Raw genomic sequence first — 57,671 nt, 5'->3', positions numbered from 1 at the left:
GCTTTGAATCCGCTTGTCTGCTACGCGGTTAAAGCGAATGGCAACCTGAGCATCATCAAACACTTTGCTTCTTTGGGGAGCGGTTTTGATATTGTGTCCGGCGGCGAGTTGGCGCGTGTTTTGGCGGCCGGCGGCGATGCGGCGAAAACGATTTTTTCCGGTGTGGGCAAGAGTGAGGCAGAAATTGAATTTGCGCTGAATGCAGGCGTGAAATGCTTCAATATGGAAAGCATTCCTGAAATCGACCGTATTCAGAAAGTTGCTGCGCGTTTGGGTAAAGTCGCTCCGGTTTCCCTGCGCGTCAATCCTGATGTCGATGCCAAAACCCATCCTTATATCTCCACCGGTTTGAAAGCCAATAAATTCGGTATTGCCTATGCCGATGCGCTTGAGGCCTATCGTCATGCTTCCCGACAAAGCCATTTGAAAATCATCGGTATCGACTGCCACATCGGCTCGCAACTGACCGACCTCAGCCCGCTCATCGAAGCCTGCGAACGTATCTTGGCCTTGGTTGACCACCTGGCAGACGAAGGCATTGTGTTGGAACACTTGGACTTGGGCGGCGGTGTCGGCATTGTTTACCAAGACGAAAATGTACCTGATTTGGGTGCGTATGCCAAAGAAGTTCAAAAACTGATCGGTACACGCCGTCTGAAACTGGTTCTCGAGCCTGGCCGCAGCTTGGTTGGTAATGCCGGTGCGTTGTTGACGCGCGTCGAGTTCGTCAAACATGGCGAAGAGAAAAACTTTGTGATGGTCGATGCGGCGATGAACGATTTGATGCGTCCGGCGCTTTATGACGCCTATCATCACATTGAAGCGGTCGAAACCAAAGACATTGAGTCTCTGACGGCCAATATCGTCGGCCCGATTTGCGAAACTGGCGACTTCCTCGGCAAAGACCGCACCATCGCCTGCGAAGAAGGGGATTTACTGCTTATCCGCAGTGCCGGTGCGTATGGTTCAAGCATGGCGAGCAACTACAACACGCGCAACCGTGCGGCGGAAGTATTGGTTGACGGCAGCGGATACAAACTTATCCGCCAACGTGAAACCGTTGAGCAGCAAATGGCCAACGAATTGGCTTGTTTGTAAGGTTTGATTGTTTAAAAGGCCGTCTGAAAGCTTGACTGACTTTCAGACGGCCTTTGTTATAAAAGAAAAGGGCATGTATCCAACACGCCCTTTTTTAGGTTATCAATAATGCGGCGGAATCTCGTCGCGCAGGCTGTACGGTTCGCGTTCGCCGTTTGCTCCTTTGTCCTGTATCCGTTGATACAGAAGCCGCAACTGGCCTTGTTGCAAATCCAAAGCCTGCTGCATCTTGGCGATGGTATCGTTCAGGCTGCCGATTAAATCTTCCTGCAAGGCCGTCTGAATTTCTAGCTCGGTGATGCGGTGTTCCAATTCCTGAATATCGCTCATATTACAGTACCATCGCGGCAATCCAGCCAGCAACCATCAGCGGGATATTGTAGTGGATAAAGGTCGGGATAACCGAATCGCGGATGTGGTCGTGCTGACCGTCGGCATTCAAACCCATGGTCGGGCCGAGCGTTGAGTCGGAAGCAGGGGAGCCTGCATCGCCCAGCGCGCCTGCCGTGCCGACAATGGCCACGGTAGCCATTGGGGAGAACCCCAAGCTGATGCACAAAGGCACATAAATCGCGGTAATAATCGGCAAGGTGGAGAAAGACGAGCCGATGCCCATGGTTACCAGCAGGCCGACAAACAGCATGGTAAAGGCGGCCATGCCTTTATTGCTTCCGAACAAAGCCATGCTGCGTTCGACCAAAGGCTGGATGTCGCCGGTCGCGTTCATAACGGCGGCGAAACCTTGTGCCGCAATCATAATAAAGCCGACCATCGCCATCATTTTGATGCCTTCGCCGAACACATCGCTGGCGGCGGAACGGTTCATCACGCCCAACATCATAAACACGGCAAAGCCCAACATCGCGCCCAATACCAATGAGTTTTCATACAAAAGCTGAATGGCAAAGCACACGGCAATCGCTACGGCCGCCACCAAGCTGCGATAGGTTGACGGCTCTTGCTGCTGCACCGCTTCACGATTGTCTTCCGTATCGGCGGCGTTGTTTTGATAAATGCGCGGCTTGCGGTAGTGCAAAAAGGCCAGCAGCAAACCGGAGAGCATGCCCAAAGCCGGAATCGCCATTGCGTGCATCACATTGATGTTGCCGGTGTCCATGCCTGCCGAGCGGATATTGCCCAACATGATGTCGTTCAAGAAGATGGCGCCGAAACCGTAAGGCAGGAACATATAAGTCGTTACCAAGCCAAACGTAATCACGCAGGCCACCAGGCGGCGGTCGAGTTTCAAACGGTTGAACACCAACAGCAGCGGCGGAATAATCATTGGGATAAACGCGATATGAATCGGCACAACGTTTTGGCTCATCACGCCCATGCACAAAATAATCGCCAGCAGCATCCATTTGACCGCGCCTTCGCCTTTCGCATTGCCTTCGCCGCCGTTGAGCTTGCGGATAATCACGCCGGCGAGCTGTTGCGGCAGGCCGGAATGCGTGATGGCCATGGCAAACGCGCCGAGCATGGCATAAGACAGCGCGATTTGCGCCCCGCCTTTCAGGCCTTCGTTAAAAACAGGAATAATCCCTTGCTGCACCACATCGCCGGCCGCGTTGGTTACATTCTCCAAAGGCATACCGGCCACCAAGCCGCCGACAAACGCGCCGACAGCCAAGCTGAGCACCACATGCACGCGCGATAAAGACAGCGCCAGCATGATGATGACCGCAATTACAACCGCATTCATATCGTTCTCCGTTGTTTCAGACGGCCCGTTATGTAAAAACAGGCAATCGTCTGTTTACATATTACAAATAAACATCATAACCCAAGCATGAAGCCTTTGCAAAAAACGGCAGGCCGTCTGAAAAACGGACCATCGGTTTCAGACGGCCTGCCGTGAACCCTTATTCAGCGTTTTAATATGGCGTGCGGTTCTGGCGATAAAAATAGCCAAAAAACACGCGCTTCCTATTCTTTGCATAGGGTACCAATGTTAAAATCGACACAATGTTTCGGTTTTAGGTTTGTCACTGAAATTAAAGCATTTATTGATAAAACCCAATTCAATCATACACAAACAAAGGAAAGAAGTGATGGATATTCTGACGCGGCTGCACAATCTGCCGCCCTCCCGCTTTCATTACAAACTTCTGGTTTTGGTCGGCATCGGCTGGCTGTTTGATGCCATGGATACAGGCTTGGTGTCGTTTGTATTGCCGGCTTTGGGCAAAGATTGGGCGCTGGCTCCGGCGCAGTTGGGTTGGATTGTCAGCATTGCCTTTGTCGGCATGGCTCTGGGCGCGGTATTCAGCGGCTGGCTGGCGGACAGGTTCGGACGGAAAACCGTTTTTGCCGGTACGATGGTGGTGTACAGCATTGCTACAGGTTTGTGTGCGCTTGCGCCTGATTTGACGGTTTTGCTGGTGTGCCGCTTTTTTGTCGGCGTCGGCTTGGGCGGCCAACTGCCTGTCGCCGTGTCGCTGGTCAGCGAATATGCGCCGCCGAAAGTACGTGGTCGTTTTATTGTGTTGCTGGAAAGCTTTTGGGGCTTGGGCTGGCTCTCGGCCGCGCTGGTGTCTTATTTCTTTATTCCGCAAACCGGCTGGCACAGCGCGTTTTTATTCGGTGCCTTGCCCCTGTTTTATGTGCCGTTGGTGTTGAAATTCGTTCCCGAATCCGTGCCTTACCTGCTTTCCCGCGGCAAAACCGATGAAGCGCACCATTTAGTATCCGTGCTGGAAATACAATCGGGCATCACGCCGCCGACAGAAGCTGTTGCCGCACCGGCCGCCCCGCGCGAACGCATCCGCTTCTTCCAACTTTGGCAACATCCGTTTGCACGGCGCACGCTGATGCTGTGGCTGGTTTGGTTCGGCATCGTGTTTTCGTATTACGGCATTTTCACTTGGTTGCCCAAATTGCTGGTCGAGCAGGGCAATACCGTGGTCAAAACCTTTGAATATGTGCTGGTGATGATTGTTGCGCAACTGCCCGGCTATATAGCCGCCGCGGCTTTGGTGGAAAAAATCGGCCGCAAAGCAACGCTGGCAGGCTTCCTGGCCGCTTGCGCCGCGTGCGCATGGTTTTTCGGGCAAAGCACCACTGCGGCCGAAGTCATGGTCTGGGGCAGCCTGATGTCCTTCTTTAACTTGGGCGCATGGGGCGTTTTGTACACCTACACCCCCGAACTCTACCCTTTGCGCTTCCGTGCCTTCGCATCCGGCTGGGCAGGCGCCATCGGCCGCATCGGCGGCATACTCGCGCCCATGGTGGTGGCGGCGATGGTGGGCAACAGCGGCGGCTTCGGCAATATCTTTATGATGTTTGCCCTGGTTATGCTGCTGATTGTGGCGGTAATCTTGGTATTGGGTGAAGAAACCAAAGGCCGTACGCTGGAAGACATCAGCCAATAAAAGGCATACATAAATCAAAGGCCGTCTGAAAAAGATTTTCAGACGGCCTTTTTCATTTACGTTTGTAATTTTAATACATCTATTTTCTGTTTTTATCTTAATTATCGAGGAAAGCGACGAAGAATGACCGTCTTTGTTTTCGTGTAGATAAAAATATTATACTTCAAAGAATTAAAATGAATAAACGATAAAATGGCCGTCTGAAAAGTTCAATCATGGTTTGTGATGTAGGTCAAAGCAAAATGTAACTAAATTACCTATAGTTATCGTAGTGAAAATTTATTGACTTTATTGCCACCTTTTATTAAGGAGATACACCATGAACGCATCAGCCGACAACGTCGTCAGCCCAGCCGTAGCCGAGGTAAACAGCCTGGTTGACAAGGGTTTACGAGCATTGGACGAGTTTCTTAAGCTCGATCAGGAGCAGATTGACTTTATTGTTGCCAAAGCCTCCATTGCCGCGCTGGACAAACATGGTGTGCTCGCCATGCACGCGGTAGAAGAAACGGGACGCGGCGTGTTTGAGGATAAGGCGACGAAAAACCTGTTTGCCTGCGAAAACGTCGTGCGCCGCCTGCGCGATTTGAAAACCGTGGGCGTCATCAGCGAAAACGATGTAACCGGTATTACTGAAATCGCCGATCCGGTCGGTGTGGTTTGCGGTATCGTGCCGACGACCAATCCGACTTCCACCACCATTTTCAAATCCCTGATTGCACTGAAAACCCGCAATCCGATTATTTTCTCGTTCCACCCGTCCGCCCAGCAGTGTTCCGCCCATGCCGCGCGTATTGTGCGCGATGCGGCGATTGCGGCCGGTGCGCCGGAAAACTGTATCCAGTGGATTGAAAAGCCGTCTATGGAAGGCACTTCCGCGCTGATGAAGCATCCGGGCGTGGCAACGATTTTGGCGACCGGCGGCAATGCGATGGTGGAAGCCGCGTATTCTTGCGGCAAACCTGCGCTCGGCGTCGGGGCGGGCAACGTACCTGCTTATGTTGAAAAAACGGCGGACATCAAACAGGTGGCGCACGATATTGTGATGTCGAAATCTTTCGACAACGGCATGGTGTGTGCCAGCGAGCAGGCGGTGATTGCTGATAAAGAGATTTACAAAGAGTTGGCCGAAGAGTTCAAATCCTACGGCGTGTACTTTGCCAACAAAAAAGAAAAAGCCATGCTCGAAGAGTTTATCTTCGGCGTAACGGCGAATTGCGCCAGCTGCGGCGGGGCGAAACTCAATTCCGCCGTTGTGGGCAAACCGGCAGCATGGATTGCCGAGCAGGCCGGGTTTAAAGTACCTGAAAAAACCAATATCATCATCGCCGAATGCCGCGAAGTCGGCCCGAACGAGCCGTTGACCCGCGAAAAACTTTCGCCCGTTTTGGCCATGATTAAGGCGGATTCGACCGAACAAGGTTTGAAGTTCGCCGAACAAATGGTTGCCTTTGACGGCTTGGGACACTCTGCCGCCATCCATACTGCCGACGAAGAATTGGTCAAAACGTTCGGCTCCCGCGTCAAAGCCCTGCGCGTGATTTGGAATTCGCCTTCCACCTTCGGCGGCATCGGCGACGTGTACAACGCCTTCCTGCCTTCTCTGACCCTCGGTTGCGGCTCTTACGGTAAAAACGCCGTCGGCGGCAACGTCAGTGCAGTCAATCTGTTAAACATCAAAAAAGTAGGCCGTCGGAGAAACAACATGCAATGGTTCAAAGTGCCCGCCAAAATCTATTTTGAACGCGATTCCATCCAATATCTGCAAGACATGAAAGACTGCGAAAAAGTCATGATTGTGACCGACCGTTCGATGGTTGATCTGGGCTTTGTCGATAAAATCACCCACCAACTGCATCAACGCAAAAACAAAGTGACCATCCAGCTGTTTACCGATGTCGAAGCCGATCCGAGCGTCCAAACCGTCTATAAAGGCACGGATTTGATGCGCAGCTTCCAGCCCGACACCATCATCGCTCTGGGCGGCGGTTCGCCAATGGACGCAGCCAAAGCCATGTGGCTCTTCTACGAGCAGCCTCAAGTCGATTTTGAAGACTTGGTACAAAAATTCATGGACATCCGCAAACGTGCCTTCCGCTTCCCTGAATTGGGCCGCAAAGCCAAATTCATCGGCATCCCTACCACATCGGGCACAGGCTCCGAAGTCACGCCGTTTACCGTCATCAGCGACGGCGACAAAAAATACCCCATCGCCGACTACTCGCTGACCCCAACCATTTCGATTGTCGATCCTGCGTTTACCATGACCGTACCGGCAAGCGTAACCGCCGATACCGGTTTGGACGTATTGACCCACGCGGTAGAAGCGTACGTTTCCGTACTGGCGAACGACTTTACAGACGGCCTCGCCCTGCAAGCCATCAAGCTCGTGTTCCAATACCTCGAACGCTCCTACAAACACGGTGCGGCCGATCCAGAAGCGCGCGAGCATATGCACAACGCCTCCACCATCGCAGGCATGGCGTTTGCCAATGCGTTCTTAGGCATCAACCACTCGATGGCACACAAAATCGGCGGCAAATATCACGTTCCGCACGGCCGTGCCAACGCCATCCTGCTGCCGCACGTCATCCGCTACAACGGCACGCGTCCGCAGAAAACCGCCACTTGGCCGAAGTACAACTACTACAAAGCCGATCTGAAATATCAGGAAATCGCCCGTACCTTAGGCCTGCCATGCAGCACACCGGCAGAAGGTGTCGAATCCTTCGCCCGCGCCTGCCATGAACTGGCGGTCAACGTCGGCATCAAAATGTCGTTGAAAGAGCAGGGTATCGATGAGAAAACCTTCCTCGACGGCAGAAAAGAGCTGGCCATGATGTCTTTTGAAGACCAATGCACCCCGGCCAACCCACGCCTCGCGATGGTGGCCGATATGGAAGAAATCCTGACCAAAGCTTATTACGGTGAATAAAATCGGGTAGATAAAAAGGCCGTCTGAAACCTGAATATAGGGTTTCAGACGGCCTTTCTTTATTCGGCTAAACCTTTGTTTTTATCAAAGCGAAGGTTTTCATTTGAATACGATGGTTTAAAAATATCTTTATCACTTTGATTTAATGGTAAACCTTACGTTTAAATAAAATAACGGTTTTAAAAATAAAAGGTCGTCTGAAAACCCTGTTTCCAAGTTTTCAGACGACCTTTCCTAATTATAGCAATCAATGCCGAATCAGCTTTACACCACGATGTTCACCAGTCTGCCCGGTACGACGATGATTTTCTTCGCAGGCTTGCCTTCCATGAATTTCACTGCGCCTTCGTTGGCGAGTGCGGCGGCTTCGAGGTCGGCTTTGGAGGCGTCGGCGGCAACGGTGATTTTGCCGCGCAGTTTGCCGTTGACTTGAACCATGACTTCGATTTCGGATTTGACCAAAGCGGCCTCATCGACTGTCGGCCAGCCTGCTTCCCACAGTTTTGCGCCGTTCAATTCGCTCCATAGGGTTTCGCAGATGTGCGGCACAATCGGCCACAGCAGGCGTACGACGACTTCCAATACTTCTTGGGCGACGGCTCGGCCTTGTTCGCCGTTGGTGTCGGTTTTGTCGTATTGGTTGAGCAGTTCCATCACGGCGGCGATGGCGGTGTTGAACTGCTGACGGCGGCCGTAGTCGTCGCTGACTTTGGCGATGGTGGAATGCAGTTTGTGGCGCAGGTCTTTGAGTTCTTTAGACAAACCGTCTTGGCTGTCTGCGAACGCTTTGACTGCTTCACCTTGTTTCAGGTATTCGTAAACGGTACGCCACAGACGACGCAGGAAGCGGTGCGCGCCTTCGACGCCGCTGTCGCTCCATTCGAGGGACTGTTCGGGCGGTGCGGCAAACATCATGAACAGGCGGGCGGTGTCTGCGCCGTAGGCGTTAATCAGTTCTTGCGGATCGACGCCGTTGTTTTTGGACTTGGACATTTTTTCCGTGCCGCTGATGACGACGGGCAGGCCGTCGGCTTTGAGGACGGCGGAAACGGGGCGGCCTTTGTCGTCGAAAGTCAGCTCGACATCGGCGGGGTTGATCCAGTCTTTGCTGCCTTTGTCGTTTTCACGGTAGTAGGTTTCGCAGACGACCATGCCTTGCGTGAGCAGGCGTTCAAACGGTTCGTCAACATTGACCAAGCCTTCGTCGCGCATCAGTTTGGTGAAGAAGCGCGCGTATAAGAGGTGCAAAATCGCATGTTCGATACCGCCGATGTATTGGTCGACCGAGCCCCAGTATTTCGTGGCTTCAGCCGATACCATGCCTTCTGCGAACTTGGGCGACATGTAGCGGAAGAAATACCAGCTCGATTCCATGAAGGTGTCCATGGTGTCGGTTTCGCGTTTTGCCGCGCCGCCGCAGCATGGGCAGGTGGTTTCGTAAAATTCGGGCATTTTTGCCAGCGGCGAACCCATGCCGTCGGGGACGACGTTTTCGGGCAAAACGACGGGCAGTTGGTCGGCTGGGACGGGTACGTCGCCGCATTTTTCGCAATGGACGATGGGAATCGGGCAGCCCCAGTAGCGTTGGCGCGAAATACCCCAGTCGCGCAGGCGGTATTGGGTTTTCGGTTCGCCTGCGTCTTGGCTTTGCAGCTTGGCGGCGATGGCGTCGAAGGCCGTCTGAAAATTCATGCCGTCCAAGTCGCCGCTGTTGACCAATACGCCGTTTTCTTTGTCGCCGTACCATTCTTGCCATTGGTTTGCGTCGAATGCGTTGTCGCCGACGGCAATCACTTGTTTTTTCGGCAGATTGTATTTGGTGGCGAACTCAAAATCGCGTTCGTCGTGTGCCGGAACCGCCATCACTGCGCCGTCGCCGTAGCCCCACAATACATAGTTGGCAATCCACACTTCCAGCTTGTCGCCGTTGAGCGGGTTGACGACGTAGCGGCCGGTCGGCACGCCTTTTTTCTCCATTGTCGCCATGTCGGCTTCGGCAACGGAGCCGGCTTTGCATTCGGCGATAAACTCTTGCAATCCAGGTTTGTCGGCGGCTGCGGCGGTTGCCAGCGGATGCTCGGCGGCAACGGCAACATAAGTCGCGCCCATCAGCGTGTCGGGGCGGGTGGTATAAACTTGCAGGAATTTCGCGTAATCGCCTTCCAGGCCTTGTTTGCTGTCGTCTGAAACGGCGAAGCGCACGGTCATACCGCGTGATTTGCCGATCCAGTTGCGCTGCATGGTTTTAACTTGTTCCGGCCAGTGTTCCAGCTTGTCCAAATCGTTGAGCAGCTCTTCGGCGTAATCCGTGATTTTGAAGTAATACATCGGGATTTCGCGTTTTTCGATCAACGCGCCCGAACGCCAGCCGCGCCCGTCGATAACTTGCTCGTTGGCAAGGACGGTTTGGTCGACTGGATCCCAGTTCACCGTGCCGTTTTTGCGATAGACGATGCCTTTTTCAAACAGCTTGGTAAACAGCCATTGTTCCCAGCGGTAGTATTCGGGTTTGCAGGTGGCAACTTCGCGCTCCCAGTCAATCGCAAAACCCAGGCTTTTGAGCTGGGTTTTCATGTATTCGATGTTGTCATAAGTCCAAGCGGCAGGGGCGACGTTGTTTTTCATCGCCGCGTTTTCCGCCGGCATGCCGAACGCGTCCCAACCCATAGGCTGCATGACGTTGAAGCCGTTTAAGCGTTTGAAGCGGCTCAATACGTCGCCGATGGTGTAGTTGCGCACATGCCCCATGTGCAGCTTGCCGCTGGGGTAGGGGAACATGGAGAGGCAGTAGTATTTGGGTTTGGAAGCGTCTTCGGAGACGTTGAAAATACGGGCATCGTCCCATTTTTTCTGCGCCGCAGGCTCGATGGCGGCGGGTTGGTAATGTTCTTGCATGGTCATTCTGTTTTTCGCTTGAAAACGTTGGAAAAATAAAGATGGGATTATAGCAGGTTGTCGGGCCTGTCGGTTTGACAAAGGCCGTCTGAATGTTTGGATGTCGGAAAAGCACAATTTCAGACAGCCTTGAAAATACTGACTTGAGTTTTTGATACTCGCCCACATATCCCACCCAGTTTGAATTCATTCTTAACACTATCAAAATTATGAGCAATAAAGATTTTTACGAAACACTTGGTGTTGCCCGCAGCGCTAGCGACGATGAAATCAAAAAAGCCTACCGCAAGCTGGCAATGAAATACCATCCCGACCGCAACCCTGACAACAAAGAAGCGGAAGAAAAATTTAAAGAAGTCCAAAAAGCTTACGATACCTTGTCAGACAAGGAAAAACGCGCCATGTACGACCAATACGGCCATGCCGCGTTTGAGCAGGGCATGGGCGGCGGCGCGGGCGGATTCGGCGGTTTTGGCGGGTTCGGCGGCGCGCAAGGCTTCGATTTTTCCGATATTTTCAGCCAAATGTTCGGCGGCGGTGCCGGCGGCCGCCAGCCGGATTACAGCGGTGCGGACTTGCAGGTCGGTATAGAGATTTCGCTTGAAGAAGCCGCCAAAGGCGTGAAAAAACGCATCAATATTCCGACTTACGAAGAATGTGATGTCTGCCACGGCTCAGGTGCCAAACCGGGTACATCCGCATCGACTTGTTCGACCTGTCACGGCTCAGGCACGGTACATGTCCGCCAAGCCATTTTCCAAATGCAGCAGACTTGTCCGACTTGTCACGGTACAGGCAAAGAAATCAAAGATCCTTGCGTCAAATGCCGTGGCGAAGGCCGCACCAAAACCAGCAAAACGGTTGAAGTCAACATTCCGGCAGGCATCGACGACGGTCAACGCATCCGCTTGAGCGGCGAGGGCGAGCCGGGTCAACACGGCGCGCCGGCAGGCGATTTGTACGTCAATGTCCGCGTGAGACAGCACAAAATTTTCGAGCGCAACGGCTTGGACCTGCATTGCGAGTTGCCGATCAGCTTTGCCATTGCCGCATTGGGTGGTGAAGTCGAAGTGCCGACTTTGGACGGCAAAGTCAAACTGCACATTCCGAAAGAAACGCAAACCGGCCGCCGTATGCGCGTGAAAGGTAAAGGCATTAAGTCTCTGCGTTCCAGCTCGACCGGCGATTTGTACTGCCACATTTTGGTTGAAACTCCGGTTAACCTGACCGACCGTCAGAAAGAGTTGCTGGAAGAATTTGAAAAAATCTCCTCCGGTCTCAATCTCAGCCAAACCCCGCGCAAAAAATCGTTTTGGGAAAAAGTAGGCGAAAAAGTAGGCGATTTGTTCTCCGATAATTAATCGCTGTGAAAAAGGCCGTCTGAAACCTGATTGAATGAGGTTTCAGACGGCCTTTTGTTTTTCTTTTTGTTGCTTCAAGCCATGGTTTGTCTTACAATGCGCGCTTCACTCTTACGGGAGTAGCCATTCGGCGCAATGCCGAAACCGTTGTCAACATAATCGGCTTGTGCGGCCGTGGCAGCGGTATCTTCTCTGCTTTATCGGAAGACAGGCAAGACGTAAGCGTTGTCCATACCCTTGCGGGCGGTATGCACAGCGCTTTTTGTTTGCCCGCTTTTCGGTTGAGTATCTTAAATCATGGAAGCTTTTTTCTCTTCGACGCTGGGCGTTGCCATTGCCGAAATCGGCGATAAAACGCAATTGCTCGCGCTCTTTTTGGCAGCACGTTTTGCCCACAAAAACGCGATTGTTGCCGGTATCTTTATTGCAACCCTGTTGAACCATCTTGTTTCAGCCGCAATCGGTGTCTGGCTGGCATCCACTATTTCGCCCGAAGTCATGAAATGGGTGGTCGGTGGCAGCTTTATTGCGGTCGGTTTATGGCTGCTGCTGCCGGACAAAGACGAAGACCCTGACAGCAAGTGGCTGAAATACGGCGCATTTACGGCGACGGTCGTCCTGTTTTTCTTGGCGGAAATCGGCGATAAAACGCAGATTGCGACGGTTCTTTTGGCGGCAAAATACCAATCTATCCTGCTGGTCGTGGTCGGCAGTATTGCCGGTTTGATGATTGCTTCTGTGCCTGCCGTGTATTTGGGCGAAATGCTGATGCGCAAAATTCCGGCCAAAGCAGTACGCATTGCCGCATGTATCTTGTTCTGTCTGCTGGGTATTTTGACCCTGCTTGGCGACGGTATCGTGTTGAAGGCCGTCTGAAATGTGGGACATTGTTTTTGAACACAAAGACTTTGTGGTCATCAATAAGCCTTGCGGCGTATCGGTGCACAGCGAATCGGAAGGGGATGTTTGCCTGACCGCATCGCTGGTGCAGCAGCTCGGCGTTGAACGCGTGTGGCTGGTTCACCGTTTGGACAAAGCCACCAGCGGCCTGTTGCTGCTTGCGCTTAACCGCAACAGCGCGGCCGCTTTGTCGGTGCAGTTTGCCGAGAAAACCATGCGTAAAACTTATTTGGCACTCGGTACGCACAAGCCTGCGAAAAAGCAGGGCTGGGTAAAAGGCGGTATGGCGCGTTCGCGGCGCGGTACATGGAAGCTGACGCGTGATGAGGATAATTTTGCCGTTACCCGTTTCAGCAGCCAAAGCCTGAAGCCCGGTTTGCGCCTGTTTGTGTTGCAACCGTTTACCGGCAAAACCCATCAGCTGCGCGTGGCCATGAAAAGCATAGGCAGTCCGATTTTGGGTGATACGCTGTATGGCGGCGATGAGGCGGAACATCTGTTTCTGCACGCTTGGCGTTTGGTTTTCGACTATCGTGGCGAGCATTTCGATATTCGGGTTGCTCCCGATAAAACATGGCCGTCTGAAATCGATTTGTCGGCGTGTTTGGGTTCGGATGAATCTGAAGAGAAGCAGTGAAATTTTTGTGTATTGAAAAGGCCGTCTGAAAATTGTTCAGACGGCCTTTTGATTGTTTCAAGTTTACATTTCCAATTCGCTCAAACCCGGCAAGTCGGCAAAACAGCGGTCATGCGTGATTTGGCAGAAGTTGTCCAAATAGCCTTTGTTGGCGTCTTCCGTACGAATGGCGGCATAAAGTTTGCTTTGCAGGCCGTTTGAAGTGATTTTTCGATGAACGACGTAGCCTTTTTCCAAATACGGCATGACCGTCCAGTAGGGCAGGGCGGCGATGCCGCGTTTGCTGGCAACCAATTGAATAATGGCAATGGTCAGCTCGCTGTGGCGGCGCGGCGGATTAATGCCTTTGGGCAACAGCACTTTTTTGGGCAAGTCCAGCATTTCGTCGGGGACGGGATAAGTAATCAGGGTTTCGTCGATAAAATCTTCGGCTTCCCAAACGTCTTTGTCGGCAAGCGGGTGGTCTTCTGCGCAGATGCCGACCATTTCATAGGCAAACAGAGGGCGGTAGCTGATGCCGTTGAGCGGCTCGGCTTCGGAAACGATGGCAAGGTCGGCGCGGTGTTGCAGCAGCAGCCCGACTGGATCGGCTTGGAAACCGGAAACGATGTCCAATTCAACTTGCGGCCATAAGGGGCGGAACTCGCCCATGGCAGGCATCAGCCAGTCAAAGCAGGTGTGGCATTCGACGGCAAGCCTGAGTTCGCCGGCTTCGCCTTCGATAATCCGCACCAAATCACGTTCGGCGGCGGCAACCTGAGGCAACAGTTCGCGCGCCAGTTGCAACAGGCGCATACCGGCAGGTGTGAAGCGCAAAGGTGTGGATTTGCGTTCAAACAACGGCGTTTCGTAATAATTTTCCAAGGCGCGGATTTGGTGCGACAGGGCGGATTGGGTCAGGAAAACCCGTTTGGCGGCAAGGGAAACGCTGCCGGTTTCTTCTAAAGCCAGCAAGGTTTTGAGATGACGCAATTCGATAATAGAGTCCATGTGTTTTCAGACGGCCTGTGGGTAAGGTGGCGTATATTAAAATAATTCATGATGATGTGCAAATGATTAATGTTGGGAATGATTGCTGAAATCGGAATGTAAGAATTTGAGGCATAAACAGATTTTGCGGTTAGAATGCGAAGCTGTTTTTGAAGATAGATATAAGGAGCGGAATATGGCTTTACGCCGCGAAATTCTGGCTTGGTGCGATGAGACATTGCAGGTCGGGTTGTTTAAGGACTATGCGCCCAACGGTTTACAGGTCGAAGGCAAAGAAGAAATTGCCAAAATCGCCACTTCGGTTACCGCCAGCAAAGCGGCAATCGATTTTGCCGTAGGGCAGGGGGCGGATCTGCTTTTGGTTCACCACGGTATGTTTTGGAAAAGCGAGCCTGTCACGATTACCGGTTGGAAAAAAGCACGCATTGAAACCTTGCTGCAACACCAAATCAATATGGCGGGCTACCACCTGCCACTGGATGCACACCCGCAATTGGGTAATAACGCGCAGTTGGCCGAGAAACTCGATTGGGTACTCGAAAAACAATTCGGCGAGCAAAACCTGTTGAATACAGGCCGTCTGAAAACCACGCAAACATTGGCGCAGTTGTCTGAACGCATTGAGGCGGTATTCGGCCGCAAACCGACCGTTATCGGCGATCTTGAACGCGAAATCAAACGCATTGCCTGGTGCAGCGGCGGTGCGCAGGGATTTTTTCAGACGGCCGCAGACGAAGGTGTTGATGCGTATCTGACCGGTGAAATTTCCGAAGCGCAATATCATCTTGCCAACGAAACGGGTGTGGCATTTATCAGTGCCGGCCACCACGCGACAGAACGTTACGGCGTCCGCGCCTTAGGCGATGCCGTGGCAGAAAAATTCGGTATCGAAGTGGTTCACTTTGATGAAAACAATCCTGCCTGAGTATTGAGCAATATCATAAAAACTTTACCTTATTTTAAATAATGCTTTGAGTATTACAACAAACTAGGTAGAATTACGCTGTTTAATGGCTCGGTATTCCCAAAAATTTAGGACGACTGAATAATGGATAATCAAGAAATCAACAACGGCCGCCGCCGTTTCCTGACACTGGCTACTTGCGGTGCAGGCGGTGTGGCGGCTCTGGGCGTAGCTACGCCCTTCGTGGCCAGCTTCTTCCCATCGGAGAAAGCTAAGGCTGCCGGTGCTGCTGTCGAAGTAGATGTCAGCAAAATCGAAGCAGGCCAAATGCTGACTGCCGAATGGCAGGGTAAACCGATTTGGCTAGTCAACCGCACAGATCAACAGCTCAAAGACTTGAAAAGTTTGGATGGCGCAGTTACGGATCCTAATTCCGAAGTGGATCAGCAACCGGAATATGCTAAAAACGAGCATCGTTCGATCAAGCCGAACCTCCTCGTCGCTATCGGTATCTGTACCCACCTGGGTTGCTCTCCGACTTACCGTCCCGACGTTGCCCCTGCGGATTTGGGCGCAGACTGGAAAGGCGGCTTCTTCTGCCCGTGCCACGGTTCGAAATTCGACATGGCAGGCCGCGTATATAAAGGTGTTCCTGCACCGACCAACTTGGTTGTACCGCCTTACAAATATCTGAGCGATACAACTGTTTTGGTGGGCGAAGACTAAAAATAAGGAACGATAATTATGGCAAACCAAACCAATAGCAAAGCAAAAGCATTGTTAGGCTGGATGGACGCTCGCTTCCCTCTGTCTAAAATGTGGAATGAGCATTTGGCTCAATACTATGCGCCGAAGAACTTCAACTTCTGGTATTACTTCGGCTCTTTGGCCCTGCTTGTCCTTGTGATTCAAATCGTCAGCGGTATTTTCCTGACCATGAACTACAAACCGGACGGCAACCTGAACGCCTACCATCTGCCTGCTGCCTTTACCGCAGTAGAGTACATTATGCGCGACGTGTCCGGCGGTTGGATTATCCGCTACATGCACTCCACCGGTGCATCTTTCTTCTTCATCGTCGTTTATCTGCACATGTTCCGCGGTCTGATTTATGGTTCGTACAAAAAACCTCGTGAATTGGTGTGGATTTTCGGTTCCCTGATTTTCTTGGCATTGATGGCAGAAGCCTTTATGGGTTACCTGTTGCCTTGGGGTCAAATGTCCTTCTGGGGTGCGCAGGTAATTATTAACCTGTTCTCCGCCATCCCTGTTATCGGTCCTGATTTGTCCACTTGGATTCGTGGTGACTTCAACGTTTCCGACGTTACTCTGAACCGCTTCTTCGCCCTGCACGTTATCGCCGTACCGCTGGTGTTGCTCGGCTTGGTTGTGGCTCACATCATCGCCCTGCACGAAGTGGGTTCTAACAACCCTGACGGTGTTGAAATCAAGAAAAACAAAGACGAAAACGGTATTCCACGCGATGGTATCCCATTCCATCCTTACTACACCGTTAAAGACATCTTGGGTGTCGTTGTATTCCTGATTGTCTTCTGTTCTGTATTGTTCTTTGCACCTGAAGGCGGCGGCTACTTCCTCGAAGCGCCGAACTTTGATGCAGCGAATGCGCTGAAAACACCTCCGCACATTGCGCCGGTATGGTACTTCACTCCGTTCTATGCAATTCTGCGTGCGATTCCTTCCTTTGCCGGTACTCAGGTATGGGGCGTAATCGGTATGGGTGCAGCAGTTGTCCTGATTGCCTTGTTGCCTTGGTTGGATAAAGGCGAAGTTAAATCTGTCCGCTATCGCGGCCCAATCTTCAAAACTGCGTTGGTTCTGTTCATCATTGCCTTCATCGGTTTGGGTATTTTGGGTGCAATGGTAGCAACTGATACTCGTACTTTGGTTGCACGTATCCTGTCTTTCGTCTACTTTGCATTCTTCCTGGGTATGCCGTTCTATACCAAACTGGATACCAACAAACCAGTTCCTGAACGCGTAACCATGAGCACTACTAAACAAAAAATTATGTTCTTTGTTTATGTCGGTATTACCGTTGTTGGTGCTTACTTGTTTGCAACCAATATCTGATGAGGGCAGCGAAAATGAAACAAACTCTGAAAAACTGGTTTGCTGCCTTATTGCTGGCAGTGCCTATGAGTGCAGCCGTCGCCAGCGGCGGCCATGCAAACTATGAAAAAGTCGACATCGACCTGCGTGACCAAGTCAGCCTGCAGCACGGTGCGCAAATCTTTACAAACTACTGTTTGTCTTGCCACTCTGCAAGCGGTATGCGCTTCAACCGTCTGAAAGACATCGGTTTGACTGAAGATGAAATCAAGAAAAACCTGATGTTCACAACAGACAACGTTGGTGACGTGATGGTAGCGGCCATGGATCCGAAAGATGCTTCCAAATGGTTGGGTGCGCCTCCACCGGATTTGACCCTAATCGCCCGTTCTAAAGGTGCGGACTACCTGTACGCTTATATGCGTGGCTTCTATAAAGACCCAACTCGTCCGACCGGTTGGAACAATACCGTTTTGGCCGGCGCGAGTATGCCTCACCCATTGTGGGAGCAACAAGGTGTTCAAGCCGTTGAGTTGGATGCCAAAGGTCAGCCCGTTATGATTAAAGACGAGCATGGCAATCTGACTCCTAAACTGTATTGGGAATCTACCGGTCTGCACAGCCGTCGTCTGCCTAACGGTAAAGTAATCCAAAAAGAGTACGATGCTTATGTGCGCGATTTGGTAAACTACCTGGTATACATGGGCGAGCCTGCTCAATTGCAACGCCACCGTATCGGTTACATGGTTTTGACATTCCTGTTTGCCGTAATGTTGCCGTTGGCGTACTTCCTGAAAAAAGAATTCTGGAAAGACGTTCATTAATTCTTTTGAATCAAAAAGGCAAACCTGTTTCAGGTTTGCCTTTTTTGTTTGCTTGATTAATTTATGTCGAATCAATGCAAATCTAAAAATTACTTAATATAAACAGCGCATTATTTTAAATTTATGGATTAAGTATTTGAAATTATGTATAATTCTTTCTGAATTTTTATAAGGCTTAAGGCCGTCTGAAAAGATTGATCAGGAGTAGAAGATTATGATGACTTTGTATTCGGGTATTACTTGTCCATTCAGCCAACGTTGCCGTTTTGTGCTGTACGAAAAAGGCATGGATTTTGAAATCAAAGATGTGGACGTGTTCAATAAACCGGAAGACTTGGCTTTGATGAATCCGTATAACCAAGTACCGGTCTTGGTTGAGCGTGATCTGATTTTGCACGAATCAAACATCATCAACGAATACATTGACGAGCGTTTCCCTCATCCTCAATTGATGCCGGGTGATCCTGTTATGCGCGGTCGCGGCCGTTTGGTGCTGTACCGTATGGAAAAAGAACTGTTCAGCTTGGTGCAAGTGTTGGAAAACCCTGAGTCCACCAATAAAGAACAGGCTAAAGCGCGTGAAGCCATTGGCAATGGCTTGACCTTGCTGGCACCGTCTTTTGCTAAAAACAAATATATTTTGGGCGATGACTTCTCCATGATCGATGTTGCCTTGTCCCCGCTGTTGTGGCGTTTGGATTATTACGACATCAAACTGGGCAAATCTGCCGCGCCTTTGCTGAAGTACGCGGAACGTATTTTCCAACGCGAAGCCTTCATTGAGGCATTGACTCCGGCTGAAAAAGCCATGCGCCGCTAAAGGATGGGTTTATGGCGATTTCAACCAAACCGTATTTGTTGCGCGCTTTGTATGAATGGTGCTTGGATAATAACCAAACACCACACATCGTCGCTTGGGTAAACGAACATACCCGCGTTCCGATGCAGTATGTACGTGACAATGAGATTGTTTTAAATATTGGCCCTACAGCCAGCCATAATTTAAATATCGACAATGAATGGGTCAATTTCTCTGCCCGTTTTTCCGGCGTAGCGCATGAGATTTGGATTCCGGTCGGTCATATTGTCAGTATATTTGGCCGTGAAAGTGGAGAGGGTATGGGTTTCGAGGTAGAACCATATCAGCCTGCTTCTACCAGTTCTGCTGCAACGGAAGATAAAAAAGCTGAATCTGCGGAAGAAAAACCGAAAAAAGTATTGAAGCTTGTGAAGTAATCAAAGATAAAAGGCCGTCTGAAATGTTTCAGACGGCCTTTATTGATTAGGTATTGAAGGGAAGCTCTGATGTCTTATCTGGTTATTAATTAAGCCAAACAAAAAAGCTCTTGTGTTTAACAAGAGCTTTTTTATTTAGTGGTGGAGGTAAGCGGGATCGAACCGCTGACCTCTTGCATGCCATGCAAGCGCTCTACCAACTGAGCTATACCCCCGAAATTTGGTGGCGAATCAGGGATTCGAACCCCGGACACAAGGATTATGATTCCTCTGCTCTAACCGACTGAGCTAATTCGCCGTTTCGTGAAGTCGCTATTATAGTTTTTTTTGAATATTTGGCAAGCGCTAATTTTGATTTTTTTTATTTCTTGTTGTTTTTAAAAAATAAAAAGTAGATGGTCGAGTTATAGTTTATGGCAAATATCGCCGTGAACGAAGCCTGTCCAATCGATATCGATGTCTTTGCCAAAAGCGATCACTTTAAAAAGCTCGCCCATTTCGTGCTGATGGATCAGTTTTTGTACTGCGGCGGCGGCTTGGATGTATTCAATTGAATCCGGACTGCCGATTTGCGCCAGCAGATCAGTGATGCCGAGATTGAGCAGGAAATAAGATTGGGGCAGGTAGCCGATTAAATCCAAACCTGATTCCGTGCCGGCGCGTGCAATATCGGTGAAATTGACATGTGCGGTCAGATCGGTCAGGCCGATGTTGAAAAATGGGTCGTGGATGGTGTGGTGGCGATAGTGGCCGATAAATGTGCCTTCTTTGCGTTGCGGATGGTAATACTGGGCGGCATCGAAGCCGTAATCGATAAATATCATGCCACCGCGTTGCAATTTGGCAGCCAGGGTTTGGATAAAGGCATATTGTGCTGGATGCAGCTCGCTTGTGTATGAAGGGAGGGGAGGGAAATACAAGGCGGCTGTTTGTATCAGTTCGGCTTGGGCCAATGGTCTGATGGCTTCGATTAGCTTGTCATTCTCTAAGCTGACGCCGATTTGTTGAAACCCTTTATCTTTATAAATCAAGCGTTCCACCGGCATGGCATCCAATACTTCGTTGCCGATGATGATGCCGTCAAAGTGTTCGGGTAATGCGGTGAGGTGGATGATTTTGGCGGCTGCTTCGGGAGATGTGTGCTCAAGAATATGTTGACGTTGTCTTTCTGCAAGCTCTGCCGACAGCTCAATAATGTAGTAATGATTTAGGCCGTCTGAAAGATTTTGTAACAAAGTAGCGGCAAGATGGCCTGTGCCTGCACCAAATTCGTAGATATTGCCTGCTGTTTGCGGCAGTAATTCGGCAAGTTGTCTGGCAAGGGTTTGCCCGAATAAGGGAGATAGGGTGGGGGCGGTAATGAAGTCGCCGTCCGTGCCGATTTTATGGCTGCCTCCGCTATAATAGCCGTATTGGGGTGTGTAAAGGGCAAGCTCCATAAATCGGGAGAAAGGTATCCAGTTTTGATGTTGTTCAATTTCGTTTTTAATGAGCTTAGTCAGGTGTGCTGAAGAGGCTTGTGCGTCAGGGGAGGGGAGGGGGAGTTGTGGCTTCATGACTGTTAGATAATGTAAAAAATTTGAATTTGTTTGTATATTATAGCTGCTTACGGAATGGGTGGTAATTGAGTATAAAAATACTATATGTAGTATTTTTATAATATAAATAATACTATATCTAGTATATTATGCTAAACGAAATGCTTAATAAATCCATATGTCATTCATTATTGCGTATATAAACTATTGAATTTTAAGCATTTAGTGTTTCATTTCAGATAAGAAACGGATTTGACCTGATTGCCAAAATTTCTTATAGTGTCGGTTAGTGGGGCATAGTGGGTGAAAGTGGTTACTTTTTCCTGAAATGTGTCCTGTTGAAGCGAAAACGAAATATTTTAGGAAGGTGGGATTTTTAATCTCACTCTGTTTTATTTTAATCGAATTTGGGGTGTGATGTGTTTGGCGGTGCTCATGAATTGAGTATGGACAGTAAGGGGCGGTTGGCGATTCCTGCCAAATTCCGCGATATTTTGCTGCGCCGTTATACGCCTGCAATTGTGGTTACCCTGGATTCCCGAAAAAAATTATTGATGTACCCGGAGCCCGTTTGGGAGGAAAAAGCTGAGCAGATTCTGAAGTTGAAAGTAGCCGGCAATGAATCTTTGCAACGGTATCAGAATCTGCTGCTGCACAATGCGGAGATTTTGGAGTGGGACAGCGCCGGACGTGTTTTGATCCCGGCTAATCTGCGCAAACGTGTAGATTTTGAAAAAGAAGTTACTTTGGTTGGCCGTGCAAACCGTATGGAGTTGTGGGGCCGCGAACATTGGGAAGAGGAAATGAATCAGGCTTTGGATATCGATCCTGACGAATTGGCTTTCCAATTGAGTCAAACGGATTTGCAATTGTGAGTAAAGTTGAAAATTATCAGCATGTTACTGTCTTGTTGCATGAGGCGGTGGATGCGTTGGCAATCCGTGAAGACGGGATTTATGTGGACGGTACGTTCGGTAGGGGAGGGCATTCCCGGCTGATTTTGTCGCGTTTGGGTGAGCAGGGTCGTTTGGTTGTTTTTGATAAAGACCCCGAGGCGATTGCGGTAGCCAATGAGTTGGCGGCGCAAGATAAGCGTGTCCGTGTCGTACACAATGGTTTTGAAACATTTCAGACGGCCTTGGATGAATTGGGCATCGATAAGATTGACGGTGCGCTTTTTGATTTGGGGATTTCGTCGCCGCAAATTGACGATGGCAGCCGCGGATTCAGTTTCCGCTTTGATGCGCCGTTGGATATGCGGATGGATCCGACCCGCGGGATGTCTGCGGCGGAATGGATTGCAACCGCATCCGAACAGGATTTACACGAGGTTATTAAGAATTATGGTGAAGAGCGGTTTAGTCGCCAGATTGCGCGCGCCATTGTTGCGCAACGGGAGGAAAGTCCCATCGATACAACCCGCAAGCTGGCGCAGCTTGTGGCGCAAAACGTCCGTACTCGCGAGCGCGGACAAGACCCTGCAACGCGCACCTTCCAAGCAGTTCGCATCTTTATTAACCGCGAGCTCGAAGAGGTAGAGGCAGTTTTGCCGCAGGTTGCAGGCCGTCTGAAAGAGGGTGGACGCTTGGCTGTCATTGCGTTCCATTCTTTGGAAGACAGAATTGTGAAGCAGTTTATTAAAAAATATTCGCAACATGCGCCTTTGCCCCGTTGGGCAGTGGTCAAGGAAGCGGATTTGCCTCAGCCGCCTTTGAAGGCTGTGGGCAAAGCAATCAAACCGGGTTCAGCAGAGACTGAAGCCAATCCGCGTGCGCGCAGTGCGGTTTTGCGTGTAGCGGAGCGCAGTAGCGGCGAATTTTCGGTTGTTGACTAGGGAAGCGTTTCGGCATTGTCGCAAGGGATGTTTCTGTTGACAGGCCGTCTGAAAGTTTGAAATGGGTAAGTTGAATATTTTATTACTGGTTTTGGTGACGGTTTCGGCCTTTGCCGTAGTGTTTAAGCAAAACCAGTCGCGCTTGCACTTTATCGAGTTGGATAAGGCGCAAAAGCGGGAAATTCAGTTGGAACAGGATTACGCGCGCTTGAAGCTGGAGCAGGCAAGATTGGCCAACCACAAACTGATTAAAGTGGCGGCCGAAAAGCAACATCTGCTTCCGCCGGGTGCGCATAATACGGCTATGCTGGAACGCAAAAAATAAGAATATAGCCTTGTTTTCAAGGTGTTTACGGGAATTAATAGCTCACTGAGCAGCTAAGTCATGAGAAGTCCAACATGTTAATTAAGAACGAATATAAACCTCAAATGCTGTCTGGAACCACAAAAACAAAAAAACCGCTGACAAGTAACGGACGTATCGGTTTGGTGCTGGGCGCCGTTGCACTGGCATTTACCGGTCTGTTGGTGCGCGGGGTTTATCTGCAAACCAGTCAGCATGAGTTTTTGAAAAATCAGGGCGACCAACGTTTTGTGCGCACGCTTCCGCTGCCTGCATCACGCGGTATGATTACCGATCGTAATGGTGCTACATTGGCGTTGAGTGCGCCTACCGAATCATTGTATGCCATGCCTTCCGGTATGGAGGAAATGCCGACTGACGAGCAGTTGGAGAAACTGTCGGCCATTGCCGATGTGCCTGTTGAAGTGTTAAAAAATAAATTGTCTAAAAAAGACAAAGGCTTCATCTATCTGAAGCGTCAACTCAGCTACGAAAAAGCGGAAGAAATCAAAGCATTGGGCATTAAAGGCATCGCCTTCCAAAAAGAATTGAAACGCCATTATCCGATGGGCAATCTGTTTGCGCACGTTATCGGTTTTACCAATATCGACGGCAAAGGTCAGGAGGGCTTGGAGCTTTCCCGTGAAGACAGCCTGCGCGGCGAAGATGGTGCGAAAGTCGTATTGCGCGACAACAAAGGCAACATCGTAGACAGCCTCGACTCTCCTCGCAACAGCGTGCCTAAAAACGGCCAAGACATGATTTTGTCTTTGGATCAGCGCATTCAGACGCTGGCTTACGAGGAGTTGAACAAAGCTGTGGCTTATCACAAGGCCAAAGCGGGTACGGTTGTGGTATTGGATGCGCAAACCGGCGAAATTTTGGCGTTGGTCAACAGCCCGGCTTACGATCCGAATCAGCCCGGCCAAGCCAATAGCGAACAGCGCCGCAACCGCGCCGTAACCGACATGATCGAACCAGGTTCTGCCATGAAGCCGTTTACCATTGCCAAAGCGCTGGATTCCGGCAAAGTGGATACGACCGATACATTCAACACCTTGCCTTACAAAATCGGCCCGGCCACCGTACAAGACACCCACGTTTATCCTACTTTGGATGTACGCGGCATCATGCAAAAATCTTCCAACGTCGGCACCAGTAAGCTTTCTGCCATGTTTACGCCTAAAGAAATGTACGATTTCTATCATGATTTGGGTGTGGGCGTGCGCATGCATTCAGGCTTCCCGGGTGAAACGGCAGGTTTGTTGAGAAGCTGGCGCAGATGGCAAAAAATCGAACAGGCAACCATGTCTTTCGGTTATGGCCTGCAATTGAGCCTGTTGCAATTGGCGCGTGCCTATACTGTCTTGACCCATGACGGCGAATTGTTGCCGGTCAGCTTTGAAAAACAAGCGGTTGCCCCTAAAGGCAAGCGCGTCATCAAAGCCTCTACCGCAAAAAAAGTGCGCGAGTTGATGGTTTCCGTTACTGAGGCCGGCGGTACCGGTACTGCAGGTGCGGTGGATGGTTTCGACGTAGGTGCGAAAACCGGTACGGCGCGTAAACTGGTCAATGGCCGCTATGTGGACAACAAACACGTCGGTACGTTCATCGGTTTTGCTCCGGCTAAGAATCCACGCGTGATTGTGGCCGTTACCATCGACGAACCGACTGCCAACGGCTATTACGGCGGCGTGGTTGCCGGTCCCGTATTCAAAGAAGTCATGAGCGGAAGCTTGAACATCTTGGGCGTTTCCCCGACTAAGCCTTTAAGTAATACCGCTACCGTCAAAGTACCGTCATAATCCAAACAATCAAAGAGATATTGTTTATGTTCAGCAAGTTAACCCCCTTGGCTGAAACCAACTTTCCGCCTCTGCTGTGTGAAAACGCAGCAGGGCGTTTGTTGCATTCAGACAGCCGACAAATTAAGCAGGGTGACATTTTCGTTGCCTGTCAGGGCGAATATTCAGACGGCCGCAGCTATATTCCTGCCGCCATTGCCAACGGTGCAACCTTTGTTTTTTGGGACGACGACGGCAAATTTGCGTGGAATCCCGAATGGAAAGTCCCCAATCAAGGCATCAAAGATTTGAAACACCGTGCCGGCATGTTGGCGGCACAAGTTTACGGCAACGTTTCAGACGGCCTCAAAGTCTGGGGCGTAACCGGTACCAACGGCAAAACCTCCATCACACAATGGCTGGCGCAAGCCGCCGATTTATTGGGCGAAAAAACCGCCATTATCGGCACGGTCGGCAACGGTTTTTGGGGTGCATTGGAAGAAACCACGCACACCACCCCCGCCCCCGTCGATGTCCAAACCCTGCTCTACCGCTTCCGTCAACAAGGCGCAATAGCCGCCGCGATGGAAGTCTCCAGCCACGGCCTTGACCAATCGCGTGTCAACGGCGTGCCATTCCGCAGTGCAATCTTCACCAACCTCACCCGCGACCACCTCGACTACCACGGCACGATGGAAGCATACGGCGCCATCAAGTCGCGTCTGTTTTACTGGCATGACCTGCAACACGCCATCATCAATGTCGATGATGAATACGGCGCAGAACTCGCAGGCCGTCTGAAAAAAGACTGTCCCGATTTAGCCGTTTACGGCTATGGTTTCAGCGAGCAAGCCGATATCCGCATTACCGATTTCACCGCTTCTTCAGACGGCATGGAAGCCGTATTCCAAACACCATGGGGCGAAGGAAAATGCCGTACCCGTCTGCTTGGACGATTCAACGCGCAAAACCTCGCCGCCTGCATCGCCTTGCTTTGTGCCAACGGTTATCCTCTTGATAACGTTTTGGAAGTATTGGCAAAAATCCGTCCTGCTTCAGGCCGCATGGACTGCATTATGAACAGCGGCAAGCCCTTGGTCGTTGTCGATTACGCCCACACACCTGACGCATTGGAAAAAGCACTCTCCACCTTGCAGGAAATCAAACCGCAGGGCGCGGCTTTATGGTGCGTATTTGGCTGCGGCGGCAACCGAGACCGTGGCAAACGCCCATTGATGGGCGCAGCAGCCGTACAGGGCGCGGATAAAGTTGTTGTAACCAGCGACAATCCACGCTTGGAAAATCCGCAAGACATCATCAACGATATTTTGCCTGCCGTCCCTAATCCTGAACGCGTCGAAGTTGATCGTGCCGTTGCCATCCGTTATGCGGTTGAGCAGGCTGCTGCGAACGACATCATTCTGATTGCCGGTAAAGGGCATGAAAACTATCAGGATATACAAGGCGTGAAGCACCATTTCTCCGATTTTGAAATCGCAGAAAAAGCATTGGCAGAGCGCGGATAGACTATATCGCAAATGTTCAGACGGCCCGAAACCTTAAGGCCGTCTGAAAAAGATTTAACCATATAAAACAAAAGCAAAACGACACACGCATTACGGCACGTCAGCCATTAAACCCATCACAGTTGTTTGTTTCGGAAGACTTTTTAACAAGGCCGTCTGAACAACAAGGAGACCGATTTGATGCTGAAAATGCCGACAAAAACCTTATTAATCAGTGCAGCCGTAGTTTTATTCGCAGGCTGTGCCACCAAACAACTTCCGCGTCCTACTGCCGAAATCGAGCAGTTGAGGGCGCAACAGCCTCCAGCCGAGCAAAGCCTGCCTAATCCTGTTAAAGGCAAACGTTTTGACGACACTTGGGGCGCAGCGCGCAGTCAGGGGCGCAGGCATGAAGGTGTGGATATTTTTGCTAAGAAAAACACGCCGATACGCAGTACTACGCCCGGTATCGTAACCAAAATTGGGCGCAACCTATTGGGCGGTAAAGTTATCGGTATTCAAGGGCCGGGTGCGTGGCATTACTATGCCCACCTGAATAAATTTGCCCGTATCCGCTTATATGAGCGAGTCAAAGAAGGGCAGGTCATCGGCTATGTCGGTAAAACCGGCAACGCCAGGACTACACCGGCCCACCTGCATTACGGCGTGTATCTGCCCAGCGGCGCGGTGAATCCGTATCCGCTGATTAATCAGAGCAGATAGAGGCCGTCTGAATTAAATATGGTTTTTTAGATTGTCTTGTATTTTCTTATTAATTTATTTTTAATAAGATTTAGTGGGTAAGTTTTAAATTAAGGATTTTAGGATTGAAAAATGAATAGAAAATTATTGTTAGGTTTGCTTTGTATCGTATTTTCTATAGATATTTCTGCAAAAACCAGAAATGTTCCAGTTTCTCAGAGTAATATGCAGCTTAAAGAATTATTGTTGATTTTCTCAGACACGAAGCAGCCTGAAGTAGGGACTGAGGCAGACCGGTACCATATTAAGGGTATGAAATGGCAGTATGGCAACCTAAAAAAAGAGAAGAATATGTATAACTCCAGTCGAATAAAGGTCAAAACTTTGAAAGATAGTGAAGTTATTATACATGGTCGAGATGGTTATATTAATTCAATTGATTTATCAAGCTCATATCCGAATAAACAATTTAAAAAAATTTTGGAAGCTAATTTGGGTAAGGGAGTAGTGAAGGAGTTGGTGGGTTGTAGAAGTGAATTTATACCAACGGAAAAAGCCTATCAAATCAGTTTTAAAAATAGGGCGGTTATTTATGTGAATGCGGATGCAAATTTTGATTCTGAGCCATTTATGTCTCCGTTATACACGCTTTTTCAATTTAGCTTGACGCGACCAAGCCATTGGAAGTGTTAATCTAAATATTTAAAATCTAGATTTGTTATTTAAGGAAAATTAATTAAGATGGCAACATATGAGCAAGAGCTTCAAAAAGCGCAACAGGAATTAGATAAATGGTTTTTAGGTAAAACTTCAAAGGGATATGAGTCAGGAAGTGGAGGACCTGCAACAATTTCTTCAGGAGTCGGTGACCCAGGAGGTGTTTCTTATGGTTCTTATCAATTATCTACTACTAAGGGGACACTTACAGAATACTTGAAATATAGCAATAACTATAATCATGCTTTTGATGGGCTAGAACCTAAAACAAAAGGGTTTGATCAAAAATGGAAAGATTTAGCAATCACTGATCCTAAATTTCATCAATCGCAACATGAGTTTATTGCTTCAAAACATTATCAACCCCAATTACAGGCATTGAAACAGGCAGGGTTTGATTTTTCTGAACGAGGAAAAGCCGTGCAAGATATGGTATGGAGTTTGGCTGTTCAGCACCGAAGCGGTACGATGAGTAAGATTGATCGTGGAGAGAAAGAGAGCGGCCTTGATTTTAAAACTGCAACTGATGCTGAAATAATTGAGGCTGTGTATGATAGTAAATTACGTCATTACAAACAAGATTTTAGGAGTTCTAGTCCAAAAGTCCAAGAGGGTGTTCGTAGGCGGATTTTATCGGAAAAAGCCGATTTGCTCCGATTAGATAGATATGAAAAATTGCTTGAAGGTCAGCAGCAGGAAAAAGAAAAAAATGCTGATAATGGTATCGAACAACATAAGCCTTTATCAAAATATGAGGAAACCCGCTCGATGCTTCAAGGTTTGCTAAACGATACTGACGGTTCATATGCCAAAAAGCTTCTAGCAAATAATCAGGAAGAAGTTGCTAGTTTTGGCGAGAAAATCCAAGGACGTATAGAACAAACAAAATTGCAAGAATTGACTGAACGTGAAGGCAGAAATACGCTGCAACAAGAGGAACAACAGCGGAATTTTTCCCGTTCTGTATAGTTTTTGTATGAATATTGGTAATTTAGTCTCCCTATGGAAGTTCAGCCATAGGGAGTTTAGATTGATATGTGAGATTAATAATGAATGAGCTTGATAGAGCTTCAGAGCAAATACAGAACCTTATGATCGATATGGTCATGGTTATGGAAAAATATAAAGAGAATAGTGGGAAAATTGTAGATAATATTCAAAAAGAACTAGATAGTTCTTTAAATCAGCAGCGAAAAATGATAGTTGATATGGTCAGGGATGATATCCTTCATCACGCTTCTACCCAAGTAAAGGCATACACTCAAAATATGGATGATGCACGGAAGCAGATGGTTGAGCAGGTGCGTGAATTTAATACTTATTTATGCGCAGTTAAAAGTGAAAACCAAAAAATATTTAGAATGACTGTATTGGGTATGGCACTTACTTTAACTATGTTAGTTCTCGGTGGTATTGCATTGGTTTTCTTCTATTCGAACATTATTTCTCAAAAGAAATTGGAGGCAGATATGCTGAATCGGATTAATAGTTCGGATATTGTTCGTTGCGGAGATAGTCTGTGTGCAAAAACAGGAAAGGCTGGAAATAATGGTTATCGGGTTATTCAACATCGATTTTCAGATAAATAAACAGTCATTTGATTATTAATTAAAAAAGCTATGAAACCATTAGACCTTAATTTTATTTGTCAAACCCTCGGCCTTCCGATGCCGTCTGAAAATCAACCCGTTTCACGCATCGTAACCGACAGCCGCGATATTCAGGATGGCGATGTTTTTTTCGCGCTTGCCGGTGAGCGCTTTGACGCGCATGACTTTGTTGAAGATGTATTGGCAGCGGGGGCAACGGCAGTTGTGGTTTCGCGCGAAGATTGTGCGGCTTTGAAAGGCGCGCTGAAGGTTGACGATACGCTTGTGGCTTTGCAAAAACTGGCGAAGGCGTGGCGTGAAAATGTGAATCCGTTTGTCTTTGGCATTACCGGCTCTTCCGGCAAAACAACGGTTAAAGAGATGTTGGCAGGCGTATTGCGTCATCGATTCGGTGATGAAGCTGTGTTGGCGACTGCCGGCAATTTCAACAATCATATCGGCCTGCCGCTGACTTTGTTGAAACTGAACGAAAAACACCGCTATGCCGTCATTGAAATGGGTATGAACCATTTTGGCGAATTGTCTTTGCTGACCCGAATCGCCGGTCCGAATGTTGCTCTGGTCAATAATGCTTTGCGCGCGCATGTCGGTTGCGGTTTTGATGGCGTCGGCGATATTGCCAAAGCCAAAAGTGAAATCTACGAAGGTTTGCTTTCAGACGGCGTTGCGCTGATTCCGTGCGAAGATGCCAATATCGCTACATTTGAAGCGGCTACTGCGCAATTGAACGCTCAGACTTTCGGCATTGCCAGTGGCGATGTCCATGCAGAAAATATTGAATTGAAACCGTTGTCTTGTGCGTTTGATTTGGTGCGAGGTAATGAACGTGTTGCCGTGGTCTTGCCGGCTCCCGGCCGTCACAATGTGCATAATGCCGTAGCGGCGGCGGCTCTGGCTTTGGCGGCAGGTTTGAGCCCCGCCGAAGTTTCAGACGGCCTGAAAAATTTCAGCAATATCAAAGGCCGTTTGAATATCAAGCAAGGCATTAAAGGCGCGACTTTGATTGACGATACTTATAATGCCAACCCTGACAGCATGAAAGCCGCCATTGATGTGCTCGCCGCTATGCCTGCGCCGCGTATTTTTGTGATGGGCGATATGGGCGAACTGGGCGAGGACGAAGCCGCCGCCATGCACGCCGAAGTTGGCGCGTATGCGCGGGATAAAGGCATCGAGGCCGCATATTTTGTCGGCGACAACAGCGTTGAAGCGGCAGAGACGTTTGGTGCGGAAGGTTTGTGGTTTGCAGACAAAGATCCGCTGATCCAAGTGTTGAACCACGATTTGCCTGAACGCGCTACTGTGCTGGTCAAAGGCTCACGCTTTATGAAGATGGAAGAAGTGGTTGAGGCATTGGCAGCAACAACCGCGTAAAAGGCCGTCTGAAATATGAAAAAGATTTTTCTATTGGCTGGTTTGCTGTTTGCCGCGTTTTATGCCGGAATGAAAGTACAGGCATTTATCTATGAAGATACCTGCTTGGACTTGGGAGGCGGAAAGAATCCCGGAAACTATCCGATTTGCGTGGTAGAGAAATAATCTTACTCAATAAGGCCGTCTGCAATTTCAGACGGCATACTGATTGATTTTTAATTGGGCATAAGCCCGCTGTAACAACAAAAACAAAAAAGGAAGTTCCATGTTTTTATGGCTCGCACATTTCAGTAACTGGTTAACCGGTCTGAATATTTTTCAATACACCACATTCCGCGCCGTCATGGCGGCTTTGACTGCTTTGGCGTTTTCCCTATTGCTTGGTCCGTGGACCATCCGCAAACTGACTGCGCTTAAAGTCGGCCAGGCAGTGCGCACCGACGGCCCGCAAACCCACCTCGTCAAAAACGGTACGCCAACCATGGGCGGCTCGCTGATTTTAACCGCCATTACCGTATCTACAATCTTATGGGGCAACTGGGCAAATCCTTATATTTGGATTCTCTTGGGCGTATTGCTTGCCACGGGCGCACTCGGTTTTTACGACGACTGGCGCAAAGTGGTTTATAAAGACCCTAACGGTGTTTCCGCCAAATTCAAAATGGTGTGGCAGTCCAGCGTCGCCATCATTGCCGGTTTGGCGTTGTTCTACCTTGCGACAAATTCCGCCAACAATATCCTGATTGTTCCCTTCTTCAAACAAGTTGCCTTGCCGCTTGGCGTAGTCGGCTTCTTGGTATTGTCCTACCTGACCATCGTCGGCACATCCAATGCCGTTAACCTGACCGACGGTTTGGACGGCTTGGCCGCCTTCCCCGTCGTCCTCGTTGCCGCCGGCCTTGCCATTTTTGCTTATGCCAGCGGCCACTCACAATTTGCACAATACCTGCAACTGCCTTACGTTGCCGGCGCGAACGAAGTCGTGATTTTCTGTACCGCCATGTGCGGCGCGTGTCTCGGTTTTTTGTGGTTTAACGCTTATCCGGCACAAGTCTTTATGGGCGACGTCGGCGCGCTCGCGCTTGGTGCGGCACTCGGTACTGTTGCCATCATCATCCGCCAAGAATTTGTCCTCGTCATCATGGGCGGCCTGTTTGTTGTTGAGGCCATTTCCGTTATGCTGCAGGTCGGTTGGTACAAACGCACCAAAAAACGCATTTTCCTGATGGCGCCGATTCATCATCATTACGAACAAAAAGGCTGGAAAGAAACCCAAGTCGTCGTCCGTTTCTGGATTATCACCATCGTCTTAGTGCTGATTGGTTTGAGTACCCTCAAAATCCGCTAAATTTCCAAAGGCCGTCTGAAAGTTTCAGACGGCCATTATGTAGGATAAGCATGCTTGTCTGAATCCTCTATTTCAAAAATAAATCCAGCAATAATCCACACAGAAAGTCCCCCAATATGTACCAATCTTTCGGCGGCGCAACCGGCATCCGCACCCTGACCGACCGTTTCTACGACTTGATGGAACTTGAGCCGAAATACCAAACCTTGCGCCAAATGCACGGCGAAGACATGACCCTGATACGCGAAAAGCTCTACGAATTTTTCAGCGGCTGGCTCGGCGGTCCACAACTCTTTGTCGAAAAATACGGCCATCCCCAACTGCGCGCCCGCCACATGCCTTTTGCCGTCAACGTACAAGTCCGCAACGAATGGATAGCCTGCTTTGCCCAAGCCATGAGTGAACTGGACATCGACAAAGCACTTGCCGAACCTGTTTTAATCCAAGTTTTTGCCATGGCAGATTGGTGTCGTAACCAAAACGAAGACGGTATCGAACCGCCCATGCCGCCGATGGCAGTTGATCCTTGGGTACGCGCACCGGAATTGCAGCAGATTTTGAGTAGCTATGGTGTAAACGGATTTTTTGAGGGATTTGCAGATTAAGTCTGTTTGAAATTGCTGCTATGACATTAAAGAATATAAGAGAGAATGTAAAATGAAAAATTGGTTAAGAAAGATAGCAGTTGCTTTGTTTGGATTCGGACAGATAGCTAATGCAAGTGATATCCCAAATTTTGCAGAAACAGAGCAAGAAGCCAAACAAGGGAATGCTGCATCCCAATTTAATTTAGGTTTGATGTATTACTTGGGGAAAGGGGCACCAAAAGATTATAAACAGGCAGAACATTGGTTCCGTAGAGCAGCAGAACAGGGGGATGTTGAAGCGCAGAGCAATCTAGGGGGATTGTATTATAAGGGGCAAGGTGTTGTCCAAGATTATGAGCAAGCCAAATATTGGTTTCAAAAAGCTGCTGTACAAGGCTTTGCTAAAGCCCAGTATGATTTAGGAACAATCTATTTTTTTGGTAAAGGCATTGAACAAGATTATGATCAAGCAGCTCGATGGTATGAAAAGGCGGCAGAACAAGGGTATCTTGATGCCCAATACAATTTAGCCATTATGTATGATAACGGATTAGGTGTCAGTAAAGCTCCTGAGAAGGCGTTCCAATGGTATCGAAAGGCGGCGGAGCAGGGAGATAATCAAGCACAATATACTGTGGCTACAAGGTATATGCATGGTTTAGGCGTGCAAAAAGATTTTAAACAGGCGGTACAATGGTTACGTCGTGCAGCAGATCAAGAAAATATCAAAGCTCAACTTGATCTTGGCGTGGCTTATCATAATGGATTTGGTGTTCGTCAAGATGAAAAGCAGGCCTTATATTGGTATCGTAAAGCAGCCGAGCAAGGAAGTTCTGAGGCCCAATATAATTTAGGTGTTATGTATCATTACGGACAAGGTGTTCCTCAAAATCAATCTGTTGCTAAAGAATGGTTTAGCAAGGCATGCCATAATGGATCGCAACAGGGCTGTGATGCTTATCAAAAATTGGATCAGACAGGATATTGAATCTTTTTAAAAGCCGTCTGAAAACTAGGATAAAACAGAAACAATAATTGGAATGTGATGGATTTTAGAATGAAGGTTTCGATGAGAAAAATAATAATGGGCGTGATGGCTTGCTTTGGGTTAGGGCAGGCAGCTTTAGCTGAGAGTATTTCAGATTTTAAGAATATGCTGAGAGCTGCGGAGCAAGGAGATCCAGAAGCTCAATTAAGTATTGGAGCAATGTATGCCAATGGACAAGGTATTAGTCAAGACCACAGACTAGCAGTGCAGTGGTTTCATAAGGCAGCAGAGCAAGAGAATGCTCAAGCTCAATTTAACTTGGGTGTAATGTATCAGCTAGGGCAGGGTGTTGGTCAAGATTATGTACAGGCGGCAGAATGGTATCGTAAGGCTGCCGAACAGGGTGATACTGGAGCCCAAAATAATTTGGGTATGCTGTATCAAAATGGACAGGGTGTTAGTCAAGACTATGCTCAAGCTGCAAAATGGTTTCATAGGGCTGCAGATCAGGAAAACACAGCTGCTCAGTTAAATTTGGGTATGCTGTATGCTAATGGGCAAGGTGTCGAGCAAGACTATGCACAGGCGTTAAAATGGTTTCGTAGAGCTGCAGAACATGGGGATGCGGCAGGTCAATATAATTTGGGTTTAGCATATGCAAATGGGCGAGGAGTCCGTCAAAACGATGCGCAGGCAGTGCAGTGGTTTCGCAAGGCTGCAGAACAAGGGTATGCCGATGCCCAATATAATTTGGGCCTTATGTATTACAAAGGCGAAGGAGTTCGTCAGGATTATATACAGGCGGTGCAGTGGGTTCGTAGGGCTGCAGAACAAGGGTATGCCAAAGCCCAATATAATTTGGGTGTGGCGTATGAACAAGGGCCAGGAGTCCATCAAGACTATGCACAGGCGGTGCAGTGGTATCGAAAGGCTGCAGAACAAGGGCATGCTCAAGCCCAAGTTAATTTGGGTTTGGCGTATGCCGATGGGCGAGGAGTCCGTCAAGACTATACACAGGCAGTGCAGTGGTATCGCAAGGCGGCAGCACAAAGGGATGCCAAAGCCCAATATAATTTGGGTGTGATGTATGCCGATGGGCGAGGAGTCCGTCAAGACTATACACAGGCAGTGCAGTGGTTTCGCAAGGCTGCGGAACAAGGGGATGCCAAAGCCCAATACAATTTAGGTATAGCCTATGAGTCTGGACGCGGCGTGCGCCAAGACAGCGCCCTTGCCCAAGAATGGTACGGTAAGGCTTGCGACAACGGAGACCAAAAAGGCTGCGACAATTACCGCCGTTTGAAGCTGGGTTATTGATCGGCTGTAAAATGCCGTCTGAAAGCGGCTTGAGCAGGAGCGGACATCCCCCCTGCACAATATGATTTGTTTTAGGACAAAACCAAAATGACTTTTCAAAACAAAAAAATCCTCGTCGCCGGGCTTGGCGGCACGGGTATTTCCATGATTGCCTATCTGCGCAAAAACGGTGCGGAGGTGGCTGCGTATGATGCGGAGCTGAAAGCCGAGCGCGTGTTGCAAATCGGTAAGATGTTTGACGGGCTGGTGTTTTATACGGGCCGTCTGAAAGATGCACTGGATAACGGTTTCGATATTCTGGCGCTCAGTCCCGGCATCAGCGAGCGGCAGCCGGATATTGAGGCCTTCAAGCAAAACGGCGGGCGCGTGTTGGGCGACATCGAATTGCTGGCGGACATTGTGAACCGTCGCGGCGACAAGGTGATTGCGATTACCGGCAGCAACGGCAAAACGACGGTAACGAGCCTGGTCGGCTATCTCTGCATCAAGTGCGGGCTGGATACCGTTATCGCGGGCAATATCGGTACGCCGGTTTTGGAGGCGGAATTGCAGCGCGAAGGCAAAAAGGCGGACGTGTGGGTGTTGGAGCTTTCCAGTTTCCAACTGGAAAACACCGAAAGCCTGCGCCCGACTGCGGCGACGGTACTGAACATCTCCGAAGACCATCTTGACCGCTACGACGACTTGCTCGACTACGCGCATACCAAGGCCAAGATTTTCCGTGGCGGTGGCGTGCAGGTTTTAAATTCAGACGACGTGTTCTGCCGCGCCATGAAGCGCGCCGGGCGCGAGGTGAAATGGTTTTCGTTGGAACACGAAGCCGATTTTTGGTTGGAGCGCGAAACGGGTCGTCTGAAACAAGGCGATGAAGATTTGATTGCCACGCAGGACATCCCGCTGCAAGGCTTGCACAACGCCGCCAACGTCATGGCTGCCGTGGCTTTATGTGAGGCTATCGGTTTGCCGCGAAATGAATTGCTCGAACACGTTAAAACCTTCCAAGGCCTGCCGCACCGCGTGGAAAAAGTCGGCGAGAAAAACGGCGTAGTGTTCATCGACGACAGCAAAGGCACGAATGTCGGCGCGACCGCCGCCGCGATTGCCGGTTTGCAAAATCCGCTCTTCGTCATTTTGGGCGGCATGGGCAAAGGGCAGGACTTCACGCCCCTGCGCGACGCGCTTGCCGGTAAGGCAAAAGGCGTGTTTCTGATTGGTGTCGATGCGCCGCAAATCCGCCGCGATTTGGACGGCTGCGGTCTGAATATGATCGACTGCACCACTTTGGAAGAAGCCGTTCAGAGGGCATACGCCCAAGCCGAAGCAGGCGATATCGTGTTGCTCAGCCCAGCTTGTGCGAGCTTTGATATGTTCAAAGGCTATGCGCACCGTTCGGAAGTGTTTGTCGAGGCGTTCAAAGCTTTGTAAGGCCGTCTGAAAGATGAAAGTCGGGTTGAAAATCGGCTTGGTGGCAGTCGTGCTTTTGGCTGTCGCCGCTTTGGTGTTTTGGTTTGCCGCGCCGATTCGTTCCACGACAACCGTTGCCACGCCAAGTGAAGCGCCGTTGCCTGAAGATGCGGTTATCGACAGGTTGGTCGTGCATAAAAGCAAGCGCACCATGTCGGCGTACTCGCAAGGCAAGTTGCTGAAAACCTATCCCATTTCGTTGGGCAAGCAACCGGTCGGGCATAAACAGTTTGAAGGCGACGGCAAAACGCCCGAAGGGAAATACCGCATTAATGAGCGTAATCCCAATAGCGGCTACCATAAAAATCTCGGCGTTTCTTACCCCAACGAAGCCGACAAAGCCTACGCTGCGGCACAAGGCAAAAGCCCGGGTGGGCTGATTAAAATCCACGGCATGAAAAACGGCTGGGGTTTTATCGGCAAAAAACACCTGCAAAAAGACTGGACCAACGGCTGCATCGCGGTAACGGACGAAGAAGTCGACGAACTCTACCGCAGCGTAAAGCACAATGCGGAAATTGAGATTCTGCCGTAGGTTCTATGCCTGTTGAAGTGATGGGGCAGGTTGGAAACTTGTATTCGATTGCTTGTCAGGCCGTCTGAAAACTCGGCAGGGTAGGGGATTTGATGCCGGGGTTTTATCTCAAACAAACCGCTCGTCATCCCTCAAGATAGGTCAACACGTTTTCTCTTTTCTAACCGTAGATTCTGAATTGTTGGTTTGGAAATAAACCTTTAAAATAACGTTAATTCATTTTTTCAGACGGCCTCTTGCCCATTTGCAGGCCGTCTGAATATTTTATTCAAGCCGTTACGGATGTTTTCATGATTAGTCTTTCCAAAATGCTTGACCGGCCGATTGCGCGCGATGGTCGGAAGTTTGATGTTTCTCTCTTGTGGATGGTCGTTTTGATGACGACCTTCAGCTTGGTAATGATTTATTCGGCCTCTATTGCATATGCGGCATCGGATGGGGGCAGCCAGTTTTCTTTTGTGTCCAAACAGGCAATGTTTATCCTGTTTACGGTGGCCATGTGCTTGCCGCTTTTCCTGTTGAAGATGAGCTTTTGGCGGCGGATTATTCCGTTTTATTTTGTCGTTTCCGGTTTGCTGTTGTTGCTGGTATTGTTTGTCGGCCGTGAGATTAACGGCGCGACGCGCTGGATTCATATCGGACCGCTCAACTTGCAACCGACTGAATTTTTCAAATTGGCGACGGTCTTGTATTTGTCCAGCCTGTTTACGCGCCGTGAAGAAATGTTGCGCGATTTGGATTCTTTGGGTTGGTCGTCTTTGTTTACCGGTATTGGCGATTTGGTGTGCAGCCCTTTTAAAAGTGAAGCTTGGGTAAGGGTGAAGGAACGCTTCCGTAAGTTTAAAACCCTAATTCTGCCGATTATGTCGGTGGCGGTCGGTTTGGTTTTGATTATGGGTCAGCCGGATTTCGGCTCGTTTGTCGTGATTGTCGTGATTACCATGGGTATGCTGTTTTTGGCAGGCTTTCCGTGGAAGTATTTTGCCGTATTGGTGGCGACCGTTGTGGGCGGAATGGGTTTGCTGATTTTGGCCGCGCCTTACCGTATGGCGCGTGTGGCGGCGTTTTTGGACCCGTGGAGCGATCCTCTGGGTAAAGGCTATCAGTTGACACATTCTTTGATGGCGATTGCGCGCGGCGGCTGGTTTGGCGAGGGTTTGGGCGCAAGTTTGGAAAAACGTTTCTATCTGCCGGAAGCGCACACGGACTTTATTTTTGCCGTCATCGGCGAAGAATTCGGCTTTTTAGGGATGCTGGTTTTGGTGTTCTGCTACGGCTGGCTGGTATGGCGTGCGTTTTCCATCGGCAAACAGGCGCGTGATTCGGGCTTGATGTTTAGCGCGTACATTGCCAACGGCATCGGTATTTGGATTGGTATTCAAAGTTTCTTCAATATCGGTGTAAACATCGGTATCCTGCCCACTAAAGGTCTGACTTTGCCGTTTATGTCTTACGGCGGTTCGGCTGTCTTTATCATGCTGGTGTGCGTTACTTTGTTATTGCGCATTGATTATGAAAACCGCCAAAAAATGCGCGGTTATTCGGTGGAGTAAAACCATGAGCGGTAAAACTTTTATGCTGATGGCCGGCGGTACGGGCGGCCATATTTTCCCTGCATTGGCGGTTGCCGAGTCGCTGCAAAAGCGCGGCCATCATGTGATTTGGCTGGGCAGTCAGGATTCGATGGAAGAGCGCATCGTGCCGCAATACGGCATACGCTTGGAAACGCTGGCCATTAAAGGCATCCGCGGCAACGGCATCAAGCGTAAGCTGATGTTGCCGTTTACGCTGTATAAAACCGTCCGCGCGGCGCAGCAGATTATTAAGAAACACCGTGTTGAGTGTGTTATCGGTTTTGGCGGTTTCGTTACTTTCCCCGGCGGCGTAGCGGCAAAAATTTCCGGGGTGCCGATTGTGATTCACGAGCAAAACGCCGTAGCCGGTTTGTCCAACCGCCAACTGTCGCGCTGGGCAAAACGTGTTCTGTATGCTTTCCCCAAAGCCTTTCAACATGAAGGCGGATTGGTGGGTAACCCTGTCCGTGCCGATATTGCGGCATTGCCTGTTCCTGAAGAACGCTTTGAAAACCGTCAAGGCCGTCTGAAAGTTTTGGTGGTGGGCGGCAGTTTGGGTGCGGATGTGTTGAACAAAACCGTTCCGCAAGCTTTGGCATTGTTGCCTGAGGAAGTACGTCCGCAAATGTATCATCAGTCCGGCCGCAATAAATTGGGCAACCTGCAGGCGGATTACGATGCGTTGGGTGTGCAAGCCGAGTGCGTCGAATTTATTACCGATATGGTATCCGCCTACCGCGATGCCGATTTGGTAATTTGCCGTGCCGGCGCGCTGACGATTGCCGAGCTGACGGCTGCCGGTTTGGGTGCGTTGCTGGTGCCGTATCCGCACGCGGTGGACGACCACCAAACAGCCAATGCGCGTTTTATGGTGCAGGCTGAAGCCGGTTTGTTGCTGCCTCAAACCCAGTTGACGGCAGAAAAGCTGGCCAAAATCCTCGGTGGATTAAGCCGTGAAAAATGCCTGAAATGGGCGAAAAATGCCCGTACCTTGGCGTTGCCGCACAGTGCGGACGATGTGGCGGAAATTGCCATATCCTGTACCGAATAAGCAGGCAGACTTTGTTCAAGGCCGTCTGAAAAGTTGATTAACGGCGTTTCAGACGGCCTTTATTGCTTTTGTTAAAATTCCTTTACAATAAAAGCATAGCGCAGAAGCGGATAGCCCTTTAAAATAACGTCTTTACGCACTAAAAACCAACCGGAACGCAACATTATGATGAAAAATCGAGTGACCAACATCCATTTTGTCGGAATCGGCGGCGTCGGCATGAGCGGTATTGCCGAAGTCTTACACAATTTGGGCTTTAAAGTTTCCGGTTCGGATCAGGCGCGTAATGCCGTTACCGAGCATTTGAGCGCTCTCGGCATCCAAGTTTATCCCGGCCATACTGCCGAACACGTCAATGGCGCCGACGTGGTTGTTACCTCTACCGCCGTCAAAAAAGACAATCCCGAAGTCGTCGCTGCGCTGGAGCGGCAGATTCCCGTGATTCCGCGCGCGCTGATGTTGGCAGAATTGATGCGCTTCCGTGATGGTATCGCCATTGCCGGTACGCACGGCAAAACCACAACCACCAGCCTGACTGCTTCTATTCTCGGTGCGGCAGGACTCGACCCGACTTTTGTTATCGGCGGCAAGCTCAATGCCGCTGGTACCAACGCCCGTTTGGGTAAAGGCGAATACATTGTTGCCGAAGCCGACGAATCCGATGCTTCTTTTCTGTATCTGACGCCGATTATGTCCGTCGTAACCAATATCGACGAAGACCATATGGACACTTACGGACACAGCGTTGAGAAACTGCATCAGGCGTTTGTGGACTTCATCCACCGTATGCCGTTCTATGGCAAAGCCTTTTTGTGTATCGACAGCGAACACGTCCGCGCGATTTTGCCGAAAATCAGCAAACCTTACGCCACTTACGGCTTGGACGATACTGCCGATATCTACGCGACCGATATTGAAAACGTCGGCGCGCAAATGAAATTTACCGTTCATGTTCAAATGAAAGGACATGAGCAAGAGCCGTTTGAAGTTGTTTTAAATATGCCCGGCCGCCACAACGTCCTCAATGCGTTGGCGGCTATCGGCGTTGCGCTGGAAGTTGGTGCATCGGTTGAAGCCATTCAAAAAGGTTTGCTCGGCTTTGAAGGTGTCGGCCGCCGTTTCCAAAAATATGGCGACATCAAATTGCCAAACGGCGGAACCGCGCTGCTGGTGGACGATTATGGGCACCATCCCGTCGAAATGGCGGCAACTCTGGCCGCCGCACGTGGCGCATACCCTGAAAAACGCTTGGTCTTGGCTTTCCAACCGCACCGCTATACCCGCACGCGCGATTTGTTTGAAGACTTTACCAAAGTCCTTAATACTGTCGATGCGCTGGTGTTGACCGAAGTTTATGCCGCAGGCGAAGAGCCGATTGCCGCAGCCGATTCCCGCGCCTTGGCACGCGCCATCCGCGTATTGGGCAAACTTGAGCCGATTTACTGCGAAAACGTTGCCGACCTGCCGCAAATGCTGCTGAATGTTTTGCAGGATGGCGATGTCGTACTGAATATGGGTGCCGGCAGCATCAACCGCGTTCCGTCTGCATTGGTGGAATTGTCGAAACAATCATAATAAACAGGCATATTTGCCTTTGAGGACACATAGGTCGTCTGAACAATATTTCAGACGGCCTGTATCAGTATTTAAGAAAGTAGAAATTATGCAGAATTTTGGCAAAGTGGCCGTGTTGATGGGCGGCTTCTCCAGCGAGCGCGAAGTTTCTCTGGACAGCGGCGCCGCTATTTTGGCTGCCTTGAAAAGCAAAGGCGTCGATGCCCATGCGTTCGACCCCAAAGAAACCCCGTTGTCTGAATTGAAAACCCAAGGGTTTCAGACGGCCTTCAATATTTTGCACGGCACTTTCGGCGAAGATGGCGCGATTCAAGGCGCGTTGGAACTGATGGGTATTCCTTATACCGGCAGCGGTGTGGCCGCTTCCGCGCTGGGTATGGACAAATACCGCTGCAAACTGATTTGGCAGGCCGTGGGTTTGCCTGTTCCTGAGTTTGCCATATTGCATGACGACAGCGACTTTGATGCCGTTGAAGAAAAATTGGGCCTGCCGATGTTTGTGAAACCCGCCGCGGAAGGCAGCAGCGTCGGTGTGGTAAAAGTCAAAGAAAAAGGCCGTCTGAAAAGCGTTTACGAAGAATTGAAACATTTGCAGGGCGAAATTATTGCCGAATGCTTTATCGGCGGCGGCGAGTATTCTTGCCCGGTATTGAACGGCAAAGGCCTGCCGAGCATTCATATTATTCCGGCTACCGAGTTTTACGATTACGAAGCCAAATACAACCGCGACGATACGGTTTATCAATGCCCGTCGGAAGATTTGAGCGAGGATGAGGAAAATCTGATGCGCGAACTGGCCGTACGTGGCGCGCAGGCGATTGGTGCGGACGGCTGTTCGCGCGTGGACTTCCTGAAAGATACGGACGGTAAGCTGTATCTTTTGGAAATCAATACCTTGCCCGGTATGACCAGCCACAGTTTGGTGCCAAAATCTGCAGCCCATACCGGCGTAGATTTTGCTGATTTATGTATTGAGATTTTGAAGACCGCTCATGTGGGATGATGCAGGCGCACTGGGTCGGCTGACCCGCCGGCTATTGTTGTTGATGGCCTTTCTGCTGATAGGTTCGGGCATAGCTTGGCTTTACAATTCCAAATATTTTCCTGTGAAACAGATTGCTATTCAGGGTAAGCTGAAATATGCTTCCGGCAAAGAATTGCAAACTGTTGCAAGAGAGCATATCAGGGGTAATATGTTCCGCGCCGATATTGATTCGGCACAGGCCGCTTTTCAGGAGTTGCCTTGGATTGACTCGGCAATGGTGCGCCGCCGTTTTCCGGAAACCGTGGAAATTATCCTGACCGAGCGCGTGCCGGTTGCACACTGGCGCGCTGGCGGCTTGGTGGACAGTAAGGGTAATGTGTTTGCCGCAAGCCTGAAACAGGATCTACCTATATTTGAAGGGCAGCAGGGGACAGGCAAAGACATGGTCAAACATTATGCGGACTTTTCCGGTATTTTGAGTCCGTTGAAACTGACCATCAAAGAATTGATCTACACGCCGCGTTCGGCATGGCTGCTTGTATTGGACAACGGCATTACCGTGCGCTTGGGGCGTGAAAACGAAATCAAACGTTTGCAGCAGTTTGCCCAGATTTGGCCGTCGCTGCTGCGTAAAAAACAAAGTCGTATCGAGTATGTCGATATGCGTTATAAGGATGGTTTTTCAGTCCGTTACAGGCCGTCTGAAAACCCTTCCGACAGTGAATAGCCGATTAGACGTGAAGCAATCTTGTTTCAAAAATAATCAAACCGTCAGTCAGACAACATAGCGAACGAGCAATTATGGAACAACAACAAAATAAATATATCAGTGCCTTAGACATTGGTACGTCCAAGGTCATCGCCTTAATCGGCGAGATTCGGGAAGATAATGAAATCCACATTGTCGGCTTGGGTCAAAGTCCTTCACGCGGCCTGCGTGCAGGTATGGTGACCAATATCGACGCTACCGCGCAAGCCATTCGTCAGGCGGTAGAAGATGCCGAGTTGATGGCAGATACCAAAATTTCCCACGTTGTCACCGGTATTGCCGGTAACCATATCCGCAGCCTGAATTCACAAGGCGTGGTCAAAATTAAAGATGGCGAAGTATCGCAAGCCGACATCGATCGTGCCATCGAAACAGCCAAAGCCATCAATATTCCGCCTGATCACAATATCTTGCATACCGTGGTTCAAGAGTACATCATCGACAACCAACCCGGTGTGAAAGAGCCTATCGGCATGAGCGGCGTGCGTTTGGATACCCGTGTACACATCATTACCGGTGCGAACACTGCTTTGCAAAATATCCAAAAATGTATCCAACGCTGCGGCCTGCAAATGGATCAAATCATGCTTCAGCCTTTGGCAAGCGGTCATGCCGTTTTGACTGAAGACGAAAAAGATTTGGGCGTGTGCGTCATCGATATCGGCGGCGGTACAACCGACATCGCGGTTTATACCAATGGCGCCATCCGCCATACTGCGGTTATTCCCGTTGCCGGCGATTTGATTACCAAAGACTTGGCGCAAGCCCTGCGTACGCCGCACAGTGCCGCCGAGTACATCAAAATCCATTACGGTGCTGCGATTCCGACTATGGACGGCTTGGATGAAATGATTGAAGTTCCTAGTGTTGGCGACCGTCAATCACGTCAAATTTCACGCCGCGTATTGGCTGAAATCATTGGCCCGCGCGTAGAAGAGATTTTGGAATTGACGCTGAACGAATTGCGCCGTTCCGGCTTCCCAGAAGAAGTGTTGACTTCCGGTATCGTTTTGACCGGTGGTGCTTCTATGTTGACAGGCATTGTTGAGTTGGCGGAAGAAGTCTTTAATTTGCCGGCACGTATCGGTGTTCCGCAGGAAATGGGCGGCGTATCCGAGCGTATCCGCAATCCACGCTATTCAACAGCGATTGGCCTGCTTCAGACGGCCTATGCTGCCGAAGAGGGGGAGCAAACCAGCCGAACAGGTGCGATTGCCCTGAATGATTCAGGCAAAAAAATGGGTCTGTGGGAAAAAATCCAAAGATTCTTCAGAGACAATTTCTAATAAAAGCGTTCAGGGCAGACGGTGTAGCAACTGTTTGTCCTGAATATTTAAGTGGAATTAAGCGGTTTTAAATAATTGCTAAGTGAATAATTTAAAACTTGTATATTTTCTGTTAAAAATTGTAGTAAAAATATAACGCCGACAGTCGGATGATAAGAAGATTTTTGCCAGTATCAGGATACTTCTTATATAATACGGATAATTAAGTTATTTTTGAACCGTCCTTATAAAGCGGGGCGCGGAGGATTATTGAATGGAATTTGTTTACGACGTAGCAGAATCAGCAACAAGCCCTGCTGTTATTAAAGTTATCGGTTTGGGTGGCGGCGGCTGTAATGCCATCAACAACATGGTTGCCAACACTATTCATGGTGTTGAGTTCATCAGTGCTAATACCGATGCGCAATCATTGGCTAAAAACAATGCGGCTAAACGCATTCAATTGGGCACAAACCTGACTCGCGGTTTGGGCGCCGGTGCAAATCCTGAAATCGGCCGAGCCGCTGCTCAAGAAGATCGCGAAGCCATCGAAGATGCCATCCGCGGTGCAAACATGCTGTTCATCACTACCGGTATGGGTGGCGGTACAGGTACCGGTTCTGCTCCTGTTGTGGCTGAAATCGCTAAAGAAATGGGTATTCTGACCGTTGCGGTTGTAACCCGTCCGTTTGCTTACGAAGGCAAACGCGTACACATTGCTCAAGCAGGTTTGGATCAGCTCAAAGAGCGCGTTGACTCCCTGATTATTATCCCGAACGACAAATTGATGACTGCCTTGGGCGAAGACGTGACCATGCGTGAAGCTTTCCGTGCGGCCGACAATGTATTGCGTGACGCGGTTGCCGGTATTTCCGAAGTGGTGACTTGCCCGAGCGACATGATCAACTTGGACTTCGCCGACGTGAAAACCGTGATGAGCAATCGCGGCATCGCCATGATGGGTTCAGGTTTTGCGCAAGGTATCGACCGTGCCCGTTTGGCTACTGATCAAGCTATCTCCAGCCCGCTCTTGGATAATGTTACTTTGGATGGTGCACGCGGTGTATTGGTAAACATTACCACTGCTCCTGGTTGCCTGAAAATGTCTGAGTTCAACGAGATTATGCGCATCGTCAACCAAAATGCACACCCTGAAGTGGAATGCAAATTTGGTGCTGCCGAAGATGAGAGCATGAGCGAAGACGCTATCCGTATTACCATTATTGCTACCGGCTTGAAAGAAAACGGTACTGACAACCAACTGCGTGCTGCTGCCCGTACCCAACAATTGGTACGCGGTGCGGAAGAAGCGCCTCAAGCTCAAAGCCAAAGCAGTGCTGAAGGCCTGGTTCGTACCAACCGAAATATCCGTTCTATGAATCTGACTGCGGCTGATTTCAGCAACCAGTCTGTACTGGATGACTTTGAAATTCCGGCAATCTTGCGCCGTCAGCAACACACTCCTGAGAAATAATCAGGATAAAGTATGAAAAGACCTGCCTTTAAGGCAGGTCTTTTTTATTGGTAAAATAAACTCAAGGCCGTCTGAAAATTTTCAGACGGCCTTGAGTTTTCAAATAAAGCAAATAACAAGCCTACCCTTTATTGAGAATTTGCTTGTTTTCGCCCTCGCGGCGCAATTCTTTAGGCAAGACAAATACAATGCTTTCTTCTGCGCCTTCTCCTTCACGTATGGTCTCATGTCCCCAGTCTTGAATGGTTTGTAAGACTTCTCGAACCAAGACTTCAGGCGCAGATGCGCCGGCAGTTACACCAACCTTGGTTTTGTTTTCAAACCATTCTTTTTTTAGATAGGAAGCATTATCGACCATATAGGCATCAACTCCGCGCAATGCGGCTACTTCACGCAAGCGGTTGCTATTGGAAGAATTGGGCGAGCCGACAACAATCACGAGATCGCATTCTTCCGCCAATTCTTTAACGGCAGTTTGGCGGTTGGTTGTGGCGTAGCAGATGTCTTCTTTGTGCGGATTGCGGATATTGGGGAAGCGTTGATTCAAAGCTGCAATGATGTCTTTGGTTTCGTCCACCGATAAAGTGGTTTGGCTGACGTAGGCAAGCTTGTCAGGATTTTTGACGTTCAGCCCGGCCACATCTTCCACTGTCTCGACCAAAAACATTTTACCCGGAGGCAATTGTCCCATCGTTCCTTCTACTTCGACGTGGCCTTTGTGGCCGATCATAATGATTTCGTAATCTTGGGCATCGAGGCGGGCTACTTCTTTGTGGACTTTGGTTACCAAAGGGCAAGTGGCATCAAAAACGCGGAAACCGCGTTGTGCCGCTTCTTCCTGTACGGCTTTGGATACGCCGTGAGCCGAGTAAATCAGCGTGGCACCCCTTGGGACATCCGCCAAGTCATCGACAAAGACGGCACCTTTTGCCCGTAGATTGTCCACGACGAATTTGTTGTGAACGACCTCATGGCGGACGTAAATAGGCGCGCCGAACTCTTCGAGTGCACGTTCAACAATGCTGATGGCGCGGTCAACGCCGGCACAGAAGCCGCGGGGATTAGCAAGGATAATGGTTTTTTGAGTCATGTGTGTTCCGTTTTCAGACGGCCTTTGTGTCGTTTGAAGGTGTTTTTTTGTGCAGCAAACCATCTAATACCAAGCAAACCGCGCCAACGCAGATAAAGCTGTCGGCAATGTTAAATGCTGGATAGAACCAGTTTTGCCAATAGAAAAGCAGAAAATCGACAACGTGGCCGTGAATCAGACGGTCAACTACATTGCCAATCGCGCCGCCGATAATCATGGCTGCCCCCAGTTTGCCCCAGCGTCCAAACTCATCGCGCCAGATGGCACGGGCCAAATACAGGCTGATGACGACGGCCAGACCTAAAAAGAAGAATTTTTGCCAGCCGCCTTGGTCGGCCAAAAAGCTGAATGCCGCGCCTGGATTATAGGCAAGCGTCAGGTCAAAAAAGTCTGGAATGATATTGAGGCGTTCGCCTTCGGTAAAGTGTTTCAAGATTTCCCATTTGCTCAGTTGGTCAAGAATGATGGCAACGAGGGAAAGTAAGAAAAAGGGTGTTTTTGCAGAAGAGGATGAGCTCATGTTTTCAGACGGTTTATGTAATAAAGGGCTTATTTTACCTGAAAGCAGGCAGGAAGTGTTTGCGATGGCAACGACGTTAAGGCCATCTGAAAATCGAAACGCCGCCATTTGAATGTATCAAAGGGCGGCGTGACATGTATGTGAGGGCTTATTGGTTTTTAAGCAATGGGAAGCCCAGTTTTTCGCGGCTTTCAACGAATTTTTGAGCAACGATACGGCTCAGTGCACGAATGCGGCCGATGTAGGTTGCGCGTTCGGTAACGGAAATAGCACCGCGTGCATCCAAGAGGTTGAAGGTGTGGCCGGCTTTGAGTACAAGCTCGTAAGCAGGCAGGGCAAGACTGGTGTCTTCAACTGCAAGCAGGCGTTTGGCTTGTTCTTCGTAGTCGTTGAATTGGCGCAAGAGCCAATCGGCATCGCTGTATTCGAAGTTGTAGGTAGATTGTTCGACTTCGTTTTGATGATAAACGTCGCCGTAAGTGACGATGTTGCCATCAAGGGTTTTTGCCCAAACGAGGTCGTACACATTTTCCACGCCTTGCAAATACATGGCGAGACGCTCGATACCGTAGGTGATTTCACCAAGTACAGGGGAGCAGTCGATACCGCCGACTTGTTGGAAGTAGGTGAATTGGGTTACTTCCATGCCGTTGAGCCAAACTTCCCAACCCAAACCCCAAGCGCCGAGAGTAGGGTTTTCCCAGTCGTCTTCGACAAAGCGGATGTCGTGTACTTTAGGGTCGATACCCAATTCACGCAGGGAATCGAGGTATAGGTCTTGAATATTGGCCGGTGCAGGTTTGAGCGCAACTTGGAATTGATAGTAGTGTTGCAGGCGGTTGGGGTTGTCGCCATAGCGGCCGTCTTTGGGGCGGCGGCTGGGTTGAACGTAAGCGGCAAACCAAGGCTCCGGGCCTAAGGCGCGCAGACAGGTGGCTGGATGGGAAGTACCGGCACCGACTTCCATATCGAAAGGTTGGATAACGGTGCAGCCTTTGTCTGCCCAGTAGTTTTGTAATTTGAAAATAATTTGTTGGAAGGTGAGCATGGTGGATGGAATAGATTGGAATAAAGAGGGTATTTTACTGTTTTGAGCCTGTTTTGGATAGGCTGAAGGAAGCGGCGTAGGTTATTTGCCGTCCAATAGGTCTGAAAAAGGGTCGTCTTCTGAAGAAACGGTGTATTTTTCTTGTGCCCATTCGCCTAAATCAATGAGTTTGCACCGTTTGCTGCAGAAAGGGCGGTAGGGGCTATCGGTATTCCAAACGACTTCTTTGTGGCAGGTCGGACATTTTACAACAGGAGCGGTCATGCAGTTTCTTTCAGTGATTGTGCAATGGATTGATAGTATTGATGCAGGCGGAAAACCTTGATTTTTGCTTCTTCCAAGCTATGAGTATTGTTCAATACATCGTCAGCATGAAGTAGTCTGTCAGATCGGGAAGCTTGGGTAGCCATGATTTGGCGCGTCTGCTCTTCTGAAAAACCATTGCGTTGATATACGCGTTCGATTTGGACGGATTCTGGAACATCTACAACTAAAATGCGGTCGGTCTCCGCTTTAAATGCCGGATTCTCAATTAAAAGCGGGACATCGACAATGCCGTAGGCAGAGGAAGCAAGTTTTTGTTTCTGCTGTTGGATTTTGTTTAAGATTAATGGAAGAAGCAGGTTTTCCAGTTGTTTTTTGGATTGAGGCCGTCTGAAAACTTCTTCCCGTAAAGCCGTACGATTCAGACGGCCTTCGTTGTCAAAAACCTCATCGCCGAAAAGCTGACGGATGGCTGGAAGCGCTTCGCCGTTTTCAGCGGTCAGTGAGCGGCTGATGGCATCGGCATCGATAATGGGTACGCCAAGTTCGGCAAACATTTGGGCGACAGATGATTTGCCGCTGCCGATACCGCCGGTCAAGCCTATCCATAATGTCATTATCGGAATCCTGATTGTACGAGCCACCATTGTACCAATTGGGTAATAGGTGCATTGGCAACCAAAATAATCCATCCTGCCACAGCAAGGCTGGGACCAAAAGCAAAATATTGACCTTTACCGACGCGGGCAATGAGTGCGCACACCAGTCCGACCAAGGCAGCCATGAAGATTAGAACAGGCAAGATACCTACGCCCAGCCATGCCCCAAGCGCGGCCAAAAGTTTGAAGTCGCCATTGCCCATGCCGATTTTACCGGTCAGAAGTTTATAGACGGCGCATAAAGTATAAAGGCTCATATAGCCTGCGATTGCACCCCAAACGGCTGAATGCAGGGGCACGAATGTATCGTTCAGATTAAACAGCAGGCCGATCCAAATTAGGGGCTGAGTCAGGCTGTCGGGCAAATATTGCGTATCGGCATCGATAAAGGTCAGCGCAATCAATATGGCAGTCAGAATCAATCCGCCAATAGTTGCCCATGACCAGCCGTATTGCCACGCAACAATACCGAATAAGACACCTGTCAGCAGCTCAATCAACGGATAGCGTATGCTGATATGGGTTTTGCAGGTGTGGCATTTTCCACCTAGGAAAACATAGCTGAGGATGGGTATATTTTGCCAAATTCTGATCGGACTTTTGCATTTTGGGCAGTGTGAGTCTGGTTTACGCAGATTAAATGGCTGTTTTTCTTCGTCTGTCAGCTCGATGCCCAAATGCTCTTTGGAAAATTGTGTCCATTCACGCTCCATCATTATCGGCGTGCGATAAATGACGACGTTCAGAAAGCTACCAATCAGTAATCCTAAAATAACAGCTAAAGGAATGGCGAATGGTGAAAGAACGGAGAGGGCGTCGATGGCAGAGTAAATACTATCAAGCATATCAACCTACGACATTACCCAAGTTAAACAGCGGCAGATACATGGCAATCAGCAAAATACCGATGAGCGAACCCAATACCACCATGATGATAGGCTCCATCAAGTGAGACAATCGGGTGACGGAGTTGTCTACTTCATCTTCGTAGAATTCGGCTGCTTTGTTCAGCATATCATCCAAAGAGCCTGACTCTTCGCCGATGGCCGCCATTTGGATCACCATGTTGGGGAACATATCTGTACTTTGCATACTGGATGTCAGCGACAGACCTTGGGTTACCTTGGCGCGGATGTCTTGAGTGGCTTCTTCATAGAGAATATTGCCGGATGCGCCTGCAACTGAATCTAATACTTCCACCAAAGGAACGCCGGCTGCGAAGAGGGTAGAAGTCGTACGCGCCCAACGGGCAATGGTCGCTTTTCGGACGATGGCGCCAAAAACAGGCAGCCTCAAAATCAAAGCATCGATTCGTTTTTGGAAGGTGGGCGATTTCTCATGGAGTTTGTACAGGCCGAAGGCGGAAGCAATCAAAAGGATGATCATAATCCAGCCGTAATCGACGAATAAATCGGACAAGTTCATGACGAGTTGGGTAAGGCCTGGCAGCTCTGCACCCATATTGGCATAAACTTCTTTAAAGGCTGGCAGCACAAACATCATCATGATGAAGATAAGCGCGATGGCCACCACGATAATGGCAATCGGGTAGGTCAGCGCGGTTTTAACCTTTTTCTTAATGGCTTGGGTTTTTTCTTTATAAACAGCCAGTTTGTCCAATAGGCTTTCTAATACGCCGCCGGACTCGCCTGCGCTGACCAGGTTGCAATAGAAACGGTCGAAATATTTTGGATATTTGGAGAACGATTTGCCTAATGCGCTACCTTGTTCGACATCGGAGCGAACCTGCATCAGCATTTCGGTCATGCTCGGATTGGAGTGGCCGCGCGCAACGATTTCAAAAGCCTGCATCAGCGGTAAGCCTGCCTTCATCATCGTTGCCAGTTGGCGGGTGAATACTGTAATGTCTTCTTGGGTAATACGGCGTTTGCGTGCGGTTTTGACTTTGCTGATGCGCAAAGGGCGAATGCCTCTGCGTTGGAGTTTTTTGCGTGCTTCTTCTTCGTCTTTGGCAACTACTTCACCACGGACAAGACGTTCGGTCTCGGTATTTTTTCCTTCAAATGTAAAACGCTTGCCTTTGCTTCTTGAGCCGAACAGACTTCTTTTTTGCTCTGCTTGAGCCATGAGTTATCCCTTGTTAGTAAGAAATAAAGCGGACTGTTTCCCCGTGCCGCTTTATTTTAATTTTGAAAATATGGCAGTTTAGTCATTGGTATGGGCAGTCACTTCTTCCAACGAGGTCAGGCCTTGCATGACTTTCATGAGGCCGGCGCGACGCAAGTCTACCATGCCTTCCTGATAGGCCATGTTCATGATATCAACTTCTGTACCGTTGTTCATAATGACTTTTTGCATTTCATCGCTGACCGGCATGACTTCATAAATACCGACGCGGCCTTTAAAACCTTTGCCGCGGCAGCTGTCGCAGCCAACCGGGCGGTAGAGTTTCCAATCTTGAGCCAAGTCCGCATCGGTAAAGCCGGCTTTTTTCAATGCCGGAACCGGTGGGCGTTCAACTTCGCGTTTGCAGTTTGGACACAGTCTGCGCAACAGCCTTTGCGCCATAATCAGGCTGACCGAGCTGGCGATATTGAAAGGCGCTACGCCCATGTTCAAAAGGCGGGACAGCGTGGCCGGTGCATTATTGGTATGCAGGGTAGAGAAAACCATGTGGCCGGTTTGGGCGGCTTTAATGGCGATGTCGGCGGTTTCTAAGTCACGAATCTCACCGACCATAATAATATCAGGATCTTGACGCAAGAAGGATCGGAGTGCAGCGGCAAACGTCAGGCCTTGTTTTTCATTGACGTTGACTTGGTTGACGCCCGGCAGGTTAATCTCGGCCGGATCTTCTGCCGTCGAAATGTTCACATCTTCCGTGTTCAAAATACTCAGGCAGGTATAGAGCGAAACGGTTTTGCCCGAACCTGTCGGACCGGTAACCAATACCATGCCGTAAGGGCGGTTGATGGCCTCAAGCAGCATTTCTTTTTGGAAAGGCTCTAAGCCGAGCTGGTCGATATTGAGCGATGTACCATCGGAATTTAGGATACGCATCACCACTTTTTCGCCAAACAATGTCGGCAAAGTGCTGACACGGAAGTCAATCGGACGGCCGTGTTTATGGAAGGCAATTTGAATTCTGCCGTCTTGCGGAATACGTTTTTCGGAAATATCCAAACGCGCCATCACTTTGATACGCGATGCCAACTGGCCGCGCACGGCGACAGGCGGCTGTACGACTTCACGTAATTGTCCATCCACGCGGAAACGAACGCGCGCCATTTGCTCGTAGAATTCAAAGTGGATGTCCGATGCGCCCGCGTTTAGGGCATCGGATAAGGTTTTGTGGATGAAGCGGGGGATAGGGCCATCTTCAGCTTCTTCGTTATCGATATAAAGCAATTGCGATTGCTGCGTTGCTTCATGTTCGTCGTTGATTTCTTTCAGAATGGTGGTCGAACGTTGACCCAGCCATTCCAGCAATGAGCTGAGCTGGTCGTCTGGAACTACGACCAAGTCGACACTTAAACCTGAAGCAAAAGCGATTTTCTGGAAGTTTTGGATTTGGGTTGGATCGGATACGGCGAAATAAACCTTGCGTCCGCGTTTGAAAATCGGAATGCAACGGTTTTGCACCATTTGCTCTTCCGTCAGAATGTCGCTGACTACATTATTGCGCGGGTAGTAGTGCAAATCCAAAAGGGGATAGCTGAATACGCGCGCGACTAATTCTCCCAAAGCTTTAGGGGAGATGATGCCGTCTGAAAACAGGTTGGGCAGGATTTCTTTGCCCGATTGTAAAAGGCTGTTGTAATGTTCCGCTTGTTGATTTGAGATGGTCTGGCTCTGAACCAAAACACGCAATAATCCGACACTCATTTTATTTTCCGTTTCTTGTGCAGTTTTCCCTTTAATTTAGAGGAAAGCCGTATTATTTTATCATTATTATGATTAAAGCATATATTTAATTATGCAAATCTGCTTAAGTGGCAAAGACATGCTTTTGCTTTAATTGTATTTTTATTTCAAACGGCCATTATAAAGCAAGGAGAATAGGCGTTAAACTCGATATTTTTGGATTATGATGAAAAAACAACAATTTTGTCGTATGATTCCAATCAATAACGAAATTATATTTCATGTTGCTATTGCTTGTTTGTAGATGGCAGAAAAGGTTGTTTTGATAGACAGACGGTTGGAATTTGAAATATGAAAAGGCCGTCTGAAACTGAGCAATCAGGTTTCAGACGGCCTTTTAGCTATTTAAATCCGATAGGATTGATTAGGCTTTGTTTTTCAGACGGCCATGCAATTCCTGTACGCTGTATACGCCTAAGTGCTCGCGGCTTTTTGCGCCTTCGCTCATGGCTTCGCCGCCCGCGATGGTGGTGTATTGCGGTACGCGTTGGGTAAGGGAAGTGCGGCGGATGCTGTGGCTGTCGGTAACTGATTGTACTGTGCTGCCGACGGTGTTGACCACCAGTGCGATTTCGCCGTTTTTAATTGCGTCCACGATGTGTGGGCGACCTTCCTGCACTTTGTTGACCGCTTGCACGATGATGCCGTGTTCTTTCAAGTATTCGGCGGTACCGCGTGTGGCGCAGACACCGTAGCCGAGTGCTTGGAAGTTTTGTGCGGTTTTGACGATGAGCGGTTTGTCTTCGTCGCGTACGGCGAGGAACACTTTGCCGGTTGTGCTCAAGCGTTCGCCTGCACCGAGTTGGGCTTTGAAGTAAGCTTCGCCGAAGCTTGCGCCTACGCCCATGACTTCGCCGGTAGAGCGCATTTCAGGGCCGAGAATGGTGTCCACACCCGGGAATTTGATGAATGGGAACACGGCTTCTTTAACGGCATAGAAGTCTGGGATGACTTCTTTTTCTACGCCTTGCTCTTTCAGCGAAATGCCTGCCATCACGCGTGCGCCGACTTTGGCGAGCGGTACGCCGGTAGCTTTGGATACGAACGGTACGGTACGGCTGGCGCGTGGGTTCACTTCCAGTACGAAGACTACGCCGTCTTGTACGGCAAACTGTACGTTCATCAAGCCGACTACGCCCAGTGCGTATGCCATGGCTTTGGTTTGACGACGGATTTCATCTTGAATTTCTTCATCCAATGAGTATGGAGGCAATGAACAGCCGGAGTCGCCGGAGTGGATACCTGCTTGTTCGACGTGTTGCATGATGCCGCCGATCACGACGTCTTGGCCGTCTGAAACGCAGTCTACGTCCACTTCGATGGCGTTGTTCAAGAAGAAGTCGAGCAATACAGGGCTGTCTTCGGAAACTTGTACGGCTTCGCGCATGTATTTTTGCAACTCTTCGGCAGAGTGAACAATCTGCATGGCGCGGCCGCCGAGTACGTAAGAAGGACGGACAACCAACGGATAACCGATTTCTTCGGCTTTAACGAGGGCTTCTTCTTCGTTGTGGGCGATGCGGTTGGGCGGTTGACGCAGGCCTAAGTCGTTCAACACTTTTTGGAAACGTTCGCGGTCTTCGGCGGCGTCGATACTGTCGGCGGATGTGCCGATGATGTTTACGCCGTTTTCAACCAATGCGTTGGCGAGTTTGAGCGGGGTTTGACCACCGTAATGCACAATCACGCCCCACGGGTTTTCGGTGCGGACGATTTCCAACACGTCTTCCAGCGTCAGCGGCTCGAAATAGAGGCGGTCGCTGGTGTCGAAGTCGGTGGACACGGTTTCGGGGTTGCAGTTGACCATAATCGTTTCAAAGCCCGATTCGCGCAGGGCGAGCGCGGCGTGAACGCAGCAGTAGTCAAACTCGATGCCCTGACCGATGCGGTTCGGGCCGCCGCCGAGAATCATCACTTTTTTACGGTCGGAAGGACGCGCTTCGCATTCCTCTTCGTAAGTAGAGTAGAGATAGGCGGTTTCGGTGGCAAACTCGGCGGCGCAGGTGTCGACGCGTTTGTAAACCGGATGCAGGTTCAGCGCGTAGCGGTGTTCGCGGACTTCTTTTTCGCTTACGTTCAATAATTGTGCCAAACGCTTGTCAGAGAAGCCTTTGCGTTTCAGACGGCGTAAAGCGGCATAATCCAAGTCTTGTAATTGGCCGTCTGAAACTGATTTTTCTTCTTTCACCAAGTCTTCGATTTGTGCCAAGAACCAAGGATCGATGGCGCAGATTTCGTGGATTTTTTCCAGCGTGAAGCCTGCACGGAACGCATCGGCTACAAACAGCATACGCTCAGGGCCCGGGTTGGCCAGTTCGCGGCGGATTTCCGCTTTGTCTTCGCTGCGCGGATTGAAGCCGCACAAGCCGGTTTCCAAACCGCGCAAGGCTTTTTGGAAGCTTTCTTGAATGGTACGGCCCATCGCCATTACCTCGCCCACAGATTTCATCTGCGTGGTCAAGCGGTCGTCTGCGGCAGGGAATTTTTCAAATGCGAAACGCGGGATTTTGGTTACCACATAGTCGATGGAAGGCTCGAACGATGCAGGCGTGCGGCCGCCGGTAATGTCGTTGCGCAACTCGTCCAGCGTAAAGCCGACCGCCAGTTTGGCTGCTACTTTGGCAATCGGGAAGCCGGTTGCTTTAGAGGCCAACGCAGAAGAACGGCTCACGCGCGGGTTCATCTCAATCACAATCATCTCGCCGTTTTCAGGGTTCACCGCAAATTGCACGTTCGAGCCACCCGTGTCCACGCCGATTTCGCGCAATACCGCCAACGAAGCGTTGCGCATGATTTGGTATTCCTTGTCCGTCAGCGTTTGCGCCGGCGCAACCGTAATCGAGTCGCCCGTATGCACGCCCATCGGGTCGAAGTTTTCAATCGAGCAAATGATGATGCAGTTGTCGGCCTTATCGCGTACCACTTCCATCTCGTACTCTTTCCAGCCGAGAACGGACTGCTCAATCAGCAACTCATGCGTAGGCGACGCATCAAAACCGCGTTCGCAAATCGCCAAAAACTCATCTTTGTTATAGGCAATGCCGCCGCCCGAACCGCCCATGGTGAAAGACGGACGAATCAGGGTAGGGAAGCCGACCTGTTCTTGCGCCGCCAAAGCTTCGTTCATTGTGTGGCAGACAAAAGATTTCGGGCAAGACAAGCCGATTTTTTCCATCGCTTCTTTAAAGCGGCCGCGGTCTTCCGCCTTGTCAATCGCGTCTTCGGTCGCACCGATTAATTCGACATTGTATTTCGCCAACACGCCGTTGCGCGCCAAATCCAGCGCACAGTTCAGCGCGGTCTGGCCGCCCATCGTGGGCAGAATCGCGTCAGGCCGCTCTTTGGCAATAATTTTTTCCACCGTCTGCCACATAATCGGCTCGATGTAGGTAACATCCGCCATTTCAGGGTCGGTCATGATTGTGGCGGGGTTAGAATTCACCAGAATGACTTTATAGCCTTCTTCACGCAAGGCTTTGCAGGCCTGTGCGCCCGAATAGTCAAATTCGCAGGCTTGACCGATAACGATAGGGCCGGCGCCGATGATAAGGATGGATTTTAGGTCGGTACGTTTGGGCATGGTGTTTTACCTTAGAGATTTCAGGTTATTTAAAACTATATTTAACGGGATTGCTGGCACCCCGTTTACGATATTCTTCAGGCAGCCTTTTACGTTGGTATTTTTGGCGGACTTCATCATTTTTAGAAAGTGATTCGCCGTGAAAACCAAAACGTCCTACTATGGTTTCATTAAGCTCAGGAAAATTTTCCTTAGTAGCTGGCAGCCATTCATGCGCTTGTAAAACATCCACAATTAAGCCTTTTTCAACCGCCAAGATGTAATGCGCACGTTTTGCCCGCTCAACATCAAGCCGCCAGGCTAGGCGAACAGCATCATAAGCCGATTTTTCTTTATCTAAAGAACGATTAATATTAATAATCAATAGATTATGATCGCTGTCAAATTGTGCAACAGGTGCATCGTATTTATCTTGTATTTCAGATACATGCATCGAACCAAATTCACTATTGCCATGTCCGCTTTGTTCATTTGATAGCCCCGGATAGGCATCTATTAAAGCAGCTTCTACTTCAAAAGCGGTTTTCTCATTCATGCCATGTCGATGAATGACATGGATAACTTCCAATTTGGCTTTTTGGATAGCGCGAATCCTACTATATTTTAAATTCAGTTCATCTTCGCCATCTTCCGCTATTTTCAAACATTGTTTCAAATGTTCAAAAACCCGGTTGTCTTTGCCTTTGCCTACATAAAAAGTTTCACCATTTCTTGGGTCAATTAAGCGGTAAACGTAATATGCAAGGGCTTTGCAAACTTCAGATGAAAACTTGTCCATATTCTTTTTTCCTCAAATGTATTTAGATAGCAAGCTATTAGCTTGTATGCAGGGTGCGTGCGATACGCACGCGTTCTCCATTTTCCCTGCACTTTAACCCATCGCGTGCGTGCCTTGCGGTACATATTAAAGGCCGTCTGAAAAAACGCTCGCGGGGTTTGTTCCATCTGCCTTGCGATAAAAAACTACCTGAAAAATTCCTGCTATTGATATTTTGGCCACTTTTTTCAGACGACCGTTTGCGTTTTTATTTTGCACAGGCCGTCTGAAAACTTCCTTAA

The 57,671-nt window shown here is 49.5% G+C and carries 51 protein-coding genes and 2 tRNA genes (1 of these 53 running past the window's edge); 36 read left to right on the top strand and 17 right to left on the bottom strand.

The features are described from left to right. A protein-coding gene (lysA, locus tag HMPREF2551_RS02680) for a diaminopimelate decarboxylase (RefSeq protein ID WP_070837017.1) crosses the window boundary here: on the top strand, nucleotides 1-1,098 show its 3' portion. Its footprint begins 123 nt before the window's first position; only the last 1,098 of its 1,221 coding nucleotides appear in the window; its start codon lies beyond the left edge, outside the window; its stop codon occupies nucleotides 1,096-1,098. Nucleotides 1,099-1,200: 102 nt separating this feature from the next. Here lysA and HMPREF2551_RS02675 read toward each other — a convergent pair whose 3' ends face one another. Beyond that, nucleotides 1,201-1,428, bottom strand: a complete 228-nt coding sequence (locus HMPREF2551_RS02675) for a SlyX family protein (protein ID WP_070837016.1) — start codon at nucleotides 1,426-1,428, stop codon at nucleotides 1,201-1,203. 1 nt (nucleotide 1,429) lies between these two features. Continuing rightward, nucleotides 1,430-2,803, bottom strand: a complete 1,374-nt coding sequence (locus HMPREF2551_RS02670) for a Na+/H+ antiporter family protein (RefSeq protein ID WP_070837015.1) — start codon at nucleotides 2,801-2,803, stop codon at nucleotides 1,430-1,432. 349 nt (nucleotides 2,804-3,152) lie between these two features. Here HMPREF2551_RS02670 and HMPREF2551_RS02665 point away from each other — a divergent pair, with 349 nt between their 5' ends. Together HMPREF2551_RS02665 and adhE are read left to right on the top strand one after the other, a co-directional pair. Next, the gene (locus HMPREF2551_RS02665) at nucleotides 3,153-4,472 is read left to right on the top strand and encodes an MFS transporter (protein ID WP_070837014.1); all 1,320 of its coding nucleotides are present in this window, start codon (nucleotides 3,153-3,155) and stop codon (nucleotides 4,470-4,472) included. A gap of 319 nt (nucleotides 4,473-4,791) precedes the next feature. Further along, a complete protein-coding gene (gene adhE / locus HMPREF2551_RS02660; protein ID WP_070837013.1) occupies nucleotides 4,792-7,407 on the top strand; it encodes a bifunctional acetaldehyde-CoA/alcohol dehydrogenase in 2,616 nt (871 codons plus the stop codon). A gap of 264 nt (nucleotides 7,408-7,671) precedes the next feature. Here adhE and leuS read toward each other — a convergent pair whose 3' ends face one another. Next, complete coding sequence (gene leuS, locus HMPREF2551_RS02655; RefSeq protein ID WP_070837012.1) at nucleotides 7,672-10,302, bottom strand: leucine--tRNA ligase; 2,631 nt, start codon at nucleotides 10,300-10,302, stop codon at nucleotides 7,672-7,674. A 209-nt stretch (nucleotides 10,303-10,511) separates the two neighbouring features. Here leuS and dnaJ point away from each other — a divergent pair, with 209 nt between their 5' ends. The 3 genes from dnaJ (at nucleotide 10,512) to HMPREF2551_RS02640 (ending at nucleotide 13,200) form a co-directional block, all read left to right on the top strand. Then, on the top strand, nucleotides 10,512-11,663 hold the full coding sequence (gene dnaJ / locus HMPREF2551_RS02650) for a molecular chaperone DnaJ (protein ID WP_049322586.1): 1,152 nt from the start codon (nucleotides 10,512-10,514) through the stop codon (nucleotides 11,661-11,663). A gap of 297 nt (nucleotides 11,664-11,960) precedes the next feature. Then, nucleotides 11,961-12,539, top strand: a complete 579-nt coding sequence (locus HMPREF2551_RS02645; protein ID WP_070837011.1) for a TMEM165/GDT1 family protein — start codon at nucleotides 11,961-11,963, stop codon at nucleotides 12,537-12,539. A gap of 1 nt (nucleotide 12,540) precedes the next feature. Further along, a complete protein-coding gene (locus tag HMPREF2551_RS02640; protein WP_070837010.1) occupies nucleotides 12,541-13,200 on the top strand; it encodes a TIGR01621 family pseudouridine synthase in 660 nt (219 codons plus the stop codon). Nucleotides 13,201-13,263: 63 nt separating this feature from the next. On the opposite strand, the gene HMPREF2551_RS02635 is transcribed toward HMPREF2551_RS02640, so the two are convergent. Next, nucleotides 13,264-14,190 carry a LysR family transcriptional regulator gene (locus tag HMPREF2551_RS02635; protein ID WP_070837009.1) on the bottom strand — a complete coding sequence of 309 codons (927 nt, stop codon included), beginning with the start codon at nucleotides 14,188-14,190 and terminating at the stop codon, nucleotides 13,264-13,266. A gap of 175 nt (nucleotides 14,191-14,365) precedes the next feature. Here HMPREF2551_RS02635 and HMPREF2551_RS02630 point away from each other — a divergent pair, with 175 nt between their 5' ends. From HMPREF2551_RS02630 to HMPREF2551_RS02605, 6 genes are all read left to right on the top strand, one after another. Then, complete coding sequence (locus HMPREF2551_RS02630; RefSeq protein ID WP_070837008.1) at nucleotides 14,366-15,115, top strand: Nif3-like dinuclear metal center hexameric protein; 750 nt, start codon at nucleotides 14,366-14,368, stop codon at nucleotides 15,113-15,115. Nucleotides 15,116-15,238: 123 nt separating this feature from the next. After that, nucleotides 15,239-15,820 (top strand): ubiquinol-cytochrome c reductase iron-sulfur subunit, encoded by a 582-nt coding sequence (petA, locus tag HMPREF2551_RS02625; protein WP_049335346.1) that lies wholly within the window; start codon nucleotides 15,239-15,241, stop codon nucleotides 15,818-15,820. An 18-nt stretch (nucleotides 15,821-15,838) separates the two neighbouring features. Beyond that, complete coding sequence (locus tag HMPREF2551_RS02620) at nucleotides 15,839-17,188, top strand: cytochrome b (protein WP_003681866.1); 1,350 nt, start codon at nucleotides 15,839-15,841, stop codon at nucleotides 17,186-17,188. A 14-nt stretch (nucleotides 17,189-17,202) separates the two neighbouring features. Next, nucleotides 17,203-17,991 carry a cytochrome c1 gene (locus tag HMPREF2551_RS02615; RefSeq protein ID WP_003748257.1) on the top strand — a complete coding sequence of 263 codons (789 nt, stop codon included), beginning with the start codon at nucleotides 17,203-17,205 and terminating at the stop codon, nucleotides 17,989-17,991. A gap of 214 nt (nucleotides 17,992-18,205) precedes the next feature. Then, complete coding sequence (locus HMPREF2551_RS02610; protein WP_003685910.1) at nucleotides 18,206-18,811, top strand: glutathione S-transferase N-terminal domain-containing protein; 606 nt, start codon at nucleotides 18,206-18,208, stop codon at nucleotides 18,809-18,811. Nucleotides 18,812-18,822: 11 nt separating this feature from the next. Then, nucleotides 18,823-19,227 (top strand): ClpXP protease specificity-enhancing factor, encoded by a 405-nt coding sequence (locus HMPREF2551_RS02605; protein ID WP_070837007.1) that lies wholly within the window; start codon nucleotides 18,823-18,825, stop codon nucleotides 19,225-19,227. Between the two features lie 139 nt (nucleotides 19,228-19,366). On the opposite strand, the gene HMPREF2551_RS02600 is transcribed toward HMPREF2551_RS02605, so the two are convergent. The 3 genes from HMPREF2551_RS02600 to HMPREF2551_RS02590 form a co-directional block, all read right to left on the bottom strand. Then, nucleotides 19,367-19,442: transfer RNA gene (locus HMPREF2551_RS02600), tRNA-Ala, on the bottom strand. A 6-nt stretch (nucleotides 19,443-19,448) separates the two neighbouring features. Continuing rightward, a tRNA-Met gene (locus tag HMPREF2551_RS02595) sits at nucleotides 19,449-19,525 on the bottom strand. 106 nt (nucleotides 19,526-19,631) lie between these two features. Continuing rightward, nucleotides 19,632-20,783: a class I SAM-dependent methyltransferase gene (locus tag HMPREF2551_RS02590; protein WP_070837006.1), complete on the bottom strand. Its 1,152-nt coding sequence runs from the start codon at nucleotides 20,781-20,783 to the stop codon at nucleotides 19,632-19,634. Between the two features lie 401 nt (nucleotides 20,784-21,184). Here HMPREF2551_RS02590 and mraZ point away from each other — a divergent pair, with 401 nt between their 5' ends. The 24 genes from mraZ (at nucleotide 21,185) to ftsZ (ending at nucleotide 45,566) form a co-directional block, all read left to right on the top strand. Beyond that, the gene (gene mraZ / locus HMPREF2551_RS02585) at nucleotides 21,185-21,640 is read left to right on the top strand and encodes a division/cell wall cluster transcriptional repressor MraZ (protein WP_003748265.1); all 456 of its coding nucleotides are present in this window, start codon (nucleotides 21,185-21,187) and stop codon (nucleotides 21,638-21,640) included. After that, nucleotides 21,637-22,599 carry a 16S rRNA (cytosine(1402)-N(4))-methyltransferase RsmH gene (gene rsmH / locus HMPREF2551_RS02580; protein ID WP_070837005.1) on the top strand — a complete coding sequence of 321 codons (963 nt, stop codon included), beginning with the start codon at nucleotides 21,637-21,639 and terminating at the stop codon, nucleotides 22,597-22,599. The genes mraZ and rsmH overlap by 4 nt, the downstream gene beginning before the upstream one ends. 61 nt (nucleotides 22,600-22,660) lie before the next feature. Beyond that, nucleotides 22,661-22,924, top strand: coding sequence for a cell division protein FtsL (ftsL, locus tag HMPREF2551_RS02575; protein WP_003681879.1), 264 nt, complete (start codon nucleotides 22,661-22,663; stop codon nucleotides 22,922-22,924). 74 nt (nucleotides 22,925-22,998) lie between these two features. Then, nucleotides 22,999-24,747, top strand: a complete 1,749-nt coding sequence (locus HMPREF2551_RS02570) for a peptidoglycan D,D-transpeptidase PBP2 (protein ID WP_070837004.1) — start codon at nucleotides 22,999-23,001, stop codon at nucleotides 24,745-24,747. A gap of 26 nt (nucleotides 24,748-24,773) precedes the next feature. Beyond that, nucleotides 24,774-26,252, top strand: a complete 1,479-nt coding sequence (locus tag HMPREF2551_RS02565; RefSeq protein WP_070837003.1) for a UDP-N-acetylmuramoyl-L-alanyl-D-glutamate--2,6-diaminopimelate ligase — start codon at nucleotides 24,774-24,776, stop codon at nucleotides 26,250-26,252. Between the two features lie 180 nt (nucleotides 26,253-26,432). Further along, entirely contained in the window at nucleotides 26,433-26,954 is a 522-nt protein-coding gene (locus HMPREF2551_RS02560) for a M23 family metallopeptidase (protein WP_070837002.1), read from the top strand. Nucleotides 26,955-27,065: 111 nt separating this feature from the next. After that, nucleotides 27,066-27,626 carry a hypothetical protein gene (locus tag HMPREF2551_RS02555; protein ID WP_036493431.1) on the top strand — a complete coding sequence of 187 codons (561 nt, stop codon included), beginning with the start codon at nucleotides 27,066-27,068 and terminating at the stop codon, nucleotides 27,624-27,626. A gap of 48 nt (nucleotides 27,627-27,674) precedes the next feature. Next, on the top strand, nucleotides 27,675-28,619 hold the full coding sequence (locus tag HMPREF2551_RS02550) for a VgrG-related protein (protein ID WP_070837001.1): 945 nt from the start codon (nucleotides 27,675-27,677) through the stop codon (nucleotides 28,617-28,619). Between the two features lie 80 nt (nucleotides 28,620-28,699). Then, nucleotides 28,700-29,239, top strand: coding sequence for a hypothetical protein (locus tag HMPREF2551_RS02545; protein WP_036493430.1), 540 nt, complete (start codon nucleotides 28,700-28,702; stop codon nucleotides 29,237-29,239). Nucleotides 29,240-29,269: 30 nt separating this feature from the next. Then, nucleotides 29,270-30,634, top strand: coding sequence for a UDP-N-acetylmuramoyl-tripeptide--D-alanyl-D-alanine ligase (gene murF / locus HMPREF2551_RS02540; RefSeq protein ID WP_070837000.1), 1,365 nt, complete (start codon nucleotides 29,270-29,272; stop codon nucleotides 30,632-30,634). A gap of 15 nt (nucleotides 30,635-30,649) precedes the next feature. Then, nucleotides 30,650-30,799, top strand: a complete 150-nt coding sequence (locus HMPREF2551_RS10575) for a hypothetical protein (RefSeq protein ID WP_049322572.1) — start codon at nucleotides 30,650-30,652, stop codon at nucleotides 30,797-30,799. Between the two features lie 100 nt (nucleotides 30,800-30,899). Then, nucleotides 30,900-31,982: a phospho-N-acetylmuramoyl-pentapeptide-transferase gene (gene mraY / locus HMPREF2551_RS02535; RefSeq protein ID WP_070836999.1), complete on the top strand. Its 1,083-nt coding sequence runs from the start codon at nucleotides 30,900-30,902 to the stop codon at nucleotides 31,980-31,982. Between the two features lie 116 nt (nucleotides 31,983-32,098). Next, nucleotides 32,099-32,587, top strand: a complete 489-nt coding sequence (locus HMPREF2551_RS02530; RefSeq protein ID WP_070836998.1) for a group II truncated hemoglobin — start codon at nucleotides 32,099-32,101, stop codon at nucleotides 32,585-32,587. A gap of 52 nt (nucleotides 32,588-32,639) precedes the next feature. After that, nucleotides 32,640-33,557 (top strand): SEL1-like repeat protein, encoded by a 918-nt coding sequence (locus HMPREF2551_RS02525; protein ID WP_070836997.1) that lies wholly within the window; start codon nucleotides 32,640-32,642, stop codon nucleotides 33,555-33,557. Between the two features lie 57 nt (nucleotides 33,558-33,614). After that, entirely contained in the window at nucleotides 33,615-34,874 is a 1,260-nt protein-coding gene (locus tag HMPREF2551_RS02520; RefSeq protein ID WP_070836996.1) for a tetratricopeptide repeat protein, read from the top strand. Nucleotides 34,875-34,961: 87 nt separating this feature from the next. After that, nucleotides 34,962-36,299: a UDP-N-acetylmuramoyl-L-alanine--D-glutamate ligase gene (murD, locus tag HMPREF2551_RS02515; RefSeq protein ID WP_070836995.1), complete on the top strand. Its 1,338-nt coding sequence runs from the start codon at nucleotides 34,962-34,964 to the stop codon at nucleotides 36,297-36,299. A 13-nt stretch (nucleotides 36,300-36,312) separates the two neighbouring features. Further along, on the top strand, nucleotides 36,313-36,873 hold the full coding sequence (locus HMPREF2551_RS02510) for a L,D-transpeptidase family protein (RefSeq protein WP_070836994.1): 561 nt from the start codon (nucleotides 36,313-36,315) through the stop codon (nucleotides 36,871-36,873). Between the two features lie 290 nt (nucleotides 36,874-37,163). Next, a complete protein-coding gene (locus tag HMPREF2551_RS02505; protein ID WP_070836993.1) occupies nucleotides 37,164-38,426 on the top strand; it encodes an FtsW/RodA/SpoVE family cell cycle protein in 1,263 nt (420 codons plus the stop codon). A gap of 4 nt (nucleotides 38,427-38,430) precedes the next feature. After that, the gene (murG, locus tag HMPREF2551_RS02500; protein ID WP_070836992.1) at nucleotides 38,431-39,498 is read left to right on the top strand and encodes an undecaprenyldiphospho-muramoylpentapeptide beta-N-acetylglucosaminyltransferase; all 1,068 of its coding nucleotides are present in this window, start codon (nucleotides 38,431-38,433) and stop codon (nucleotides 39,496-39,498) included. Nucleotides 39,499-39,663: 165 nt separating this feature from the next. Beyond that, nucleotides 39,664-41,073: a UDP-N-acetylmuramate--L-alanine ligase gene (gene murC, locus HMPREF2551_RS02495; protein WP_070836991.1), complete on the top strand. Its 1,410-nt coding sequence runs from the start codon at nucleotides 39,664-39,666 to the stop codon at nucleotides 41,071-41,073. Nucleotides 41,074-41,161: 88 nt separating this feature from the next. Next, complete coding sequence (locus HMPREF2551_RS02490; protein ID WP_070836990.1) at nucleotides 41,162-42,076, top strand: D-alanine--D-alanine ligase; 915 nt, start codon at nucleotides 41,162-41,164, stop codon at nucleotides 42,074-42,076. Beyond that, the gene (locus HMPREF2551_RS02485; protein WP_070824170.1) at nucleotides 42,066-42,785 is read left to right on the top strand and encodes a cell division protein FtsQ/DivIB; all 720 of its coding nucleotides are present in this window, start codon (nucleotides 42,066-42,068) and stop codon (nucleotides 42,783-42,785) included. Before HMPREF2551_RS02490 ends, HMPREF2551_RS02485 begins: the two co-directional genes overlap by 11 nt. 74 nt (nucleotides 42,786-42,859) lie before the next feature. Beyond that, complete coding sequence (ftsA, locus tag HMPREF2551_RS02480; protein WP_003682483.1) at nucleotides 42,860-44,113, top strand: cell division protein FtsA; 1,254 nt, start codon at nucleotides 42,860-42,862, stop codon at nucleotides 44,111-44,113. A 253-nt stretch (nucleotides 44,114-44,366) separates the two neighbouring features. After that, a complete protein-coding gene (gene ftsZ, locus HMPREF2551_RS02475) occupies nucleotides 44,367-45,566 on the top strand; it encodes a cell division protein FtsZ (protein ID WP_070836989.1) in 1,200 nt (399 codons plus the stop codon). Between the two features lie 121 nt (nucleotides 45,567-45,687). Here ftsZ and ispH read toward each other — a convergent pair whose 3' ends face one another. The 10 genes from ispH to HMPREF2551_RS02425 all read right to left on the bottom strand — a co-directional run bounded on the left by ispH (nucleotide 45,688) and on the right by HMPREF2551_RS02425 (nucleotide 57,390). Further along, the gene (gene ispH / locus HMPREF2551_RS02470) at nucleotides 45,688-46,656 is read right to left on the bottom strand and encodes a 4-hydroxy-3-methylbut-2-enyl diphosphate reductase (RefSeq protein WP_003748306.1); all 969 of its coding nucleotides are present in this window, start codon (nucleotides 46,654-46,656) and stop codon (nucleotides 45,688-45,690) included. 13 nt (nucleotides 46,657-46,669) lie between these two features. Next, a complete protein-coding gene (gene lspA / locus HMPREF2551_RS02465) occupies nucleotides 46,670-47,176 on the bottom strand; it encodes a signal peptidase II (RefSeq protein ID WP_049331903.1) in 507 nt (168 codons plus the stop codon). Nucleotides 47,177-47,324: 148 nt separating this feature from the next. Beyond that, entirely contained in the window at nucleotides 47,325-48,224 is a 900-nt protein-coding gene (gene glyQ / locus HMPREF2551_RS02460) for a glycine--tRNA ligase subunit alpha (RefSeq protein ID WP_003685919.1), read from the bottom strand. Between the two features lie 81 nt (nucleotides 48,225-48,305). After that, nucleotides 48,306-48,488, bottom strand: a complete 183-nt coding sequence (gene yacG / locus HMPREF2551_RS02455) for a DNA gyrase inhibitor YacG (RefSeq protein WP_003682475.1) — start codon at nucleotides 48,486-48,488, stop codon at nucleotides 48,306-48,308. Next, complete coding sequence (gene coaE, locus HMPREF2551_RS02450) at nucleotides 48,485-49,105, bottom strand: dephospho-CoA kinase (protein WP_070836988.1); 621 nt, start codon at nucleotides 49,103-49,105, stop codon at nucleotides 48,485-48,487. The genes yacG and coaE overlap by 4 nt, the downstream gene beginning before the upstream one ends. After that, nucleotides 49,105-49,992, bottom strand: coding sequence for a prepilin peptidase (locus HMPREF2551_RS02445; protein WP_070836987.1), 888 nt, complete (start codon nucleotides 49,990-49,992; stop codon nucleotides 49,105-49,107). Before HMPREF2551_RS02445 ends, coaE begins: the two co-directional genes overlap by 1 nt. 1 nt (nucleotide 49,993) lies before the next feature. After that, nucleotides 49,994-51,235, bottom strand: coding sequence for a type II secretion system F family protein (locus HMPREF2551_RS02440; protein WP_070836986.1), 1,242 nt, complete (start codon nucleotides 51,233-51,235; stop codon nucleotides 49,994-49,996). Between the two features lie 78 nt (nucleotides 51,236-51,313). Then, nucleotides 51,314-52,993, bottom strand: a complete 1,680-nt coding sequence (gene pilB / locus HMPREF2551_RS02435; RefSeq protein WP_070836985.1) for a type IV-A pilus assembly ATPase PilB — start codon at nucleotides 52,991-52,993, stop codon at nucleotides 51,314-51,316. Nucleotides 52,994-53,396: 403 nt separating this feature from the next. Next, nucleotides 53,397-56,612 carry a carbamoyl-phosphate synthase large subunit gene (carB, locus tag HMPREF2551_RS02430; RefSeq protein ID WP_070836984.1) on the bottom strand — a complete coding sequence of 1,072 codons (3,216 nt, stop codon included), beginning with the start codon at nucleotides 56,610-56,612 and terminating at the stop codon, nucleotides 53,397-53,399. Between the two features lie 25 nt (nucleotides 56,613-56,637). Then, entirely contained in the window at nucleotides 56,638-57,390 is a 753-nt protein-coding gene (locus tag HMPREF2551_RS02425; protein WP_049344526.1) for an LEM-3-like GIY-YIG domain-containing protein, read from the bottom strand. Nucleotides 57,391-57,671 lie beyond the last annotated feature (281 nt).

Origin of the sequence: Neisseria sp. HMSC066H01 (assembly GCF_001837375.1) — a bacterium.
Lineage (GTDB): Bacteria > Pseudomonadota > Gammaproteobacteria > Burkholderiales > Neisseriaceae > Neisseria.
Note: the sequence above shows the minus strand (reverse complement) of the source record. Positions and strands in the feature narration are given on the sequence as shown.

Coding starts and splice junctions, on each gene's coding strand:
- HMPREF2551_RS02675 (WP_070837016.1), bottom strand. CDS start 1,428: ATGAGCGATATTCAGGAATTGGAACACCGCATCACCGAGCTAGAAATT.
- HMPREF2551_RS02670 (WP_070837015.1), bottom strand. CDS start 2,803: ATGAATGCGGTTGTAATTGCGGTCATCATCATGCTGGCGCTGTCTTTA.
- HMPREF2551_RS02665 (WP_070837014.1), top strand. CDS start 3,153: ATGGATATTCTGACGCGGCTGCACAATCTGCCGCCCTCCCGCTTTCAT.
- adhE (WP_070837013.1), top strand. CDS start 4,792: ATGAACGCATCAGCCGACAACGTCGTCAGCCCAGCCGTAGCCGAGGTA.
- leuS (WP_070837012.1), bottom strand. CDS start 10,302: ATGCAAGAACATTACCAACCCGCCGCCATCGAGCCTGCGGCGCAGAAA.
- dnaJ (WP_049322586.1), top strand. CDS start 10,512: ATGAGCAATAAAGATTTTTACGAAACACTTGGTGTTGCCCGCAGCGCT.
- HMPREF2551_RS02645 (WP_070837011.1), top strand. CDS start 11,961: ATGGAAGCTTTTTTCTCTTCGACGCTGGGCGTTGCCATTGCCGAAATC.
- HMPREF2551_RS02640 (WP_070837010.1), top strand. CDS start 12,541: ATGTGGGACATTGTTTTTGAACACAAAGACTTTGTGGTCATCAATAAG.
- HMPREF2551_RS02635 (WP_070837009.1), bottom strand. CDS start 14,190: ATGGACTCTATTATCGAATTGCGTCATCTCAAAACCTTGCTGGCTTTA.
- HMPREF2551_RS02630 (WP_070837008.1), top strand. CDS start 14,366: ATGGCTTTACGCCGCGAAATTCTGGCTTGGTGCGATGAGACATTGCAG.
- petA (WP_049335346.1), top strand. CDS start 15,239: ATGGATAATCAAGAAATCAACAACGGCCGCCGCCGTTTCCTGACACTG.
- HMPREF2551_RS02620 (WP_003681866.1), top strand. CDS start 15,839: ATGGCAAACCAAACCAATAGCAAAGCAAAAGCATTGTTAGGCTGGATG.
- HMPREF2551_RS02615 (WP_003748257.1), top strand. CDS start 17,203: ATGAAACAAACTCTGAAAAACTGGTTTGCTGCCTTATTGCTGGCAGTG.
- HMPREF2551_RS02610 (WP_003685910.1), top strand. CDS start 18,206: ATGATGACTTTGTATTCGGGTATTACTTGTCCATTCAGCCAACGTTGC.
- HMPREF2551_RS02605 (WP_070837007.1), top strand. CDS start 18,823: ATGGCGATTTCAACCAAACCGTATTTGTTGCGCGCTTTGTATGAATGG.
- HMPREF2551_RS02590 (WP_070837006.1), bottom strand. CDS start 20,783: ATGAAGCCACAACTCCCCCTCCCCTCCCCTGACGCACAAGCCTCTTCA.
- ftsL (WP_003681879.1), top strand. CDS start 22,661: ATGGGTAAGTTGAATATTTTATTACTGGTTTTGGTGACGGTTTCGGCC.
- HMPREF2551_RS02570 (WP_070837004.1), top strand. CDS start 22,999: ATGTTAATTAAGAACGAATATAAACCTCAAATGCTGTCTGGAACCACA.
- HMPREF2551_RS02565 (WP_070837003.1), top strand. CDS start 24,774: ATGTTCAGCAAGTTAACCCCCTTGGCTGAAACCAACTTTCCGCCTCTG.
- HMPREF2551_RS02560 (WP_070837002.1), top strand. CDS start 26,433: ATGCTGAAAATGCCGACAAAAACCTTATTAATCAGTGCAGCCGTAGTT.
- HMPREF2551_RS02555 (WP_036493431.1), top strand. CDS start 27,066: ATGAATAGAAAATTATTGTTAGGTTTGCTTTGTATCGTATTTTCTATA.
- HMPREF2551_RS02550 (WP_070837001.1), top strand. CDS start 27,675: ATGGCAACATATGAGCAAGAGCTTCAAAAAGCGCAACAGGAATTAGAT.
- HMPREF2551_RS02545 (WP_036493430.1), top strand. CDS start 28,700: ATGAATGAGCTTGATAGAGCTTCAGAGCAAATACAGAACCTTATGATC.
- murF (WP_070837000.1), top strand. CDS start 29,270: ATGAAACCATTAGACCTTAATTTTATTTGTCAAACCCTCGGCCTTCCG.
- HMPREF2551_RS10575 (WP_049322572.1), top strand. CDS start 30,650: ATGAAAAAGATTTTTCTATTGGCTGGTTTGCTGTTTGCCGCGTTTTAT.
- mraY (WP_070836999.1), top strand. CDS start 30,900: ATGTTTTTATGGCTCGCACATTTCAGTAACTGGTTAACCGGTCTGAAT.
- HMPREF2551_RS02530 (WP_070836998.1), top strand. CDS start 32,099: ATGTACCAATCTTTCGGCGGCGCAACCGGCATCCGCACCCTGACCGAC.
- HMPREF2551_RS02525 (WP_070836997.1), top strand. CDS start 32,640: ATGAAAAATTGGTTAAGAAAGATAGCAGTTGCTTTGTTTGGATTCGGA.
- HMPREF2551_RS02520 (WP_070836996.1), top strand. CDS start 33,615: ATGGATTTTAGAATGAAGGTTTCGATGAGAAAAATAATAATGGGCGTG.
- murD (WP_070836995.1), top strand. CDS start 34,962: ATGACTTTTCAAAACAAAAAAATCCTCGTCGCCGGGCTTGGCGGCACG.
- HMPREF2551_RS02510 (WP_070836994.1), top strand. CDS start 36,313: ATGAAAGTCGGGTTGAAAATCGGCTTGGTGGCAGTCGTGCTTTTGGCT.
- HMPREF2551_RS02505 (WP_070836993.1), top strand. CDS start 37,164: ATGATTAGTCTTTCCAAAATGCTTGACCGGCCGATTGCGCGCGATGGT.
- murG (WP_070836992.1), top strand. CDS start 38,431: ATGAGCGGTAAAACTTTTATGCTGATGGCCGGCGGTACGGGCGGCCAT.
- murC (WP_070836991.1), top strand. CDS start 39,664: ATGATGAAAAATCGAGTGACCAACATCCATTTTGTCGGAATCGGCGGC.
- HMPREF2551_RS02490 (WP_070836990.1), top strand. CDS start 41,162: ATGCAGAATTTTGGCAAAGTGGCCGTGTTGATGGGCGGCTTCTCCAGC.
- HMPREF2551_RS02485 (WP_070824170.1), top strand. CDS start 42,066: ATGTGGGATGATGCAGGCGCACTGGGTCGGCTGACCCGCCGGCTATTG.
- ftsA (WP_003682483.1), top strand. CDS start 42,860: ATGGAACAACAACAAAATAAATATATCAGTGCCTTAGACATTGGTACG.
- ftsZ (WP_070836989.1), top strand. CDS start 44,367: ATGGAATTTGTTTACGACGTAGCAGAATCAGCAACAAGCCCTGCTGTT.
- ispH (WP_003748306.1), bottom strand. CDS start 46,656: ATGACTCAAAAAACCATTATCCTTGCTAATCCCCGCGGCTTCTGTGCC.
- lspA (WP_049331903.1), bottom strand. CDS start 47,176: ATGAGCTCATCCTCTTCTGCAAAAACACCCTTTTTCTTACTTTCCCTC.
- glyQ (WP_003685919.1), bottom strand. CDS start 48,224: ATGCTCACCTTCCAACAAATTATTTTCAAATTACAAAACTACTGGGCA.
- yacG (WP_003682475.1), bottom strand. CDS start 48,488: ATGACCGCTCCTGTTGTAAAATGTCCGACCTGCCACAAAGAAGTCGTT.
- coaE (WP_070836988.1), bottom strand. CDS start 49,105: ATGACATTATGGATAGGCTTGACCGGCGGTATCGGCAGCGGCAAATCA.
- HMPREF2551_RS02445 (WP_070836987.1), bottom strand. CDS start 49,992: ATGCTTGATAGTATTTACTCTGCCATCGACGCCCTCTCCGTTCTTTCA.
- HMPREF2551_RS02440 (WP_070836986.1), bottom strand. CDS start 51,235: ATGGCTCAAGCAGAGCAAAAAAGAAGTCTGTTCGGCTCAAGAAGCAAA.
- pilB (WP_070836985.1), bottom strand. CDS start 52,993: ATGAGTGTCGGATTATTGCGTGTTTTGGTTCAGAGCCAGACCATCTCA.
- carB (WP_070836984.1), bottom strand. CDS start 56,612: ATGCCCAAACGTACCGACCTAAAATCCATCCTTATCATCGGCGCCGGC.
- HMPREF2551_RS02425 (WP_049344526.1), bottom strand. CDS start 57,390: ATGGACAAGTTTTCATCTGAAGTTTGCAAAGCCCTTGCATATTACGTT.